Raw genomic sequence first — 42,883 nt, 5'->3', positions numbered from 1 at the left:
GGACGTGCCCATGTAGTGGAACAGCGGCTTGCCGTCGAGCGAGAAACGCGACGTGCCATCCGGCATCAGGCCCTTGCCCTGCGTGGCGCGAATGGCTTGACACAGGTTCGTCTTGCGCGACAGGCAGAACTTGCACTGGCGGCATTCCGGTGTGTAAAGCGGAATCACGTGGTCGCCGGCCTTCAACGATGTGACACCTGCGCCCACCTCCAGCACGACGCCCGCGCCTTCATGGCCGAGGATCGCCGGGAAGATGCCTTCCGGGTCGGCGCCCGAGAGCGTGTAGTAATCGGTATGGCAGATGCCGGTCGCCTTGATCTCGACGAGCACTTCGCCGGCGCGCGGGCCTTGCAGGTCGACTTCTTCGACGGTGAGCGGAGCACCGGCTTTCCAGGCGATGGCGGCTTTGGTTTTCATCAAACACGTCCTTACTCTTGATCTGAATGGGTTAACCACATAGTCAATCGGGCATTCGTCGCTCATGGCTTGGGGCGTAGCCAAACTGGGCCCGATACGCCTTGCTGAAATGGCATTGCGAATGGAATCCGCAGACCGACGTCACGCGCGCGATCGACGCGTTTGTCGTGCGCAGCAGATCGCGCGCACGCTTCAGACGCAGCGTCAGGTAGTAATGCGTTGGCGACACGTTCAGGTAGAACCTGAACATCCGCTGCAGATGGCGCTGAGATAGATTCACGAGCCGAGTCAACTCCTCAAGTGACAGCGGTTCTTCAATATTCGCCTCCATCAATCGCAGCACTTCGATCAACTCGGCGCGCAGGAAGCCCACACGCACGTCAACCGGTATCGGCTGTATATCCGTCGTGCCGCGGATGCGCTCGAGGATGAACTGTTCAGCAACCTGCGCGGCCATGCGCTGGCCGAAGCGCAGACCCACGAGATTGAGCATCATGTCGATGGGTGCCGTACCGCCCGTGCACGTGAGCCGGTCACGATCGACCGCGAACAGCTCATCGGCAAACTGTACGTGCGGAAACTCTTCCTGCAGCGCACTCCGGTTTTCCCAGTGAATGGAACAGCGGTAGCCGTCGAGCAACTGACTCGACATCAGCGCATACGCACCGGTGCAGATGCCGCCAAGAGGAATGCCTCTCTCTGCAATGGAAGCAAGCAAGCCGCGCAACGAAGGATCAACGACGTCGCGAATGCGTGTGCCGCCGCAAACAATCATCACATCCGGGAGGTTCGCTCGGTCGACAGCCTGAGTCGGATGGAAAGCGATGCCGTTGCTTGCAGACACCGCTGCACCATCGAGTGAATAGATGGACCACGTGTACTGCTCGGCACGGCCAACGTAGTTCGCCATGCGCAGGACTTCCACTGCGCTGGAGAACGCGATCATCGAGAAGTTTGGCAGCGTCAGAAAACCGAAATGCGCGAGTGAGGACATCGATCGGGAACCGCTGACAGCCGGTTCAACCAAAGCGGAGGCAACAGACGCCATAGCTCTGTCTCCTGACGAATGAACGCACTCAGAAGGGCTCCGCAGCGGCACGCCGCGGATATCGATGGGAAGCGCGAAGGTTTTGGCTACCGCTCTCGCGCACAGGCAGATAGCCCCTCAGGTTTGCACGGGCGCCGCTTTGGCGCTGAAGAGGTGTCGCAGTCCAGTGAAAAGCGGGGCTCTTTCCGTACCGGGTGCCCGGCCGAAGCTTTCCGTAATGCGGTCCAGCACGATGGCCAGGAGCACCACCGACAGGCCACTTTCGAAGCCGAGCCCAATATCAAGCCGCTGGATGCTGGCGAGCACTTCATTGCCGAGGCCGCCGGCGCCCACCATTGACGCAATGATGACCATCGAGAGCGCCATCATGATGGTCTGGTTCACGCCTTGCATGATCGACGGCAGGGCGTTCGGAATCTGCACCTTGTACAACAGTTGCCGTGGCGTACAGCCAAACGCCAGGCCGGCTTCAACAAGCTCCATGTTGACCTGTCGGATACCGAGGCTCGTCAGACGGACTGCCGGTGGCATGGCAAAGATCACGGTCGAAAGAATGCCCGGCACACGGCCCAGGCCGAACAGCATGGCGGCCGGAATGAGGTAGACGAATGCGGGCATCGTCTGCATCAGATCCAGAATCGGACGCACGACAGCTGAAACGACCCGGCTTCTCGCCGCCCAGATCCCAAGCGGCACGCCAAGCGCCAGGCTGATGATGGTGGACGACAGCGTCAGGCCCAGCGTGACGATGGTCTGGTCCCAGAACCCCGTAGCGGAAATGATGAAGAACGACGCCGCTGTAAAGAGCGCGAAGCGCCAGCCCACGCGCCAGAGGCCAATGCCAATGAAGACCGCCATCATCAACCCCATCGGCACGGCCTGAAGGCTACGTTCGATGAGCGCGGCGAGCCCCTCGATGGCACGGCCGACCGTATCGAACGCGGCCGCGTCGTGATCCAGAAGGTAGTGGACTGCCTGGTCGACCCAGTGGCCGATAGGAAGGGTGTCAGACATGGTGGCCTCGCGATCGCGTAATGGCTTTCAGGATGAGGGCACGGCTCACCGAGCCGCAGTAGCAACCGTCGTGATCGACAACGGGCAACGCATTCGGATTCTCGACAACGCGATCCACGACCTGCTCAAGCGGCGCGTCGTACCGGATGCTCTCGACGGGTTGCATGTGTGGCGCGGCGCTTCGCGTGACACAACCGCGGATCCGGCGTTGCGCATCCAGCACAAAGGCATAGTCGATGCTGCCGTCCAGCGTCGCGGCGATGCTTGCCGCATCAAGCTTTGAAACCGTGGGCACGGCGTCCATCTGCATCAGGTCGCCTGCGGTCAGGTATCGGCTCGTGTCGATACCGTCGAAGAACGTGCGGACATAGTCGTTGGCAGGGCTGGTGATGATCTCCTGCGGGGTCCCGACCTGCACCAGACGACCGCCTTCCATGATCGCGATCCGGCTGCCGATGCGCAGCGCTTCTTCCAGATCGTGCGAGACAAACATGATCGTTCGCTGGTGGTCTTTCTGCAGTTGCAGCAGCACGTTCTGCATTTCCTTGCGCTTGAGCGGATCCAGCGCCGAAAACGCCTCGTCCATGATCATCAAGGAAGGATTGACGGTGAGCGCGCGCGCCAGGCCGACACGTTGCTGCATGCCCCCGGACAGTTCGCGCGGCAGCTTTTGCGCGAAGGCCGCCAGGCCAACCTGCTCCAGGATCTCCATGGCGCGCCGCTCACGTTCCACCCGGCCAACGCCCGCCACTTCAAGGCCAAATGCGGCGTTCGACAGCACCGTGCGCTGCGGCATCAGCGCGAACGACTGGAACACCATGCTCATGTCTTTGCGCCGCAGCGCGATCAGCTCCGATCGGCTGACGGCCGCCACGTCGCGGCCGCCGATCAGCACCTTGCCGGCGGTGGGCTCCACGAGCCGGTTCACAAGGCGGATCAACGTCGACTTGCCGGAGCCCGACAGGCCCATCATCACGAAGATTTCACCCTCTTTCACGTCAAACGATACGTCGTGCACGCCGACGACCTGACCGGTGCGCCTGAACACTTCGTCTTTCGTTGACCCGGCAGCGAGCATGTCGAGGGCTTGGCGGGGATTGCTTCCAAACACCTTGCTCAGACCTTCGACTACGACCTTGGGACTATTCATCGAACCCTCTCCTGGTACTGCTGGACCTACACGTCACATGGCGTGCCCGCACTTCCCTGGCATCTGGAAAGCGCCAGCGCTGCATCCCTATTTCTGTTGGTTTCCCTTCCCGAAACGCCAGGGTAAATCTGACGAATTGCATCCCCGCTTTATCGGTGCGATTTCCCTACATAGTTGCTAGAAACGACCACCATCTGCCGACGATTTCCGACAAGTGCTTGTTCAAATACGACACTGAAAACCCGACAAACCGATAGATGACATCGGCTTGTCCAGGAGCGACATCGACTGCCAGCGGCCATGGTCGACGCGCGGCTCCACGACACAACCAAAGTACACCTTCCCCGCTCACGTGGCGAACCAATACCAGCCACTCGGCGGTTCGGTTCTATCTGTGCACCGGGCGCCCTGCTCTACTTTCAGCGTGGCGGGCGTTTGCACGCTGCAAACGCCCCAGTCAACCGAGAAAGAGGAATCGCATGAACGCGCCATCCCGTTCACCATCATTCATTCTGACGCTGTCATGCCCGAGCGGCCCCGGCCAGGTGGCCGCCGTCGTCGGATTGCTCGAGCGCCATCAGTGCTACATCGACGAACTGAACGTTTTCGACGACGAACTGAGCCAGCATTTCTTTGTGCGCTGCGTGTTTCATGCAACGGATGCACACATGCTGCACGTTGACGAACTGCGGCGAGAGTTTGAACCGATCGCGCAAACCTTCGGCATGCAATGGGCCATTCACGACGCGCAGGCGCGTCCGAAAGTCCTCATCATGGTGTCGAAACTGGAGCATTGCCTGGCCGATCTGCTGTTCCGCTGGCGCATGGGTGAACTGAAAATGGACATCGTCGGAATCGCGTCGAACCACCCCGACTTCGAGCCAATGGCACGCCAGCACGGTCTGCCATTCCGCCATTTTCCGATCACGGCCGAAACGAAGGCGCAGCAGGAGGCGCAATGGCTCGACCTGTTCGAATCGAGCGGCGCGGAACTCGTGATCCTCGCACGCTACATGCAGGTGCTTTCGCCAGAGACGAGCGCGAAACTGATCAATCGCGCGATCAACATCCACCACTCCTTCTTGCCCGGCTTCAAGGGTGCAAAGCCTTACCATCAGGCGCATGCGCGCGGAGTCAAGCTCATCGGCGCGACCGCGCACTTCGTTACCGACGATCTAGACGAAGGCCCGATCATCGAGCAGGTCGTCGAGCGGGTTGATCATTCCTACCGCCCCGAGCAATTGCTGGCGGTGGGCCGAGATGTCGAATGCCTCACCCTTGCACGCGCGGTCAAGGCGTTCATTGAGCGCCGCGTGTTCCTCAACGGTGATCGAACCGTCGTCTTCCAGTAGACCCAACGGAAACCGGCCACGATCGCAGGGCGATGGTGGCCGGTACTACTTCCATGCCGGTCGACAGACCGGGTTGGACAGTTACTGCGACTGCGCGCCTTCAAGCCATGCGTTCACACGATCCGCATGCGCGGCGATCCATGCATCGGCAGCCGCGTCCGGCTTCGTGCCATTTTGGATTGCCAGCATCACGCTATCGATCTCACCCGGCTTCCACTGAAATTTCTTCAGGAACGTGACCACCGGCTTCGCCTTGGTTTCCAACCCCGGATTGACAACGTTGTCGACGTGCTCCGCATCACCGAAGACCTTCTTCGGATCTTCAAGAAAACGCAGCTTCCATTTTGCGAACATCCAGTGCGGGGCCCACCCTGTGACGACAATCGGCTTATTTGCGTTCATTGAACGCGCCAGCTCAGCCGTCATTGCGCTGCCCGAACTCGGCATCAGAGAGTAGTTGAGCCCATAGGTCTTGATGGCATCGCCCGCCTTGCGCATCACGCCCGCACCAGCGTCAATACCGACGATGCGACCTTCGAATGCCGACTTCTGTGCGTTCAGGTCTTCGATGGTCTTTGCGCTCACGGATTCGGGAACGATCAGACCGATTCGCGCATCAGTGAAGTTCGGCCCGAGATCCACCACTTTGGTCTTGAACTGATCCCAGTAGGCACCTTGCGTCACGGGCAACCACGCGGACAGCGTAGCGTCCAGATCGCCCCGGGCGACGCCTTGCCACATGACACCCGCCGCCACCGGCACCAGTTGCACCGGATACCCCAGCTTCTTTTCAATGATCCGTGCGGCGACGTTCGTCGTTGCGACGCTGTCGTCCCACCCTTCGACATAGCCGATCTTCAGGCCGGGCTTGGTCGCTCCAAGCGCGAATGCACTCCACGTCAACATCACAGATGCCGCACTGGCAAAGACCAGCTTTTCGAGAAACTTCATGGTTATTCCTCCTTTGATTGGCACACAAGCGCCTCCGTTTATTCACTACCGACCCTGCGTCGCGACCCTGTTGTAATGCACGGCGCGACGTCGGTTCTTATTTGTCGATCACCAGATCCGACAGCGGTTTGCTGCAGCACAACAACACCATTCCCTGGTCGATCTCGCGCTGGCGGATCCCGCCGTTGTGCTTCATATCGACCTGGCCAGATACCAACCTGACCTTGCACGTTCCACACATGCCCTGGGTACACGATGCGGGCAACCGAACTCCGGCCTGGCGCGCCGCATCCAACACGTGCTGCGCCGCGCCACAGGCGATTTCCCGCCCCGTTTTCGCAAAGCTGACACTGAACTGCGGTGCGTCAGCGTCAGGGCTTTCCGCTGGAGCGGCATCCTGTACTGTCGCCTCTGGCGCCGCTTCGGCAGCCAATGATTCGAACGAGAAACTCTCTTCGTGGTAGTGCGTGCGGTCAAACCCGGCTTCGTCGAGCAGACCGCGAACCGCCTTCATGTACGGGGCAGGGCCGCAGGTAAAGATCTCGCGTTCCATGAAATCCGGCACGACAAGCTTCAGCAGCGGCAGTGACAAAAAACCCGTGATGCCGGGCCAGTTGGTGCGTGTACCAAGGCGCTCGACCACGAACGATGTACGAAAATTCGCGTGGTTCGATGCGATCAGATCCAGCTCGCGCCCAAAGATGATGTCGTCGGGCGTGCGCGCACTGTGCACGAATACGATGTCGCGATCTTCGGCAAGATCGTGATGCGCGCGGCTCATCGACATGAGCGGCGTCACGCCGGAGCCGGCAGAGAGAAACAGGTACTTGCGTGCTGGATGCCGCGCGCAGGTGAACTCTCCGGCAGGTCCCAGCACCCGGATTGCAGCGCCAGGCTGCAGATTGTCGTGCAGCCAGTTCGACACCTTGCCGCCCGGCACACGCTTGACGGTGATCGATATCGTATGCGGACGTGCAGGCGACGACGAGATCGTGTAGCAACGGTTGATCGTCTCGCCCTCGATGGCGAGTTCGAGGGTAATGAACTGACCTGGCTCGAACAGGAACATGCGACCCATCGGCGAACGGAAGAAGAAGCTCTTTACGTCGTGCGTCTCCTGCCTTACGTGGCAGCACACCAGCGTTTCTTCGGCATCGCTCGTCCAGCGTTCAGGAAGCGCGCTCCAGAACGCGAGCTGCGTCACCCGGCTGTCCATGACGTCCAATTGGCCCGCATCTCGCATCATGTCTTGCTCCCGTTTACAGGCTTAGTGCGATTCTGCGATCTGGTCGGCGAGTCGGGCGACGTACCAGGCCGCGAACTTCTCGACAAGACCTTCGGTGTACGGCGAATACGGACCCGGCTCGTACGCACTGCTTGCTGAACCTGCCTGGGAATATTCCACCAGCGCGCGATCCTGATCGTTCGTCGCGTTCCACACGGCGGTGAGGTTCTTCACGTCATAGTCAACGCCCTCGACCGCATCCTTGTGCACGAGCCATTTCGTGCGCACCAGGGTCTCTCCGGCGGACAGCGGAATCACCGAGAACGCCACGATATGGTCACTCATGAAGTGGTTCCAGGAGTTCGGCTGCGTCCAGAACGACAGCCCACCGAGATCCGCCTGCTTGAAACCGCCGAGCAGCTTCCTGGACGCAACCTTCGCATCCAGTGTTTGGGACTCACCGCTGCGATCAAGCGGCAGGCGTTGCGTACGGAAGCCGGTGGTATCGAGCAGGCGCTCGATCTCTTCCGATGGCAGCCCCATCTCCGCCCACTCCTTGCCTCGCTCGATGCAGGTCTGCACAAACGCATCCATGCCTTCGGCGTTGGCATCGGAGCGCTGATAGCCGAAGCCGTATTCATACAGCGAGATTGTCAGCTCAGGATGGTTCGCAACGCAGTGATAGCACTCGCGATTGTTCTCGAGCGTCAGCTTCCAGTTGCCTTTCTCAATGATGTCGACCTGCGCGGCGATCTTGGTGTTCGGCAAATCGTGCGGCAGCAGATACGGCTCCATGGCCTCGCGCATTGCAGAAAAATCGGGCGGGTTGTCTGCCAGGCAGATGAAGATCAGGCCCGCGAGGTTCTGCGTGTGCACCGATTTCAGACTGTGCTTGCAGCGGTCGAACTTCTCGCCCATGTGTTCCGCAAACATGAGCTGGCCTTCGAGGTTATACGTCCAGCTGTGATACGGGCATACGATATTGCCCACCGTGCCTTTCTCTCCGTTGCACAAGCGCGCGCCGCGGTGGCGGCACACGTTGTGAAACGCGCGAATCTGCATGTCGTCGTCGCGCACGATCAGGATTGAATCGCTGCCCAGCTCCACCGTGACGTAATCGCCCGGCTCTGGCATGTCCGGTTCAACCGCCACCTGGATCCAGTGCTGGCGGAAAATCGCCTCCATATCGAGCGCGAAGATCGCTTCACTATGGTAGAAGGGCGCCTCGAGGCTGTAGCCTGCTTTGCGTCGTTCGATCAATTCGCGAATATCTGCCGATACCTTCATCGTCTGCTCCGGATTCCTTGCGTCTCTTTAGTTCTTGCCGACAGGTTCAAATCAGTAGTCGATGAGCTGATGCTCGCGCAAATAAGCCAGGATGACTTGCGCTTTTTCGACAGAACTTCCGTCAATTACGACGTTGCCACCCCGGCTTTCGGTGGTGGTTGCCGAAAGCATCCGCGCGTGGCCGGAACGCTTCTCCGCCGCCGCGAGCTTGACCGGCTTGCGCTCGATCGGGCCGAGCGTCCACGCAGACGCCTCGGCATCTGCAACGGCCGTCACACTTGCCCAGCGCACATCGCCTGCCCGTAACCGCGCGTACGCGTAGCGGGGATGTGCATTGGCCAACGGGTGCACTGCAATGACGGCCGGCAACGAAGTATCGACGCGCCGGCGCAGCCCCTTGGGTAGGAACTGCCGCACAGCAGCACGGCCATCATTGACTGCAATGTCGACGGCCGCGCCAACAATCGGGTAGCCCAGCAATGCGGCAACGCGATACGGCAACACACCGGTGTCGTACGCACCTTCGGCTCGCACGCCGGTCAGGACCAGGTCGCAGCCCTGCAACCGCGCTGCGAGCATGGCCGCTGCATCGTCACCCTCATTGCAAGTCAGCACGTCGACTTCGCGTGCGCCGAGCGCGAGATATTCGGCAAGCGCCGGATTTGCCGGATCGCCCGCATGGATGACGTCAAGTTGTGCAACATGGCGATCGGCAAGCTGGCGGCCGATCTCAAGAGCAACCGCATCGTTGCGGCTGTAACGCAAGGCGCCGCTGACCGGATGACGGCCAACCGACACCAGCACCGCAATGCGCTTCAACTGTCGCGGGGCGCTCATGCTGCAACTCCTTCCGGTTCACGGTTACCCACCGCAGCCGGCGGCTGTCCGCGGGCCGCGTGGGCTGCGCGTGCGCTCTGAACCTGCTCGATCAGCGCCGCGATCGTTGCCTGAGCATCGCCCACCACGGTCAAGTCAGCACGCTTTGCAATTGGGGCGCTGCCGTCAAGATTCACGGCAATCACGTGGCGGCAATCCTTGATGCCTTGCAAGTGCTGCACGGCGCCGGAAATGCCAAACGCGATGTAGACGCTCGCGTCCACTGTCTTGCCTGTGGCGCCTACCTGTTTATCGCGCTTGAAATGTCCGTTGTCGACCGCGACCCGACTCGCTGCAACCGCGGCGCCCAGCACATCAGCCAATCGTTCGAACGATGGAATGTCGGATACGCCATTGCCGGCCGAGACGATGAAATCCGCTTCCTCGAGCGCCACCTGCGCAGCGTCGAGGTCTTCCAGGCCAAGATCGCGTGTTCGTTGCGCTGCAGGGGCCGCAACGTCTATGAAATCGCTGGGCAGCCGCTCGCCGGCGCCCACGAACGGCAGCTTCGCATCCACCGCGTTCTGTGCGAGCAGGATCACGTCGGGCAGCGAGCGCGTTGCGAACGCCCGCTTGGCGTGGGCATAGGCGCCAACATGCTGCGCGTTGATTTCGACGATGTGCGCGCCAATGCTTGCGCCGGCGGAAGCTGCATAGCGGCGGCCGAGGTCACCGTCGCCGATCGCGTTGTCAGGCAGAAATACGTTCTTCGGTGCAAATGCGGCAACGCACGCCTGCAGCGCCTGCAGTTCGCTTTCTGGAGCAAAAACCCGGCGGTCAAAGCCCGCAAGCTCGACGAGCTTGTCGACACCAAGCGCCGCCGCGTCATCCTTCAGCTCACCGAAGACCACCAGCACGACTTCAGTGTGTGTATCCGCCAGCAGCGCAGCAGCGGCAACGGCTTGGCATGCGTGCTCGTCCAGTGCGCCGCGCTCGCTGTGCGCCGCGACGAGCAGCACATGCTTTGGGTCGGTCAACGTGCGGCGCGGCTTGGCCGCAGTGCCACCGTGGCTGAGCGTGGGCCAGTGCGCCACGTTGGCATCCGAGCTGCCAATCTCCCCGAGTGTGATCCGCTTCACCCCGGCGGCCGTGATGATGAACGGCCGGCGCGGATCGATTCGTTTGATCGTGTTCATCGATTCACTCCAGCGAAGCAGCAACCAGTTCAGCCACGTCGAGCACGTCTGGGCGTGGGCCCACCACACCTTCGAGCATCGCAGTGCAGTTCGGGCAGGCAACCGCAACAACATCCGCGTTGACGGCACGCGCATCGGCAATGCGGATATCGGGAATGCGCTGCTTGCCGGGGATGTCCGTCAACGGAGCGCCGCCACCACCGCCGCAACAGCGGCCGCGCATGCCGTTTCGCTCCATCTCGACCACCTGGATGCCGATCGTCTTGAGAAGCTTGCGGGGGGCGTCTGTCTCGCCGTTGTAGCGCCCGAGGTAGCACGGGTCGTGATAGGTCGTGCGCTTCTCGCGCAGTGCGTCGACGGCCTTCGGCGCAATCTTTCCGCTGGCTGCAAGCTCCGCCAGGTACGTTGTGTGATGCTTGACGGTCACGCGCAACCCGAGTGCGCGGTATTCGTTGCGCAGGCTGTGCATGACGTGCGGGTCAGCGGTGACGATCTGCTTGTAAGACAGCGTCGACAATGTGCCGATCAGCGTCCTCGCCATCTTCTGAAACGTTGCTTCATCGCCCAGCCGGCGCGCGACGTCACCCGTGTCCGTTTCCACGTTGCCGAGGACAGCGTAGTCGACGCCCGCCTTGTTCAGCACCTTGACGACCGCGCGCAAGGTACGTTGGTAGCGCATCTCAAACGCACCCTCGCCCGCTACGAAAAGCACGTCGACCGGCTTGCCAGCCTGAGCAATGGGCGCATTCAGATCGACCGCCCAGTCGTAACGCGCCGCCGTGTCGTAACCACCCATGGTGCCGGTCTCGCGCAGGTTGGCCAGCACTTCAGCGCCCTTGCCCGGCACCGTGCCATGCACGAGGGTCTGGTTGCGCCGCATGTCGACAATCGCGTCTACATGTTCGATCAGCATCGGGCACTCCTGCACGCAGGCGCGGCAGGTTGTACACGACCACAGCGTCTGCGCTTCGATCAACCCAGACACGATGGAGCCGTTCGGCTCGCCACGATGCTGGCCGACCGCGAGACCTGGCGTGGGGCTGCCCGCATAGGCGGCATCGGTGCCGCCTGCCATTCCGACGACAAGATCCTGGATCAGCTTCTTCGGGTTCAATGGCTGGCCGGAGGCGAACGCGGGGCAAGCCGCTTCACACTTGCCGCATTGCACGCAGGCGTCAAAGCTCAGCAGCTGGTTCCAGCGGAACTCGACCGGTTTGGCAACGCCGTATTCCTGGTGCTCGATGTCGGGCAGCTTCAACGCGGTCGGCGGCGTCGCCGTTCCGCTGCCGGTGAACGCTTCGGGCGTACCGGCAAAACGCTCCTGACGCGGGTGGAAGGCCAGATGCAGCAGACCCGCCATCGCGTGCTTCATCGGCCCGCCCTTCGCAGCGCCAAACGTCATCGCGAACGCACCGACGCCGATCAGCACTGCGCACAGCACGGCAAACGCACCTGACATCATCTCCGTCGGCACGATCACGAACAGAACAAGGCCGAGCGCGAACGCGCCGAGCAGCCATGGCAGCGTATTCCACGGACCGCGTGACAGGCGCGCAGGCACAATCTTCGCTGCACGGCGTCGCCAGACGAACACCACACCAATCAGCATCGCCAGCGCTGCGACGAAGATCAGCTTGTCGAGCCAGGGCGAATAGATGGCAAAGCCGTAGTTGACGAACACCAGCGCGAGTGCGGCAATCGCGCCGCCCGCGGTCGCCACGTGCGTCTTGGCGATGTACGGATCACGCGCCACCACGTGGTGCAGGTCGACAAAGTAGCGTTTCGGAATCGTGAACAAGTTTGCAATGCCGAACTCATCGCCCGCAGCCGCGCGCCCCAGACGCCAGTACGAGGCACGCTTGGCCACCGCAAACACGAGCCCCGCCACCGACAGCCACAGCAGCGCGGTAATCAGAAAGGCCGGATTCATGGTCAGAAATCCTTCACGAGGCGCAGCGCGTCGTAGATCGCGCCGTGGATGTTGTGCATCGAAATGCAGTCACCAACGCGGAACAGCAGAAACCGGCCATTGCCCAGTTCCTCCGACAGCCACGGCTGCGGCTCGGCCGCAAACAGCTTATGCACGTCGATCTGCCCGCTGTTCACCGACTCCGGCTTCAGCTTCCAGTACAGCGCGTCGTTGGGCGTGCTGCCGTTCTCGATGACCACCTGGTCGACGGCTCGCTCCTCCAGTTCCTCGGTGTATTCGTTACGCAGCACCGCGATCTTCTTGCCGTCTTCCTCGTACACCCGGTCAAGCCAGTAGTTGGGCGTGTGGATGACCCCTTGCGCGTACAGGCGCCGGTAGAAGATCGGGAATGTCGTGCCGCCGCAATCGTCGGCAACCTTCACATCGGGCGTGACAATCTCGACCTTGGAGCCGCGGCTGGCGATGAAGTCGGCGACACCCGCGCCGGCGTGCGTGCTGACGCCGTCATAGACGAGTACGTTCTGCTTCGGCTCGACCTTGCCGGAGAGGATGTCCCACGAGCTGACCGCCAGCCCGCCGGCGACGCCCCAGTCCGGCACCTGATCAGAGAAGGCCCGGCCACCCGTGGCGAGCACGATGATGTCAGGCCGTTCGGCCATGATCGCCTTCGTGTCGACTTCCACTCCAAGCCGTCGGTCCACGCCCAGGCGCTTCGTCTCCATGTCGAACCACCGAACGATGCCCGACATCTGCTCGCGCTGCGGCGCCTTGGCAGCGAGCATGATCTGCCCACCCACCTCCTGATTTTTTTCGAACAGCACAACGTCGTGGCCACGCGATCGCGCAACGCGTGCCGCCTCGAGCCCAGCGGGCCCGGCTCCCACGACGACCACCTTGCGCTTCGGGCCGCGCGATTTCTCAATCACGTGCGGCATCGTCTGTTCGCGCGAGGTCGCAGCGTTCTGGATGCACAGAACATCAAGGCCGTTGTACTGGCGGTCAATGCAGTAATTCGCGCCCACGCACTGCTTGATCTCGTCCTCGCGGCCATCGCGAATCTTGATGACCATATGCGGATCAGCCATCTGCGCACGCGTCATGCCCACGAGGTCGATCATCCCGCTCGCAAGCAGGCGTTCGGCCTGGCCCGCATCGCGAATACTCTGTGCATGCATGATGGGCACCTTCACGACTGACTTGATGCCGGCCGCAAGATGTACAAACGGCTCCGGCGGCAATGCCATGGGGGGCATGCAGTTCGCGAGCGTGTTGTGGGTGTCCGCTCCCGAGCCGATCACGCCGAGATAGTCGATCAGGCCGGTTTCAGACATCGCTTGCGCGATCTCTTTCAGTTGCTCGTGGTCGAGACCGTCTTCATGGAATTCGTCGCCGCACATGCGCAGCCCGACACAGAAATCCTTGCCAACTGCCTCGCGTACTGCCTGCAATACCTCGACACCGAAGCGCAGGCGGTTCTCAAGACTGCCGCCCCATTCGTCGGTGCGGTGGTTGGTGCGCGGGCTCCAGAACTGGTCGATCAGATGCTGATGCGCTGCCGAGATTTCGATACCGTCCATGCCGGCCGCCTTGACTCGCTTCGCCGCTGCAGCGAAATCGGCAATGATGCGGCGAATCTCTTCCACCTCGATGATCTTGGCGTTGCCTCGGTGCACGGGCTCGCGCACGCCGGAAGGCGACATGAGGTGCGGCCAGTGTTCACCGTGGAATGCAGAACGGCGACCCATGTGCGTGGCCTGAATCATGATCTTCGCGCCGTGCCGGTGTATCGTTTCGGCCAGCCGCGCGAGCGGGTCGATGATCCTGTCGGTAGCCAGATTCACAGACTTCCACCAGCCCTGGGGGCTATCGATCGACACGGGGCTCGAACCGCCGCACACGGCCAGGCCCACACCGCCCTTGGCCTTTTCCTCGTAGTAGCGGATATAGCGCTCGCCCGGCAGACCGTCCGGCTCCGCATACACCTCTGCGTGCGCCGTGCTGACGATCCGATTGCGCAACGTCAACTGGTTGAGCTGCAGGGGTTTAAACAGGTGGGGATAACGCATCGCTGGCGACCTCTGGCGTTCGTGTGTGTCGTGTTGCGGGTGTTGTCTTGTGTCAGCGCATCAATGCGCAATCGGCGACACTTCGAAAATGCAGTTGTCATGGCCTTCCGCCGCACACTGCACCTCCCTTGACTGCGCACGCGGCGCGCCCTTTCCTTCCGGCGCGGTATCGTTGACCCAGTCCATCGCCCCCGCAAACCAGCCGGCGAACATGTAGCAGAGCTTGCCTTCGCGGCCCGGTTGCGCGAGTACGAACGATGAGTGACACAGTTCGATCTTGGCGCGTGCTGTCGCTGGGTCCGCTTCCAGAATCGAGAACAGACCCCAGCCGCGCTGGGACAAACGCTTCAGGTAATGCTCGAACACGGCCATCCCCGCAAGGCAGTGCAGCTTGGCTTCCTTGTCGCACCAGTGGTATGCGGACTTGTAGCCGGCCTTGTAGAGAATCTCCGCATACGCATCGCGCCCCAGCGCCTCTTCGACAGCCGTGTGGTTGTTCGTGAAGAAATGACGGGGCACATACAGCATCGGCAGTGCATCGGTAGTCCAGACGCCGGTGTTGGGATCGACGTTGATCGGCAGTTGAGGTGGCATTGCAATGACTCCGTGAGGAAGGCCGTCGGTGTGCCGCTTTGCTGCAGGTATTGCAGACACGACATCCCCTGCGCACCCCGAAGCTTGCGGGGCACGGCCGGTTTTCTTGTAAATGAGATCGCTGAATTCGATGGGGCCTATGCGCCCCAGACGTCCTTGAACACGCGCACCCAGTTCTCGCCCATGATCTTGCGGATGCGCGACGCCTTCCAGCCATGGCGCTCCATTGCCGCGGTCAGGTTCGGGAACTCGCCGATCGTACGGATGCCGTCCGGGTTGATCACCTTGCCGAAGTTGGTCAGCTGGCGGTAGCGGCCCTTGTCGTGCGTGAGCATGTCGAAGAATTCCTTGGCGAAATCCTGCGTGAAATCCGTGCCGATGCCCACGGCGTCTTCGCCGATGAGGTTCACGACGTAATCGATCGCCTCAATGTAGTCGTCGATCGTCGCTTCGATCCCGCGCTTGAGGAACGGCGCAAACATGGTCACGCCGACGAACCCACCAGCATCGGCAATCTCCTTGAGCTGTGCGTCGCTCTTGTTGCGCGGGTGCTCCTTCAGGCCCGACGGCAGGCAGTGCGAGTAGCACACCGGCTTCTTCGAGAACGCGATCGCTTCCGACGACGTGTTGCCGCCCACATGCGACAGATCGACCATGATGCCGACGCGGTTCATCTCGGTGATCACCTCGCGACCAAAATCCGACAACCCGCCATCGCGCTCGTAGCAGCCCGTGCCGACGAGGTTTTGCGTGTTGTAGCAAAGCTGCACGACACGCACGCCCATATCGGCAAACGCTTCGATGTAGCCAAGGTTGTCTTCGAACGCGTGCGCGTTCTGGAAGCCCAAGATGATGCCGGTCTTGCCTTCCTTCTTTGCGCGGAAGATGTCGTCCGTCGTACGCACGAGCGTCAGCAGCTCGCCGTTTTCGCGGATCTTCTGCTTCATCACGCCGATGTTGTCGACGGTCTTGGTGAAGTTTTCCCACACCGACACCGTGCAGTTTGCGGCCGTGATGCCGCCGCGGCGCATGTCTTCAAACACCGGCCTCTCAAACTTCGAGATGTTCAGACCGTCGATGATGATGCTGTCTTGATGCAGCGTGCTCATGTGTTCCTCCGGTTCGGTCAGTCAGCCAGGTCAGTAGATCGGAAAGCGATCGCACAGCGCGAAGATCTCGCGGCGCACACGCTGCTCGGTGGCTTGATCGCCGTCCGGATTGGCACGCAGCGCATCGAAGACCTCCAGGATCAAGCGGCCGATCTGCTCGAACTCGGTCACCCCGAAACCGCGCGTGGTGGCGGCGGGCGTACCGAGACGGATGCCCGATGTGATGGTCGGTTTCTCGGTATCGAAGGGAATGCCGTTCTTGTTGCAGGTGATACCGGCGCGCTCGAGCGCCTGCTCCACCTGCGTACCCTTGAGCCCCTTGGGCCGCAGGTCAACAAGCAGCAGATGGTTATCGGTGCCACCGGTGACCAGGTCAACGCCGCCGGCCTTGAGCACTTCACCCAGCGCCTTGGCGTTGGCCAGCACGCTATCGATGTAGGTTTTGAACTCGGGCTTGAGCGCCTCGCCAAACGCAACGGCCTTGCCGGCAATCACGTGCATCAACGGGCCGCCTTGCAGCCCCGGGAATACAGCGGAATTGATCTTCTTGGCGATCTCATCGTCGTTGGTGAGCACGAAGCCGCCGCGGGGCCCACGCAGTGTCTTGTGCGTGGTCGACGTGACGACGTGAGCATGGTCGACTGGATTATCGTGGCGGCCCGCCGCAATCACGCCGGCAATGTGCGCCATGTCGACCATCAGCTTTGCGCCAACGCTGTCGGCGATTGCGCGGAACCGGGCGAAATCGAGTTTGCGCGGATACGCTGAAAACCCAGCGATGATCAGGCTCGGCTTGTGCTCGTGCGCGAGCTTTTCGACCTGTTCGTAGTCGATCAGCATCGTGTCGCGACTGACGCCGTACTGCACTGCGTTGAACCATTTGCCTGACAAGGCAGGCTTGGCGCCGTGCGTCAGGTGCCCGCCTGCATCAAGCGACATGCCCAGCACTGTATCGCCCGGCTTGGTGAGCGCAAGCATGACGGAGCCGTTTGCCTGGGCGCCCGAATGCGGCTGCACATTGGCAAAGCCAGCGTTGAAGAGTTGCTTCACACGGTCAATCGCGAGCGATTCCACCTCGTCTGCATATTCGCAGCCGCCGTAATAGCGCTTGCCCGGATAGCCTTCCGCATATTTGTTGGTCAACACCGAGCCCTGTGCCTCGAGCACGGCGCGCGACACGATGTTCTCCGACGCAATCAACTCCACTTGCGATTGCTGGCGCTCAAGTTCTTTCAGAAGCGAGCTGCGGATGGGCGTGTCGCGCTCGGCAAGTGATTGCGAGAAGAATGACTGCGTGTTCGACATGGGGCGTCCGTGAATGGAGTGGGAGGCTGCCTGATCGCTTGCGAAGCGCGCTATACCCGCTCTTTCGCTTGATCGGCATTGCGTTGCTGACGGCTCTATTCTTGACGCCCGGATTCGTCGTCGATTGGCGAATTCAGACGCGTTCTTTTCCTTTTCCGCCATTCGCGTCCGTTTTGCACAAATCCGGAAACGGGGTGCTGCTCGGAGGCGCCTCGGTCCTGCGCATGCTGCTTTGCAATACGCGTGCGCACTGCAGCGGTGCAGCCCGCGTCATGCGAGTGCGCCGGATCACGCATTCGGAGCGGCGTGCCGTGGTCACCCGCCTCCCCACTCCGGATGAGTAGGGTTTCGCCGTATGGCCCGGTTGTTGCATTCCCACTATCAATAGCGAATAGAGCCTGAATCGATGATCGGGATAACCCGGCACGAACGGCCAACGGAAATGAAGGAACGCCCCCATGTCGTCCGACCGAACTGCGTCACTGCAGCATTTCGCGTTCATGCCGCTGCCCAACTTCACGATGATCGCGTTCACAAACGCCATCGAAGTGCTGCGCATGGCGAACTATCTCAGTGGCCAAGAGCTGTACCACTGGTCCATTGTCAGTCCGGAGGGGGGCCCCGTCATGGCCAGCAATGGATTGGTGATCGACACCCAGCCCATGACGTCCATCGATCGGCCGGATATCGTCTTCGTCTGCGGCGGTATCGATGTTCAACGCGCAACGACCACTGAGCACCTCTCCACACTGCGCCGCGCCGCACGTGAGGGCATCGTCCTGGGAAGCCTGTGTACCGGCACGTATGCGCTTGCACGGTCGGGGCTGCTTGCCGGCTATGCGTGCGCGATCCATTGGGAGAACATGTCGGCGCTCAAAGAGGAGTTTCCAGAGACGCGCTTCCTCAAAGAACTCTTTGTGATCGACCGGGACCGCGTCACATGCACCGGCGGCGTGGCGCCGCTCGACATGATGCTGAACCTGATTGCCAAACGCGTGGGTACAGCGCGTGTCACGCAGATTGCCGAGCAGTTCATTGTCGAGCACGTGCGGGATACGGGCGCGCAGCAGAAAATGCCGCTCGTGGCGCGGCTCGGCTCGGCCAATAAATCGCTGTTCGAAGTCATCTCGCTCATGGAGAACAACATCGAGGAGCCGCTCTCGCGCGAAGAGCTGGCGCGCCTGGCAAGCATGTCGCAACGCCAGCTGCAACGGCTGTTTCGCGACCATCTTGGGATGACCCCGACGCACTACTACCTCACACTGCGTCTGCGCCGCGCGCGTGAACTGCTGCTGCAGACGGACATGTCCATCATGCATATCACGATGGCGTGCGGCTTTCAGTCGGCCTGCCATTTCAGCAAGAGCTACCGCGACGCGTTTGGCGTTGCACCTACGCGCGAGCGGAGGGCTCAGGCGGCTCCACTGGCCCGACCCACCACGCCCATTGGAGCGTCTGCGTTTTCCTCGTCCCCGATGTACGCCGCTTAAGGCGGGGGGGGGGGGGGCGGCCAAGACCAGAGCACCCTCGCGCCAGGAAAAGAAAAAGGCGGCCCACAAGTGGCCGCCTTTTTTCTTTGCCCAGAACCGATCAGGCAGCCGCAAGCAGCCCATGGGGGTCAATGACAAATTTGCGCGGCGCACCGCCATCAAATTGCTTGTAGCCGTCGGGCGCCTGGTCCAGTGAGATAACCGACACGTTGACGATCTCAGCGATCGGCAAACGGTTGTGCAGAATCGCCTGCATCAGATTGCGGTTGTACTTGAGCACAGGCGTCTGGCCGGTATGGAAGGAGTGCGACTTCGCCCACCCAAGACCGAAGCGGATGCTCAGGCCCCCATGCTTGGCAGCCACATCCTTCGCACCCGGATCATCGGTGACGTACAGGCCTGGAATCCCGATCGCACCGGCGGGCCGCGTAATTTCCATCAATGAATTCAGCACCGCTGCCGGCGCTTCCTCCGTGTGGCCGGAGCCGTGACCGTGCGCTTCGAAGCCAACGCAATCGACTGCGCAGTCAACTTCGGGCGTACCGAGAATCTCTGCAATCTGCTCGCCAAGCGTCGCGTCCTTCGACAGGTCGACCACTTCAAAGCCCATTGCCTTCGCGTGGGCAAGGCGTGCCGGATTCATATCGCCGACGATGGTGCATGCCGCACCAAGCAGACGCGCCGACGCGGCAGCAGCCATACCGACGGGGCCCGCACCGGCGATATAGACCGTCGAGCCCGGCTTCACCCCCGCCGTGACGGCACCGTGGTAGCCAGTCGGCAAGATGTCCGACAGGCACGTGAGATCGCGGATCTTCGCCATGGCCTGGTCGCGATCAGGAAACTTCAGCAGGTTGAAATCCGCATATGGCACGAGCACGTACTCGGCTTGGCCGCCGACCCATCCGCCCATGTCGACGTAACCGTACGCTCCACCTGCACGTGCCGGATTGACGCTCAGGCAGACGCCGGTGTGTTGCTCCTTGCACATTGCGCAACGCCCGCATGCCACGTTGAACGGTACCGATACGAGATCGCCAATCTGCAATGTCTCGACGTCGCGGCCGATTTCGACCACCTCGCCGGTGATCTCATGACCGAGCACGAGCCCCACAGGTGCCGTTGTGCGGCCACGTACCATGTGCTGATCCGATCCACAGATATTCGTGCTCACGACCTTGAGGATCACCCCGTGACCAATCGCGCGACCACTCGGGTCGACCATCTTCGGATAGTCGATGTTCTGCACCTCGACCTTGCCCGGGCCAAGATATACGACACCTCGGTTGTTGCTCATCGCCTTGTCTCCATGTCCTGTTGATTCGTGGCTGCCTCGCCGACCCTCGCGACCAGCGCGGTAGCGTCTTCGAGAGTAGCGGCGCGGACCCGGGTATCGATGTGCAAAACACGACGCGTGCTTGGCTCACGCCGACATCGCAACGCAATGCCACAGCTGCCATGGCGGATTTGCGCAGGCTGGCGACGTTTTCCTGCCAGAGCGGTCATGGATAACCGCGTCTACTGAAGATCCGGGCCCTCCAACAACCTCCAACAGGGCTCGTTCTTTATGAGGACGCCATGCCAACCACTTTCCCCGTCTTTCCACAGGCGAACGCCGCAGCGCGGCTCGAACGCCTGCCGTTCTCCGGCTATCACAAGCGGATCTTCATCATCATCGCGATTGCATTCTTTTTTGATTCCGTCGATCTGGCCACGATGACCTTCGTGCTCGGCTCCATCAAAAAGGAGTTCGGGCTGTCCACCGCCACGGCGGGCCTGGTCGCCAGCTCAAGCTTCTTTGGGATGGTGATCGGCGCGGCGGTTGCCGGGCTGCTAGCAGATCGATTCGGGCGCCGGCCCGTGTTCCAGTGGAGCATGGTGTTGTGGGGCGTCGCGTCATATCTGTGCTCGACCGCACAGAGCGTTGAGGCGTTGATCGCCTGGCGCGTGCTGCTGGGCATCGGCATGGGCATGGAGTTTCCCGTGGCGCAGACGCTGCTCTCCGAGTTCGTGCCCGCAGCAAACCGCGGGCGCCTGATCGCGCTGATGGACGGCTTCTGGCCGCTGGGGTTCATCACCGCGGGCATCGTGTCGTACTTCGTGCTGCCGCAGTTCGGCTGGCGGGCCGTGTTTGCGCTGCTCGCGGTTCCGGCCTTCTTCGTGCTGATCGTGCGCCGCGCGGTGCCGGAGTCGCCGCGCTGGCTGGAACACGTGGGCCGCAACGCGCAAGCCGACACAGTCATGCGTGGCATCGAAGCCAAGGTGATGCGCTCGATGAACATCACCACGCTGCCCCCGATCGTTCAGCGTCCCGCGGCTCAGCCGGTGCGCCAGCACAGCGCATTGCGAGAAATCTGGAGCGCCGCATACCGCCGCCGCACGACAATGGTCTGGCTCTTGTGGTTCTTCGCGCTCCTGGGCTTCTACGGTTTGACGTCGTGGCTGGGTGCGTTGCTGCAGCAGGCGGGTTTTGCGGTCACGCAATCGGTGTACTACACGGTGCTGATCTCCCTGGGCGGTGTGCCCGGATTCCTATGTGCCGCCTGGTTGGTTGAACGCTGGGGACGCAAGCCGACCTGCATCGCGTCGCTGCTGGGTGGTGGTGCCATGGCCTATCTGTACGGCCAAAGCGCGCTGTACGGTAACAGCGTCACGCTGCTCGTCTGCACTGGCTTGGCCATGCAGTTCTTCCTGTTCGGCATGTGGGCAGTGCTGTACACCTACACGCCCGAACAATACGGAACGGGCGCGCGTGCAACGGGCTCCGGCTTCGCGTCGGCCATCGGCCGGATCGGCTCCTTGATCGGACCTTACGCGGTCGGGGTTGTGCTGCCCGTGTTCGGCCAAGCCGGGGTGTTTACGCTGGGCGCGCTGTCATTTGCAGCTGCAGCGCTGGCGGTGTGGGCACTCGGTATCGAGACCCGTGGCGTGGCGCTGGAAACCTTGGCATCAGAAGAAGCCGCCGCTGAAACTGCAACGTACTCCACCGCTGCAGACAACGTCTCATAAGTAAAAGCCCGGCCCTGCGTCATACGCAAGGGCCGGGCGACTTGCCTGCGGCGCGGTATCAGAACTTGTGGCGAAGCGCGATGCGAGCCTGGAATTGACTTGCCGTGGACGAGGCGTTTGCTGCTCCAGGCAGATCCGCCAGATCCAGTGCCGTCCCAGTCTTGCCGCCGGAAACACGCAGATAGGCGCCCTGGAAGTAGATGTCCGTGCGCTTGGAGAAGTTGTAGTCCGCCATCACCCCAAAGGCATGCACCTTCGGCTTGGCTTCGCCGGACGAGGCATGGAAATTCTCCAAGGTGAGCGTATACAGCGCCCCGGCATAGAACGCAGGCGTGAACTGGTACTTGAAGTTCGCCTCGATGTTCTGGAAGCGCAGCGAACTCAACGTCCCGCTCGCCGGCAGGATCGACCCGGAAATGTACTCGGTCGATTGCGGTTGGCTCAGATTCGAATTGGAATAGGCCAAGCCGGCCGTCGCTGCGCCGAACGTGTAGTTGATACCGGCACCGAAGATGCGCAGACGGTTGGCGAGGAAGTTCTGATCGCCGCCGTTGTTGATGGCACCGCCTGCCGTGGATGACGGGTTGTCAGCCTGCAGGTACGCGGCCGCCAGCAGCAACCCGCCGTTTGTATATTGCATCCCGGCGCTGTACTGGCGATTCTTCGCGAAGCTCGTATCGTCGCTAAAGCTGTAGGTGCCACCAAACTGGAACCCGGACAGGACCGGGCTCGTGTATTTCACGGTGTTGTTGACGCGGAACGAATAGATGAAGTTGTCGTTGTCATACGGGTGGCCGAACATGGTGCCACCCCAGTTCCCGGCGGCCGTGGTGGGCGACAGATAGTCGATCACCGAGTCATACTGCCGCCCAAGCGTGACGGTGCCGAACCGATTGTCGGAGAGCCCAACGTATGCCTGGCGCCCGAAGAGCAATCCGCCTTGCCCGGCTCTGCCGGTATCCACGTTGAACCCGCCTTCAAGCTGGAACAGTGCCTTGGCGCCACCACCGAGGTCTTCGGCACCCTTCAGCCCCCAGCGGCTGCCTTGCGCAAAACCGCTGGCCATTTCAACCAGGCTCTTTCCACCAACATTGTTGGTGTAGTTGATGCCTTCATCGATCACGCCGTAGAGCGTCACGCTGCTTTGTGCGAAGACCGGCGCGGAAAACATCAATGCAATACCGGAACCCAGCGCTGAGCCCAGTGCGATTTTTTTCATTGGATTTCCTCCTCGTATTGTGGAATCGCGCCGCAGCCATGCCCATCAGCAAAGACAGCAGCGGCTGTTTACGAGAGTAGTCTCCGGGGCTGGAACGCTTGATGCTAAACGCGACATGGGCTTGAACGCCGCCGCCATCTGCACCACGGCGGGGATCAGACGGGCCGTCCGCCGCGCCGCAGATAGTCGGCACGTGTCCATTCGAGCGCCACGCCAACGCGTTGCGTACCCGGCCGGATCTTCGGCTTATGCACTGCCAGGGTCAGCGTACCGAGCGCCGGCCACTCACGGAATGAGAGGTCGGCAAGCTCGGCCGCCAGCGTCTCCAGAAGCCGTGTGTGCGGCTTGCTCGAGAGGTACGCCGTTACGCGTGCGCAGTAGCTTTCGTAGTTGATCCAGTCGCTCTCTTCGCTCGGCTCGCAACCGTAGCCAAGACGCGCATCGATCACGATAGGCTGCGGGGCCGCGTGTTCGTGTGGATGAATTCCGATCCGGACAGGCACGGTCAATGCATCGACGAACACGCTCCAACCCCGGCCAGGCAGGAGCGGTACATCGACCGCGGCAAGCGATTCGCTAAAGGCGGTGTCGATGGGTTTCATGCCGTCAATGGCGCGGCCGCGTCGAGCATGATGCGCACGAAGTAGTCGGCAAAACTACGCCGGACGACGATCTCATACACATCATTGCCGGTCGGAACCAGCACGATCGACGCCTTGAAGTAATGCGACTGCGCACACTGCCCGGGCTTGAATACGCGCGGATGCAGGTCGAGCGGGCAACCGCGGGCCAGGACATCCCGCACGCAATGGCCGCTGATCTCGACCACGGTGTAGCCACTGCCGACATCCACGGCCGCAGCGTACGAACCCCGCACGGCCTCGGCCAGCTTTGCCTCCAGCACCCCCGCCTGTACCGGCCCGATCGAGCGCACAAGCCATTCGTCGGGGCCAAGCCATAGCACGTCGTACTCCGTGCTGCGCGCCACCGTATTGGGATCGGCCGGGGGCCGGCAACCCACCACCCCCTGGAACGCGGCAACGAACGCCGGATCGTTCAGGTCGCCGCGCACGTTGACCAGATCGAGAAAGGGCCGCTCGCGGAACGCAAACTTTTCGGGTGCACGGTTCTGCCGGGTCTTCAGCAGGTCGACCGCGCCAATAAACGGCGATTCAAGTCGTGCGCTCGCAATGTTGCTCATCTGCGCTTCAGTTCTGGATTCATTCCACATGTTGGCGCACCCCTTCCGTATCGTAGAAAACCGGGCTGGAAACCTTCGCGGTGACGCGCTTGCCATTGGCCAGCGGAATCACCACGCTTTCGCCCATCTTGTTCAGGCCACCCTTGACCACTGCCAGCGCAATCGAACGGTTCAGGATCGGGCTGTAGTAGCTCGAAGTCACGTGGCCGATCATCGGTGTCGGTTCCAGCGCGGACACCTGCGTGCCGTTGGCGATAATCTGCGCCCCTTCGGGCAGCACAAACTGAGCGTCGTCGGTCAGCAGGCCGACAAACTGCTTGCGACCCTCCTTGGCGGTATCGGCGCGCGCAAGCGACCGCTTGCCGAGGCAGTCCTTCGTCTTGGCGACCATACCGCCCATGCCCAAGTCGTAAGGGGTGATGGATCCATCCGTGTCCTGGCCGACGATGATGTAGCCCTTCTCGGCACGCAGCACGTGCATGGTTTCGGTGCCGTATGGCGTGATGTCGAACTCGGCACCCGCCGCCATCAGCGCTTCCCACACAGCGCGGCCTGCATTGGCCGGCACATTCACTTCGTAGGCCAGTTCGCCCGAGAAGCTGATCCGCATCACGCGCGCCCGGGCGCCCGCCACGGTGCCGTTCCGGTAGCTCATGAACGGGAATGCCTCGTTGCCGAAGTCGATGTCCTGGCAGACCTTTTGCACCACCTTGCGGCTGTTCGGGCCAACCACCGCGAACGTCGCCCAGTGATCGGTGACGGACGCGAGCCGCACCCTCATGTCGGGCCATTCCGTTTGGAGCCAGCGCTCAAGCCAGGTCAGTACGCGAGCCGCGCCACCGGTGGTGGTGGTCATCATGAAATGCTGATCGGCCAGGCGCACGGTCACACCGTCGTCGAACACCATGCCGTTCTCGTCGAGCATCAACCCATAGCGGCACTTCCCCACTTCGAGCTTGCCCCACGGGTTGGTGTACATCCAGTTGAGAAGCTTCACAGCATCCGGCCCCTGGATGTCGATCTTCCCGAGGGTGGAGGCATCCAGAATGCCAACGCTGTTGCGCACCGCGAGGCATTCCCGCTTGACAGCCGCGTGCAGGTCTTCGCCCTTCTTCGGGAAGTACCAGGGGCGCTTCCAGTTGCCTACATCTTCAAACAGCGCACCGTGCTCGGCGTGCCATTCGTGAATGCAGGTCTTGCGGACGGGGTCGAGAAAATTGCCCAATTCCCGCCCTGCGAACGTGCCGAACGACACCGGTGTGTAGTTGGGCCGGAACGTGGTCGTGCCGGTTTCCGGGATCGTCTTACCAAGCGCCTGCGCGAGAATGGCCATCCCGTTGATATTGCCGAGCTTGCCCTGATCGGTGCCGAAGCCCATGGCCGTATAGCGTTTGACGTGCTCGACCGATTCGAAGCCCTCGCGCGCGGCAAGCAGGATGTCGGTCACCGCAACGTCGTTCTGGAAATCGACGAACTGCTTCGGCCCACGTGTTGCAGAGTTGGTATCCCCGATGAGCCACAGTGGTTGGAGCGGGGTCTCCTTCACGTCGGTCACCTTGGGTGCAACAGGGCGCTGCGCAGCCGCGAACCCGGCAATCTTTGCCGCCTCGGCGCCTGCGTCCACGGCAAGCTTCAGGGCCTCTGCAAGCGCGAACTTTCCAGCCGCAGCGCCCACGCTCACTTCGGCTTGCATGGGCTTGCCGGGTACGAAACACGCCTTCCCATCGTCCCACTGCGCCTTTCCGCCCGATTGGGCGAAGAGATGCAATACAGGACTGAATCCACCCGACGTCGCGACAATATCGCAGGGCAGCGTTTTGATCTTCTCGCCGACTTTGCCGCCGTTGTAAGCCGCCACGTCGGCCGCCGACACGCGCATCTGCGCCGGGGCTGCCATGACAACGCCACCGCTCGTGTTTGAGTACGAGACAACATCGACCGACGATACGCGCCACTTGCCGGAGGCCGTGGTGACGACAGCGCCGTTCATCACAACCACGCCTTGCCGTTTCGCTGCGGCCGGCAGTGCACCCTCCGAAGACGCTCGCGAATCCACCACCGTGACCTTCGCACCGCACGCCTTCAGATCCAGCGCGGTTTGATATGCGCGATCGTTGTTTGTGAACACAACGGCTTCCCGACCGGGCAACACACCATAGCGATGGATGTATGAGGAAACAGCCCCGGCGATCATCACGCCCGGAAGATCGTTGTTACCGAACACGAGCGGGCGCTCGTGCGCGCCGGTCGCCAGGATGACGCGCTTGGCGCGAACCTTCCACAGCAGCTCGCGCGTGCCCTTGCGCATCGAAATCGGCAGGTGGTCGGTGAGGCGCTGCGTCACCGTCAGGAGGTTGTGATCCTGATACCCGAACGCCGTGCTGCGTTTCAGGATGGTCACATCGGGCAGTTTGCGCAGTTCGGCCTCGATCTTCTCCACCCATTGCAGCGCGGGCTTGCCGTCGATCTCTGCGCGACACGAGAGCAGGCTCCCGCCCAGCTCGCGCTGATCGTCCACGAGCATCACACGCGCGCCTGCCGTGGCCGCTGCATATGCAGCAGCCAGACCGCTTGGGCCACCGCCCACCACCAGCACATCGCAATGCGCATAGCACTTGTCATAGCGATCGGCATCGCGCATATCAGGCGCCTTACCCAGACCTGCCGCCCCGCGAATCTTCTCTTCGTATTTCGGCCACATTTTGCGCGGCCACATGAACGTCTTGTAGTAGAACCCGGCCGGCAGAAAGCGCGAGAACTTCTGATTGATCGCATAGCGGTCGTTTTCCAGCGAGGGCTCCGCGTTGACGCTGCTGGCAACGAGACCCTGATACAGCTCGACCTCCGTCGCACGCGCGTTCGGCACGCTGTAGGGGCCGGCCTCAAGCTGCACCACTGCGTTCGGCTCTTCCACGCCTGCGGTCATGATCCCGCGTGGGCGGTGGTACTTGAAGCTGCGCGCCACAAAATGCACGCCATTCGCCAGCAGCGCCGACGCGAGCGTGTCGCCCTGGAACCCCTGATAGGTACGGCCGTTGAACGTGAATGTCAGCGGAATCGCACGGTTGATACGGCCCCCCGTACCGAGACGGTCTTTCTGGCTCATTTGCTCGCCCCTTCTTGCTTTGCGTTGACATCGGGTTGACTGCCAGCCTGGCCAGGCTGGGCGCCAACAAATTTTTCGTAGCCCTTGATGTCGTATGAGACGGTATCGCGAGCGACCTTGAACCAGCGGCGGCAGCCCTGGGTGTGCAGCCATTGTTCACGCGCAACGCCACGCGGGTTCTCACGCATGAACAGGTAGTCGCCCCATTCGCGATCGGTCAAATTTTCGGGTTCGAGTGGACGTGCGATGTCAGCCTCGCCCCCGCACGAGAACTCGGATTCGGCGCGCGGCCCGCACCACGGACATTCGATCAGCAACATGGTTTTTCCTCGTGGTGATGGCAATCAATGGGCGACGGCGGCGGCGCCGTGCTCGTCGATCAGGTGGCCCGTGTAGAAGCGATCGAGCGCAAATGGAGCGTTCAATGGGTGCGGCTCATCGCGCGCGATGGTGTGTGCGAATACCCAGCCTGAACCCGGTGTCGCCTTGAAGCCGCCCGTGCCCCACCCGCAGTTGAAGTACAGGCCCTTCACATCGGTCTTGCCGATGATTGGGCAGGCGTCAGGGGACACATCGACAATGCCGCCCCACTGGCGGTTCATGCGCACGCGCGAGAACACCGGGAACATCTCGACAATGGCCTGCAACGTACTCTCGATGACATGGAAGCTGCCACGCTGCCCAAAGCCGGTGTATTGGTCGATACCGGCGCCGATCACGAGATCGCCCTTGTCGGACTGGCTGATGTAGGCATGCACGGCATTCGACATCACGACCGTATTGACCACCGGCTTGATCGGCTCCGACACCAGCGCCTGCAGCGGATGGCTCTCCAGCGGCAGGCGGATGCCGGCCATGTCGGCCAGCGTGGTCGTGTTGCCAGCAGCAACCACGGCCACTTTTTTGGCCTTGATAAAGCCCTTTACGGTCTCCACGCCAACCACCGCACCGCCTTCACGCCGAATGCCCGTCACCTGGCAGTTCTGGATGATGTCAATGCCGGCCCGATCTGCGCCACGCGCAAAACCCCACGCTACCGCGTCATGCCGCGCGACACCGCCACGGCGCTGGAACGAGGCACCCAGCACCGGGTAGCGCGCGTTCAGATTGATCGTCGGCTCGATTTCCTTGATCTGGGCGGGCGTCAGAAACTCAGCGTCAACGCCGTTGAGCCGGTTTGCATTGACGCGACGCTCGGTATCACGCACGTCCTGCAGCGTGTGGGCGAGGTTCATCACGCCTCGCTGGCTGAACATCACGTTGTAGTTCAGGTCTTGCGACAGCCCTTCCCACAGCTTCATCGCCTTTTCATAGAGCGCGGCCGATTCGTCCCACAGGTAGTTCGAGCGCACGATGGTCGTGTTGCGGGCTGTGTTGCCGCCACCGATCCAGCCTTTTTCCAGCACCGCGACATTGGTAATACCGTGCTCCTTGGCCAGGTAGTAGGCAGTGGCAAGACCATGTCCGCCGCCGCCGACGATCACAACGTCGTACTCGCGCTTCGGTTCCGGGCTCTTCCACTGCCGCTCCCAGTTCTCGTGATACGAGAGGCCATTTCGGAACAGGCTGAATATCGAGTAGCGGCTCATTTTGAATAGACCTCTTCGTTAGCATTCGATAACGTTCACAGCCAAACCGCCGCGCGACGTTTCTTTGTATTTCGTTTTCATATCGGCACCGGTCTCGCGCATCGTCTTGATGACGGAGTCGAGTGACACGTAATGCTGGCCGTCGCCCTTGAGCGCCAGGCGAGAGGCGTTGAGGGCCTTGATCGCGCCCATCGCATTGCGCTCGATGCATGGAATCTGCACCAGCCCTCCGACCGGGTCACAGGTCATACCGAGGTTGTGTTCCATGCCGATTTCAGCGGCGTTCTCAACCTGATCGGGTGTACCGCCCATCACCGCAGCAAGCGCGGCCGCCGCCATCGAGCAGGCCACGCCCACCTCGCCCTGGCAGCCGACTTCTGCGCCGGAGATCGACGCGGTCTCTTTGTAGATGATTCCGATCGCCGCAGCGGTCAGCAGGAATTCGACGATGCCGTTGTCGTTCGAGCCCGGCACGAACTTCACGTAGTAGTGGAGGACGGCGGGAATGACGCCGGCGGCGCCATTGGTCGGCGCGGTGACGACACGCCCGCCCGCTGCGTTCTCCTCGTTGACGGCCATCGCGTACAGGTTGACCCAGTCGAGCATCGAGAGCGGGTCGCGCAGCGACTCTTCCGATCGCGAGCGCAGACGTGTATTCAGCTCAGCCGCACGGCGCTTCACGCGCATCGGGCCAGGAAGCTCTCCCTTGGCCCCACAACCGCGCTCCACGCACGCCGCCATCGTTCGCCAGATGGTCAGCAGGCCGGCACGAATCTCGTCAGGAGAGCGCACCGTGCATTCATTGCGGAACATCAGTTCAGCGATTGACAGACCGTGCAGGCGGCACTGCCGCATCAGGTCGTCGCCAGTGCGGAATGGATACGGCATCTCGGCCGTCGCACGCACACCGTTCAGGCGATCGCCATCGCGGTTCACGACAAAGCCGCCGCCGACCGAGTAATACTCCTTCTCGACCAGCAGCTGGCCGTTGTCGTCGAACGCCTGAAAGCGCATGCCGTTCGGGTGCACGATGCTGGTGCCGCTCATCAACTTTCGATAGAAGCCGATGTGCTCTTTCTCGTCGAAACGGATGGCATGCCTACCAAGCAGCGACAGCGACTTGGCCGCCCGGATTGCGGCAAGGCGCGACTCGATCAGGTCAGGGTCAATCAGATCCGGCAGGTTCCCCTCCAACCCCAGCAGCACGGCCTTGTCGGTGCCGTGACCCTTGCCGGTCGCGCCGAGTGACCCGTACAGTTCCACCCGCACGTGCTTGACGAACGCCAGCAGGTTGGTGTCTTCAATATGCGAGGCGAAGCGGCACGCGGCAATCATGGGCCCGACCGTATGCGAGCTGGACGGCCCGATGCCGATCTTGAATAAATCGAAGACGCTGACGTTCATCTGGTCGCCTTTGCGGATAGTCGCGTTGAATGACGTTGGACGTCAGTACAGCAAAGGTCGAAGTGGATCGATAGAACAAAAACGGCATTGGCATGGGATGCTGCCGCCAACTGCATCCGGCATGTCGGCTGCGGGCGCTTTGACGATGATTTGTGGCGGAAATCGACAAGTCCGCGTGCGGCAAATGAGCGACGCTGAGCCCATTGAAGCTTCACAACGCTGCTTCCTCCTGCGGTTGTGGTGTGCGCTGCACCAACGACCGCCGTGCCGGGAGTCGCCAACTTGACTTGCGGTGATGAACTCTGACGTGCAGGCTTCGCCCCTCTCCGAACCGGCACCCAAACGCATCCGGTTTGGCATCGTGCTGCTGCCGAACTTCACGCTGACCGCGTTCTCGGGGTTCGTTGACATGCTGCGCCTGTCCGCAGATGACGGCGACTACAGCAAACCAGTGCGTTGCGCGTGGAGTGTGATCGGGGAAACGCTTTCCCCCGTGCGCGCAAGTTGCGGGATCCAGGTCACGCCGTGGGAAACCTTCGACGAGGCCGAGCCTTTCGACTACATCGTCGTCGTGGGAGGGCTGCTGCATTCAGGACCGCAGGCCAGTCAAAAAACGCTGGAGTTCATCCAGCATGCAGCCGGCTCCGGTGCAACACTCGTCGGTATTTGCACCGGCGTGTTTTCGCTGATGCGCGCGGGCGTGCTCGACGGACATCGCACGTGCGTAAGCTGGTTCCATTACTGGGATTTCATTGACCGGTTTCCATCGGCCGACCCGAATCTTCTGATTGCGGACCGGCTATTCGTGATCGACAGACGGCGGATCACGTGTTCCGGTGGACGGGCGTCGATCGACGTCGCCGCGGCAATCCTGCTGCGCCACTTCGATCACGCGACCGTGCAAAAGGCCCTGCGGATACTGCTTGTGGGCGAAATGCAAAAGGGCAATGCGCCACAGCCGCAACCGACAGGTCTCGAACCCGCAACACATCCAAAGGTCAAGCGCGCCATCCTTCTGATGGAACAGCACATTGGCCGCGCATTGCCATTGGAGGAACTCGCCCGCAAGCTTGACCTGTCAGCCAGGCAGCTTGAACGACTGTTCAAAGCCGAAACAGGCAAGAGCCCGCAGACATTTGCGAAGCAGATCAGGCTACGCACAGCCGCCTGGCTACTGACAAGTTCAGACCGCGGGGTTGCAGACATCGCGTTCAGTTGCGGCTTCGCTGACGCCTCGCATCTGGGCCGCGAGTTCCGTAAGCAGTTCGGTATGCCGCCGGCAGCCTACCGAGACAAGGGCACAAATCCAGACGACCCCGCACGCCATGATGGCGACGTCGCTACAACGCCGGAGTCGGAGGGCGATTTGATCTCGCTGGCGCAACATGTCATGCCCGGCCCGTCTCCCGCTGTCAGTGCGCTATTGCTCCCCACCCATCGAGTTCCGGAGATGCGCTAGCCCTTGGGCGTATTTCCGCCGCGGCCAGACAAAAACTCTGTACCAAGGAACGCCCGTTAGCGCGGCCGCCTGGCGGCACGACGGCCCGTGGACGCCTCGAACCAGAGCGCGGGGTGACTGGCTGCTCCGTCACGCACGGGCCCTCGGACGCTACCTGTTGCCGCTGGATTTATCGCTGGACTGAGCAGGTGTGGCGGGCTTCGGCTGGGCCTTGTGCTGCCCAAACAGCTTGCTGGACAGGGTGCCGGACTTTTTGGGAGCAGAAGCAATACCCGCCTTCGCATCCATTTGCTGTTTCAGTCGCTCCAGATGCGCGCGGGTGTCGTCGGGTCGCGAACGCGGCGGTGACATGGCCAGCATGTCGGCAAGCGACGGAGATCGCTGCTCGCGCGGCGGGACGGTAAGCGGTTCGCGGTCAGCCTCTTCGTGCGCCGGCTCGATTTCGGATCGCGCACCTTGCACGCTCTGATACGGCGGCGTGCCCGATGACCCCTGGCGCTGCATCGGGCGAGGCGATGGAGGCACGCCGGTTGGGACATGAGTCGCCGCCGGAGGCTCTGGTGTGCTCTGATCTTCCTTCAACTGCGCTTCATACTCCTTGAGCAGCTTGGCGTCGATCGTATCGAACACGATCTGCCGCTCGACCTTGAGCCCGGTGTTCTGCGTCAAGCGCAGCCCCGCGTTGACGTTGAATCCGTCAGCCTCACTGTATTTTTCATAAGCGCGCAAGCCAATCGGCATCCAGGAGTTGGGGGCGTTGATCGTCTTGGTGTATGACGCGGCGAGCTGCTCGTGCAGCTTTGTCTCGCTTTGCGGCGTCACCAGCGAAAGCTGCTGCAGATGGTTGAGCGTTTTCGCAGCGTCCGCGGTGAGTGCCCGGCGCACAAAGAAGGCGTTGTATGGGGTGTCCAGCAGACGCGCGGTATCGAGATTGTCATTGACGGCCTTGAGCCCCTTTGCTTGGCCGCCATCCGGATCGTTCCGGTGCGGATAGGCAAAGAACTTGACCCACTCCTGCTTGGTGGCTTCGACATAACGGGCGTAGTCGTGGAAGCTGTCGAATTCGAAATCGGCTACAGACTTTGTCGGCAGCACATTGTCCCGATCGATCGCCAGGCGCAGCTTCACGTTCGTGCCGCGCTCCTTGACCACCGCGCCGCCACCGAACAGGTCGGCCGAGGTGTTGCCGATCGTGCCCGTCACTGCTGACGTAGTGAGCCCAAGATTGATCTTGTGCCGGCTCAGTTTTTGCTCGCGCAGGTTAGCAATCCGGTATGTGCCGGTGGCGTCGAGCTGCTTGAATGTCGACAGCCATTGCTTCTCGAACGAGTAGCCGAGGCTGGAGCCGAGCGCACCTGTCTCCTGCCTGCTCGCGCGGTGTTGGCTGGGGTTCAGCAGCTTGCTGACGGATATGCCGATTCCCACTGACATCTCGCTGCGATGCGCGCGCGTCTTCTGGTTGATCCAGCTGATCGAAAGATCGTGCTCGGCGTAGAACTCGCTGGCAAAGGCGTGGAAAAGCGCATCGGCATCTGGCATGCCTTCGGGAGATCGGCGCCGGGCATCCGCGGCCGAGAACATGAAGTCGGTGACGCGCGAGAACAGCGCGCGGACTTCCGCATCTTTAGCCGCCGTCCGGCGCGGGATGCGGACCATGATACCGGTGGCGTCCGTGCGCTCGTGCTCGTACGGATTCACATCAACGTTGGCGCCAGTGCGGCAGCATTTGAACAGCTTGGCGCCAAAGAGACAGCCCGCGCCGATGCGCCCACGGTGCCGCTTTTCCGTGCCGATAAACAGCTCGGCAGCGTGCACAGGGTACGACATGGAGACCGCCGCTTCACGCCCCTTCTCATAGCGCAGATCGACACGGGCATTGCCGGCAACCGGAACGCCAAGCAGCCGCTTCTTCGCTTTGACGAGCGCCTTGGTAATGCCCTTGGTACTGAAGCCGCCGGTGGTGCCGCGACTGAACCGGACCGTGTTGCCACCGGGAATCGTCTTCAGGTAGTCCACCAGCATGGCGCGCACGCTGTGCTGCGATCGGTCAGCCGGGGCCAGCGGCGGCGCCGTGGCAATTTTCCGGGCGGCTTCCATTGCCTTCTGAAACGGTTCGGCCCGCTCGACATTGAGGAAGTTCGCAAGCGCATGCAGGTCTTCAAAGCCAAGGCGGACATTGCCAAGATGCTGCCTGACGCTTGCAATCGCCTGTTCCAGGGCCTCCGGCGAACCCGACGTCACCTTGTGTGCGGCGTCTTCAGTGAACCTGCGAATACGCTGCTCGACATCTTCCGGCAATGCTGCGGGCGAGAGTTCGCGGCCCAGCACGAGTTGATGCCCCTGGCGGCCGGCCTTGTGCTCGGGCAACCAGTCTTCAAGCGCGACGCGCAGGGCGATCCACTGGCAATGGGTGTCGCTCAACGCATTTGGGCGATGGGAAGTCCCTTCCCCGGCTTCAGTCTCTGCCGGCGGGGTGCTACCGCAAAGGTGCTCCATTTCAACAGCGACGGCCTGCACCACCTCGTCGACCGCCGGTTTCGCGAGCTCAGCCAACAACGCTTTCTGCTCGTTCGCCAAGACCGCGCGATCGCCCTGCGCCATGCCATTGCGCGCGGCGGAGAGCGGCGATTTGTGGTTGCTTGGCAATGTCGCGCGCCGGTCGTTGTCCATGCGGTCGACCCATGCAAGCGACTTGAACAAGCGAGCCTTGAACTGGCTCAATTCGGAACCCGGTGCATCGTCGGTGAAGCCGTTGCGCCACGCGACCAGATCACTCTTTTCAGCGGCGCTCAAGGTTGCCGGACCGACACCGTGGATGAGCTTTGCGCTTGCATCGCTCACGCGCTGGGCGAAGTTCGTCGCGCTCGACACGGCCTCGTGCGGAGCGAGCCGCGCTGCAATCAGCGCCTCCGGCGTGGGCTTGGCCTTCAGCGCGGTGGCAATCGCAGCGCCGGCTTGCAGATGGACGCGCAGGTTGCCTTGATCCGTGGCGCCAAGATTGCGGTTGCCCGTGGCGGCGAGCATGGCCTCGAAATTGCCGGTGGTCGCGGCATGCTGTAAAGCGCCCCACGCAACGGCCCGCCCCGATTCGGCATGCTTGAGCTGCTGGTCGTGTGCGTGCAGATGAGCCGGCGTCGAGACAGCCGCAATCATCGCCTCCTGCGCGTCGCGTATTTTCTCGACGGTGTGGGCGGAGACTTCAACCGCACCCTTTTGCCCGTGCGCAGGCGGTTGCGAGCCGATTTCATCGGCCACCGCTTCGAGCGTGGCCAGGCATGCGGCAGCCGCCTCGGCGTTGTGCGCATCGAACTGCGCGTGGCTCTCGCGCACCCCCGGCCAATCGGCGAGGGCCTGCGGCGCATGTCGTGCCGCCCCCCGCATGCTGATGGGGAAATCTCGCACCGTCTGGATGAAGGCCTGCAGCGCCTTGACATCGATTGCGTGGGATGGTGCCGACGACGACTCACCCCCCGAACCCGCGCCCGTGGTGCACCGGTTTGCCATCAAGGCCTCGCGCGTCTGCTCCAGCGCGCCCCGCAGGGCAAGGATATGAGAGTCGCGCGATGTCTCGGAATGCGTTTTCGCGTTACCGATTTCGGCACCCAGGTCCGCATGCTTCAGATAAGAAAAGACGTCGCCGTTGAGCGTTGTGGCGTTGCCCGGATCGAGACGCTCCTTGGCCGACACGAGCGCCAGCGATACCGCCATGGCGACGGCGGGCGAATGTGCCGTGGCCATCTCCCGGACTCCCGCAACGAATGCCTCAGGTTCGCTGCTGACTTTCGCAGCCAGCGCTTGCCCTTGCGTCGACTCCCAGTAGGCGATGACATCATCGACGTGCTGCAGCGCCTGCGCCGGTTGCGGCTGACCACCGTAGAGACTGGCGCTGGCATTGGTGATCGCAGAAATCTGGGTGCGCAACCCCGTCATTGCCTGATTGAGCGCCTGCTCCGTTCTGCGTGCCGAGCCAGAAGGACTACCGGGTTGCGGCGCGTCACCGCGCGCGGCGGCCATCCGCGCCGCAGATTGCTTGACGTGCGCGAAATCACGCAACGTGGTCGGTCTGCCGGCCCGCGAGTGCGCGCTAAACGGCGTGTTCCAATCGAGTCGACTCGCGCCGTCCTTTGTTACGCAGCTGAATGTGCTTTTGACTTGCGCACGCAATGCCTTGCCCACCCGCTTCACTACACCGACGTTGGTCTGCGGTGTGCCCGGCAGTGCAGGTGGCGCCGGGGGTGCCTTCTTCAAGCCGGCAAGTTCGCCACGCTGGCGAGACGCCTGTCTGTCAGGCGTGGATGGCGTATTCGTCTCGCCGGCCACCGCCTGTGACGACGAAGGTGTAGAGACAGAGGCACCGGACGAGATGCGGGGCAGTTTGAGTGGCATGGGTCAGCAGAGTGCATTGAACCAGGTTGGAACGCGTTCAAGTCTGCTTGCCCCACAATGTGGCCGGCGTGCACCATCCGAATGCGTGGCATCCAAAGCGAAGCTTGTCGAGCCACCAAGGTTGAGCGAGCAACCCGGCGGCAGGCCGAAGCGGGAGATGCGCTTGGTTATGCCAACGTGGCCCTGCGACTCACTCAGTTCCGTAGCGGTGGAAGATTGATGCCTGCATCGCGCAAGCGCTGCCACACCTTTTCTTTGTAGACAAAGAGCGGTGAACTGCGCGACGGAGCCTTGTTGGAGAGCGAGAGACTCAGCGGGTTGCGTGCGTCGCCGTTTTCGTAGTCGAAGCGCGCACCCAACTCGATCAGGCACCAGACCACATCCCAGTCCATACCCAGAGCAGCCTTCGTAATGATGGGATCATTGGAGCGGTCGCGCGCATCGAGATCTGCACCAAACGATTTCATCACCTGCAGGCCCTCAATGTCGTGCGAGTTTACAAACCGCATCAGCACTGGGTCCCCATTGGGGCGACGGGTGTCGGGACGACCACCAGCTTGAAACACGGCCATCATGATCTGTCGCCCGTGAGGCTTGGCGCGGAAGTTTTCAACGGCCAGGCCGACTGGCGACGCGCCGTCTTTCGCGGTTGCATTGGGATCAGCGCCAGCGTGCAGCAGTGTCAGCACTGATTCCATCTTTTGACGATCGACTGCAATCATCAATGGCGAGACACCCTGTTTGTTGACGGCGTTGATCGACGCTCCATCGGCAAGGGCACGCGCAATCGCCGAGGGGTCGTTCACGTGGATGGCTTCCTCAAGAGCAGCGTCCGGACTGGAAATGAAGTATACGGGGCGTGTAGAGGGCGTGGCGGCGTAGCTGGGGAAAGCGGCCAAACAAGCGATGAAGGCTGCGCCACCCAGCGTTGCGGCAACAATGGCGCGAAGCAGCAGCGTATGCGTCATGGACGACTCTCCAGAGTCACCGGCCACAATGTGCGTCTCAGTTTCGGCCGGCGGGATGTACCCCATGGGCTCAAGCATTCGGATGTCGTTGATCTAGCGCGCCTATTGCAGGGTGGTCTGGCTCCTGCGGCGACCATTAATGTATCGCTTTTATTTAGTCTCCATTTGAATGCTTCGATCTGAAATCACGCTGCACCACTGACAGCATCGTCAGGATGCATCGGGCATGTATGCACAGCTCGCGACCAGCCGCTGTCATCTGGATTGGCTGCACGTCACGATTCACCAACGGAACGCTCGCCCACTTCTCCAACGACTGAATTTGCCTGGACAAGGCCGGTTGTGAAAGACAGCGCTTGCGTGCGGCGTGGGAAAAGCTTCGTGTTCCCTCAAGTGCAATAAGTGCCTCCAGCCATTTCATTTGCATCGTCGAAACAAACTGCGCCAGTGATGATCAGGGAATGAGATCTCAAGCAGAAACGGAAACGCACTCCGACGGCGTCTCACTGGCCAAAGCCAGTTTCTCGGGCTGGGCCAGGCCCACACAATGTCGCGCCAGCACGGCGGTGGGATCCACCAGCACGACGGATTTGCCGTTGGCCAGTGCAAACGCTGTCGTTTCTTCGTAGATGAGCGGCAGTTCGGTGCAGCCCAGGATGATCACCTTGGCGCCGGCCAGTGCGAGGTGCTCGATCGCCTCGCGCAATGACTCGCGACATGCGCCATCGACATAGCCGGCCTTCACACCATGCTCACCGTAGATGGCAGACATAACGCGTTCCTGGAACGGTTCTGAGGGCGCCATCAGCGTGATACCGGCTGCCTGGGCAGCCTCGTGATAGACGCCGCTTGCGATCGTGCCGGAGGTCGCCAGCAATCCCACCGGCCGCACGGTGCCGTACTGCGAACGGATAAAAGCGATCGTTTCTGTCAGCATGTTCACGATCGGGATCGCCAAGTAAGGCTGAATGTCCTGGACGAACGCGTGTGCCGTATTGCATGGGATAGCAATTGCGCTCGCGCCCTCAGATTCGAGCCGCTTGCACGTCGCGTAGAGACTGACTGTCGGGTCAGCCTCCTGATGCAGCAAGTGTGCGGTGCGGTCTGGAATCTGAGGGTTCTGCTCCACGACCATCTTGATGTGGTCTTGGTCTCGGCTCGCTGGCGTGCTGCGTACAACTTTGTCCATGAAATCAACCGTGGCTGCCGGACCGACACCGCCGACGATACCCAGCTTGAATACACGGCGTGGCCCCGATGCAGTGAATGACACAGCGTGCTCGGCATAGATGGCGTTGCCGTCCAGCACGGGGTAGCCGCGGCGCTGCAGCACCTGGCAAACCAACGACAGCTCAGTCACCCCCGGAAGGATCCACTCCACGCCCTGCCGCTGCAGGCTTTCGCACGCATGCGCCAGGTGCTCGACGGCGTGACCTTCCAGCTTGCCTGCCTTGACACCGTCCTCGCCGTAGATGGCGTTCATGACGAAGGCTTGGTCGAGGCCGCCGGGATAGACGATGTCGTAGCGATCTGCAAAGTACCGCTCGAACAAGCCGGATCGCCGCACAAAATCCGACGCGACCACACCCAGCACGGCCCCTTTTGTGGCGATGCGGTCCACGTGCCGCCGCAACGCCGCCATCATGTCGACAATGGGCACAGTCAGCTCGCTCTGCAGTTCCTCGCGGAAGGTGTGGCTGGCGAAGCATGGCAGCAGGATGGAGTTCACTTCTCGCTGCGCAAGCGACTGGCACATCTGGAACACATACAGCTTGCGTGCCGTCATGCTGCACGTCACATTCAGCGGTGCACGTACATCCCGAAATGGATGCTGCTCGAATAGGAAGTGGAAGGCATCCTGCTCCGCCAGCACGGGCTCGCTACGTACCAGTTTGAAGAACAGATCGGCTCCGGCCAGCGACCCGAGTCCACCAATCACGCCAAATGTGTGCCGTTTCATGGTTGTCCCCCAACCGTCACACCGAAGGCGTGGCCGAGGTTGCGTGGCTGGGCTCCAACTCGCTCGGCTGCTCCGCCTGTTCGTACTTCGCCACCACGGCGGTGGCCAGGCTGTTGCCGATCACGTTGGTGGCCGTGCGGCCCATGTCGAAGAACTGGTCGATGCCGATAATCAGCAGCAGACCCGCTTCCGGCAGGTGGAACATCGGCAGCGTGGCCGCCACCACCACCAACGAGGCACGCGCCACGCCGGCCATGCCCTTGCTCGTGAGCATCAGCACCAACAGCAGCGTCAGTTGCTGGGTGAAACTCATCTGAATATTGTAGGCCTGCGCGATGAACAAAACCGCAAACGCCTGGTACATCATCGAGCCATCCAGGTTGAACGAATACCCCAGCGGCAGCACGAAGCTGGAGATGCGCTTGGGCACGCCAAAACGGTCCAGCGCCTCGATCGTCTTCGGGTAGGCGGATTCGCTGCTCGCCGTAGCAAACGCCAGCATCGTCGGCTCGCGAATCAGCCCCAGCAAGCGGCCCAGCGAACGACCCAGCAGCACGTAGCCGACAAAGAACAGGATTGCCCACAGCAGCGCCAGGCCCAGGTAGAACTCGCCGATCAGCTTGCCGTAGGTCCACAGCACGCCCACGCCTTCCACGGTGATGGCGGCGGCCATGGCGGCAAATACGCCCAGCGGCGCAAAGCGCATCACATAGTCGGTAATGCGGAACATCAGCTTGGTCAGCTCCTCCAGGCCACGGCCGATCACGCTGTCCATCGGGTTCTTCATGGTCGACAGCGCGGCGCCGAAGAACAGCGAGAACACCAGGATCTGCAGGATCTCGTTGGTGGCCATGGCCTCCACGATGCTGCGCGGGAACACGTGCGTGATGAAGGCCTTGAGCGTGAAGTCGCCGGTCTTCAAGGCTGCCGTGGCGGTAGCTTCCGGCAGCGGCAGGTTCATGTACACGCCCGGCTGGAAGAAGTTGACCAGCAGCATGCCCAGCGCCAACGACGTGGCCGACGCACACACGAACCACAGCATTGCGCGCAGACCCACGCGGCCGACCGACCTGCCACCGCTCATGCTTGCCAGGCCTGTCACCAGCGTCGAGAACACCAGCGGCGCGATGATCATTTTGATCATGCGCAGGAAGATGTCCGTGATGATGCTGAAGTACGAAGCGATGTCCTTGGCCGCCGCGGCGTCCTTGGCGTATTCGTGGCAGCCCCACCCGACGGCAATGCCTAGCAGCATTCCGAGACTGATATGGGTGGTCAAGCGTTTGGTGTTCATGTTTCCCCCTTTTTGTGCACGGCCGGCCGCTCCGGCTCAATGCGCTGTCTCTGTGGCTTTCTTCTCGTAAGTCGCCATCCCGATGCTGCCCATGTTAGGCAAACAGGCCCCACTGGTTATGAGGATGTGGACTGGGCCTATGCGCATTCGGAATACTTTTCGCGCTGATGCGATCCATCATCTAGGGCATGCAGGAAGCGATATCGGATCGTTACTCGGCCGGCCACGCCCCTAATGAGCAAGGCTCGGAAAAATGTAGCTGAGCTAGGCAATCCGGAGCGGGACAGAAAACAGATGACGTCCGTCTAAGGGCGCTCCGAGCACAACTTTCGGCACTCAAAACACACCATGCCGAAGTTGCGCTGTCGCATTCGTCGGAGTCTTGCTGGCGACATGGCAAAGGCAACCGACTCTTTTGGGGGAGGAAACTAGCTATGCCACTGTTGTTCTCACGGGCGCGACCAATCGCAGCGCCAATTGTCGTCTTGCTGTCTATCTTTGCGCCGGGCCTCGCTCTGGCCTCTTCCACGCCGGTCCTCGACCGCATCCGCGATACGGGCACCATCCGCCTCGCATACCGCGAGAGCTCCGTGCCGTTCTCGTTCTACGACACCGACAAGAAGCCCGTTGGCTATGCCATGGACCTCTGTCTGCGCGTGGTCGACAAACTGCGCACCGACCTCAAGCGGCCGGACCTGAAGGTGCAGTACGTGATGGTGACGCCCTCCTCTCGCATCCCGACCATTGCCGAGGGCAAGGCCGACCTCGAATGCGGCTCGACCACCAACACGCGTGAACGACGCGAGAAAGTGGCATTCACCATCCCGCATTACATCGCGGGCAGCCGGATGATCGTGAAAACATCGTCGGGCATCCTGAAGTGGGACGATCTGCGCGGCAAGACTGCGGTGTCCACCAAAGGCACCACTAACATCACCGAACTGCGCAAGGTGAACGATGCACGCGTGCTGGGCATGAAGATTCTCGAAGCAAAAGACCATGCCGAAGCCTTTGCCATGGTTGAGAACGGCAAGGCCGATGCTTTTGCAATGGACGACGTACTGCTTTACGGGTTTCGCGCCAACGCCAGGAACCCGGGCGACTACGCCGTCGTCGGAGACATGCTGACGGTCGAGCCCTACGCAATCATGCTCAGCAAAGACGACGCTGAGTTCAAGCACCTGGTTGATCGCGCGATGACCAACATCATCCTCGACTACGACGCCGAGAAGCTCTACAGAAAGTGGTTCCTGCAACCGATTCCGCCCAACGGGGTGAGGCTGGACATCCCGATGAACTTCCTATTGCGCGACTCGTTCAAGTATCCGAGCGACAAGACCGCCGATTGAGTACTGAATCGAATATTTCCCATGGCCCCCCTTTGGTGCCACCGATGCATTCTTTGCATAGCGCTAAAGCCGGGGGGGCCTTGGATCGATTAGCGTGTAACCAGCCGGGCCTCTCTGCCGGCGGCACCTCACCGATACTTCAAGAGGCTGTTCATGTTTGCTTCCATTCGAACGAAGATTCAACTGGCGTGTGTGACCATCGTGGTCTGCGCGCTGGTTCTGGCGGGCGGTCTCAATTATCTGGTCGCACAGGCTCACAATGAGCAGGCCATCCAATCGAATCTGCAATCTGTCGCAAACGGACACGCAACGGGTATCGACGACTGGATTGCCAGCAAACTGCAACTGATCGTCGCGCTTCAGGATGCGGCGCTGTCAGACGATCCGGTTCCCATGTTCCAGACCGTAGCCAAGGCGGGTGGACTGATCAAGGTGTATGTCGGCTACCCCGACAAGTCGTACAAATTCTCGAACCCCGAAGGCATTCCGCCGACGTATGACCCGACTGCACGCCCCTGGTACAAGCAGGCCGTGGAGGCCGGCAAGCCCGTGGTGACGCCGCCGTACGTGAGCGCGAGCACCGGCCAGCTCGTCGTGACCTTCGCCGTGCCCATCCTGGAAGGCGGCAGTCTCAAAGGCGTGATCGGCGGCGACGTGGCGATGGACAGCGTGATCGCCAACGTGAAGGCCATTCATCCGACACCGGCCAGCTTCGGCTTCCTCGTCAACGCGGCTGGCAAGATCGTCGCGCACCCGAATGACAAGCTCACGCTCAAGCCGGCGACCGATCTGTCGGCAGGCCTGAACGAAGCCACGCTGGCATCGCTGGCGCAGGCGGAGAAGCCGGTGGAAGTGTCGGTGGATGGCGCATCCAAACTGCTCTACCGCCAAGGCGTAAAGGGCACCGACTGGGGCCTGGTGGTGGCGCTGGACAAGTCCGACGCCACGGCCGGCATGCGTTCGCTGGTGATGACGTCGATTGGCGCGCT

Annotated in this window: 32 protein-coding genes and 1 pseudogene; 6 read left to right on the top strand and 27 right to left on the bottom strand. The window is 61.7% G+C overall.

Annotation, left to right across the window (positions count from 1 at the left end; translation table 11 throughout):
- From BM136_RS24535 to BM136_RS24520, 4 genes and pseudogenes are all read right to left on the bottom strand, one after another.
- On the bottom strand, positions 1-417 hold a 417-nt coding region (locus BM136_RS24535), incomplete at its 3' end, for an alcohol dehydrogenase catalytic domain-containing protein (RefSeq protein WP_175537217.1).
- A 43-nt stretch (positions 418-460) separates the two neighbouring features.
- Positions 461-1,465 carry a GlxA family transcriptional regulator gene (locus BM136_RS24530; protein WP_092976981.1) on the bottom strand — a complete coding sequence of 335 codons (1,005 nt, stop codon included), beginning with the start codon at positions 1,463-1,465 and terminating at the stop codon, positions 461-463.
- 117 nt (positions 1,466-1,582) lie between these two features.
- Positions 1,583-2,479 carry a choline ABC transporter permease subunit gene (gene choW, locus BM136_RS24525; RefSeq protein ID WP_092976978.1) on the bottom strand — a complete coding sequence of 299 codons (897 nt, stop codon included), beginning with the start codon at positions 2,477-2,479 and terminating at the stop codon, positions 1,583-1,585.
- A pseudogene (locus tag BM136_RS24520) lies at positions 2,472-3,641 on the bottom strand (glycine betaine/L-proline ABC transporter ATP-binding protein); the annotation flags it as partial. The pseudogene BM136_RS24520 and the gene choW, both read right to left, overlap by 8 nt.
- 467 nt (positions 3,642-4,108) lie before the next feature.
- On the opposite strand from BM136_RS24520, the gene purU reads away from it, so the two are divergent.
- The gene (gene purU / locus BM136_RS24515) at positions 4,109-4,981 is read left to right on the top strand and encodes a formyltetrahydrofolate deformylase (protein WP_092976972.1); all 873 of its coding nucleotides are present in this window, start codon (positions 4,109-4,111) and stop codon (positions 4,979-4,981) included.
- 81 nt (positions 4,982-5,062) lie between these two features.
- Here purU and BM136_RS24510 read toward each other — a convergent pair whose 3' ends face one another.
- The 10 genes from BM136_RS24510 to BM136_RS24465 form a co-directional block, all read right to left on the bottom strand.
- Positions 5,063-5,932 (bottom strand): glycine betaine ABC transporter substrate-binding protein, encoded by an 870-nt coding sequence (locus tag BM136_RS24510; protein ID WP_092976969.1) that lies wholly within the window; start codon positions 5,930-5,932, stop codon positions 5,063-5,065.
- Positions 5,933-6,029: 97 nt separating this feature from the next.
- Positions 6,030-7,178, bottom strand: coding sequence for an FAD-binding oxidoreductase (locus tag BM136_RS24505; protein WP_092976966.1), 1,149 nt, complete (start codon positions 7,176-7,178; stop codon positions 6,030-6,032).
- Positions 7,179-7,199: 21 nt separating this feature from the next.
- Positions 7,200-8,444, bottom strand: coding sequence for an aromatic ring-hydroxylating oxygenase subunit alpha (locus BM136_RS24500; RefSeq protein WP_092976963.1), 1,245 nt, complete (start codon positions 8,442-8,444; stop codon positions 7,200-7,202).
- A 51-nt stretch (positions 8,445-8,495) separates the two neighbouring features.
- Positions 8,496-9,281 (bottom strand): electron transfer flavoprotein subunit beta/FixA family protein, encoded by a 786-nt coding sequence (locus BM136_RS24495; RefSeq protein ID WP_092976960.1) that lies wholly within the window; start codon positions 9,279-9,281, stop codon positions 8,496-8,498.
- On the bottom strand, positions 9,278-10,456 hold the full coding sequence (locus BM136_RS24490) for an electron transfer flavoprotein subunit alpha/FixB family protein (protein ID WP_092976957.1): 1,179 nt from the start codon (positions 10,454-10,456) through the stop codon (positions 9,278-9,280). The genes BM136_RS24495 and BM136_RS24490 overlap by 4 nt, the downstream gene beginning before the upstream one ends.
- A 4-nt stretch (positions 10,457-10,460) precedes the next feature.
- Positions 10,461-12,386, bottom strand: coding sequence for a (Fe-S)-binding protein (locus tag BM136_RS24485; RefSeq protein ID WP_092976954.1), 1,926 nt, complete (start codon positions 12,384-12,386; stop codon positions 10,461-10,463).
- A 2-nt stretch (positions 12,387-12,388) separates the two neighbouring features.
- Positions 12,389-14,452 carry an NADH:flavin oxidoreductase gene (locus BM136_RS24480; RefSeq protein WP_092976951.1) on the bottom strand — a complete coding sequence of 688 codons (2,064 nt, stop codon included), beginning with the start codon at positions 14,450-14,452 and terminating at the stop codon, positions 12,389-12,391.
- 60 nt (positions 14,453-14,512) lie between these two features.
- Positions 14,513-15,046 carry a DUF5943 domain-containing protein gene (locus BM136_RS24475; protein ID WP_092976948.1) on the bottom strand — a complete coding sequence of 178 codons (534 nt, stop codon included), beginning with the start codon at positions 15,044-15,046 and terminating at the stop codon, positions 14,513-14,515.
- A gap of 137 nt (positions 15,047-15,183) precedes the next feature.
- Positions 15,184-16,155: a dipeptidase gene (locus tag BM136_RS24470; protein ID WP_092976945.1), complete on the bottom strand. Its 972-nt coding sequence runs from the start codon at positions 16,153-16,155 to the stop codon at positions 15,184-15,186.
- Between the two features lie 30 nt (positions 16,156-16,185).
- Positions 16,186-17,460: a serine hydroxymethyltransferase gene (locus BM136_RS24465; RefSeq protein WP_092976942.1), complete on the bottom strand. Its 1,275-nt coding sequence runs from the start codon at positions 17,458-17,460 to the stop codon at positions 16,186-16,188.
- Between the two features lie 458 nt (positions 17,461-17,918).
- On the opposite strand from BM136_RS24465, the gene BM136_RS24460 reads away from it, so the two are divergent.
- The gene (locus tag BM136_RS24460; RefSeq protein WP_092976939.1) at positions 17,919-18,950 is read left to right on the top strand and encodes a GlxA family transcriptional regulator; all 1,032 of its coding nucleotides are present in this window, start codon (positions 17,919-17,921) and stop codon (positions 18,948-18,950) included.
- Positions 18,951-19,050: 100 nt separating this feature from the next.
- Here BM136_RS24460 and fdhA read toward each other — a convergent pair whose 3' ends face one another.
- Positions 19,051-20,247: a formaldehyde dehydrogenase, glutathione-independent gene (gene fdhA / locus BM136_RS24455; protein WP_092976936.1), complete on the bottom strand. Its 1,197-nt coding sequence runs from the start codon at positions 20,245-20,247 to the stop codon at positions 19,051-19,053.
- 281 nt (positions 20,248-20,528) lie between these two features.
- Between fdhA and BM136_RS24450 the strand changes: the two genes are divergently transcribed.
- A complete protein-coding gene (locus BM136_RS24450) occupies positions 20,529-21,959 on the top strand; it encodes an MFS transporter (protein ID WP_092976933.1) in 1,431 nt (476 codons plus the stop codon).
- Positions 21,960-22,017: 58 nt separating this feature from the next.
- Here BM136_RS24450 and BM136_RS24445 read toward each other — a convergent pair whose 3' ends face one another.
- The 7 genes from BM136_RS24445 to BM136_RS24415 all read right to left on the bottom strand — a co-directional run bounded on the left by BM136_RS24445 (position 22,018) and on the right by BM136_RS24415 (position 30,478).
- A complete protein-coding gene (locus BM136_RS24445; RefSeq protein ID WP_092976930.1) occupies positions 22,018-23,178 on the bottom strand; it encodes a porin in 1,161 nt (386 codons plus the stop codon).
- A gap of 155 nt (positions 23,179-23,333) precedes the next feature.
- Positions 23,334-23,780: a dihydroneopterin aldolase gene (locus tag BM136_RS24440; RefSeq protein WP_092976927.1), complete on the bottom strand. Its 447-nt coding sequence runs from the start codon at positions 23,778-23,780 to the stop codon at positions 23,334-23,336.
- The gene (locus BM136_RS24435; protein WP_092976924.1) at positions 23,777-24,409 is read right to left on the bottom strand and encodes a sarcosine oxidase subunit gamma; all 633 of its coding nucleotides are present in this window, start codon (positions 24,407-24,409) and stop codon (positions 23,777-23,779) included. The genes BM136_RS24440 and BM136_RS24435 overlap by 4 nt, the downstream gene beginning before the upstream one ends.
- The gene (locus BM136_RS24430) at positions 24,399-27,485 is read right to left on the bottom strand and encodes a 2Fe-2S iron-sulfur cluster-binding protein (RefSeq protein WP_092976921.1); all 3,087 of its coding nucleotides are present in this window, start codon (positions 27,483-27,485) and stop codon (positions 24,399-24,401) included. Before BM136_RS24430 ends, BM136_RS24435 begins: the two co-directional genes overlap by 11 nt.
- Positions 27,482-27,805 (bottom strand): sarcosine oxidase subunit delta, encoded by a 324-nt coding sequence (locus tag BM136_RS24425; protein WP_092976919.1) that lies wholly within the window; start codon positions 27,803-27,805, stop codon positions 27,482-27,484. Before BM136_RS24425 ends, BM136_RS24430 begins: the two co-directional genes overlap by 4 nt.
- Before the next feature lie 24 nt (positions 27,806-27,829).
- The gene (locus BM136_RS24420) at positions 27,830-29,074 is read right to left on the bottom strand and encodes a sarcosine oxidase subunit beta family protein (RefSeq protein ID WP_092976916.1); all 1,245 of its coding nucleotides are present in this window, start codon (positions 29,072-29,074) and stop codon (positions 27,830-27,832) included.
- Between the two features lie 18 nt (positions 29,075-29,092).
- The gene (locus tag BM136_RS24415; RefSeq protein WP_092976914.1) at positions 29,093-30,478 is read right to left on the bottom strand and encodes an L-serine ammonia-lyase; all 1,386 of its coding nucleotides are present in this window, start codon (positions 30,476-30,478) and stop codon (positions 29,093-29,095) included.
- 295 nt (positions 30,479-30,773) lie between these two features.
- On the opposite strand from BM136_RS24415, the gene BM136_RS24410 reads away from it, so the two are divergent.
- Complete coding sequence (locus tag BM136_RS24410) at positions 30,774-31,937, top strand: GlxA family transcriptional regulator (protein WP_092976911.1); 1,164 nt, start codon at positions 30,774-30,776, stop codon at positions 31,935-31,937.
- 150 nt (positions 31,938-32,087) lie between these two features.
- On the opposite strand, the gene BM136_RS24405 is transcribed toward BM136_RS24410, so the two are convergent.
- From BM136_RS24405 to BM136_RS24385, 5 genes are all read right to left on the bottom strand, one after another.
- Positions 32,088-35,951 (bottom strand): hypothetical protein, encoded by a 3,864-nt coding sequence (locus BM136_RS24405; protein ID WP_139219414.1) that lies wholly within the window; start codon positions 35,949-35,951, stop codon positions 32,088-32,090.
- A 566-nt stretch (positions 35,952-36,517) separates the two neighbouring features.
- Positions 36,518-37,291 carry an ankyrin repeat domain-containing protein gene (locus BM136_RS24400; protein WP_175537216.1) on the bottom strand — a complete coding sequence of 258 codons (774 nt, stop codon included), beginning with the start codon at positions 37,289-37,291 and terminating at the stop codon, positions 36,518-36,520.
- Between the two features lie 154 nt (positions 37,292-37,445).
- On the bottom strand, positions 37,446-37,712 hold the full coding sequence (locus BM136_RS25785; protein WP_175537215.1) for a LysR family transcriptional regulator: 267 nt from the start codon (positions 37,710-37,712) through the stop codon (positions 37,446-37,448).
- Positions 37,713-37,760: 48 nt separating this feature from the next.
- Positions 37,761-39,251 carry a cysteate racemase gene (locus BM136_RS24390; protein ID WP_092976899.1) on the bottom strand — a complete coding sequence of 497 codons (1,491 nt, stop codon included), beginning with the start codon at positions 39,249-39,251 and terminating at the stop codon, positions 37,761-37,763.
- A gap of 16 nt (positions 39,252-39,267) precedes the next feature.
- Entirely contained in the window at positions 39,268-40,545 is a 1,278-nt protein-coding gene (locus BM136_RS24385; protein ID WP_092976896.1) for a dicarboxylate/amino acid:cation symporter, read from the bottom strand.
- 434 nt (positions 40,546-40,979) lie between these two features.
- Here BM136_RS24385 and BM136_RS24380 point away from each other — a divergent pair, with 434 nt between their 5' ends.
- Both BM136_RS24380 and BM136_RS24375 read left to right on the top strand, forming a co-directional pair.
- On the top strand, positions 40,980-41,894 hold the full coding sequence (locus BM136_RS24380; RefSeq protein WP_092976893.1) for an amino acid ABC transporter substrate-binding protein: 915 nt from the start codon (positions 40,980-40,982) through the stop codon (positions 41,892-41,894).
- A 153-nt stretch (positions 41,895-42,047) separates the two neighbouring features.
- Positions 42,048-42,883: cache domain-containing protein (locus tag BM136_RS24375; protein ID WP_175537214.1), on the top strand; the 836-nt coding region annotated here is incomplete at its 3' end.

The sequence above is a fragment of the Ralstonia sp. NFACC01 genome (assembly GCF_900115545.1).
GTDB classification, from domain to species: Bacteria; Pseudomonadota; Gammaproteobacteria; order Burkholderiales; family Burkholderiaceae; genus Ralstonia; species Ralstonia mojiangensis.
The sequence above is the reverse complement of the archived record's forward strand: the minus strand, read 5'-3'. Positions and strand labels throughout refer to the sequence as shown.

Excerpts from the sequence above, each read along its gene's own strand:
- BM136_RS24415 (WP_092976914.1), bottom strand. The coding sequence starts at position 30,478 with ATGAACGTCAGCGTCTTCGATTTATTCAAGATCGGCATCGGGCCGTCC.
- BM136_RS25785 (WP_175537215.1), bottom strand. The coding sequence starts at position 37,712 with ATGAAATGGCTGGAGGCACTTATTGCACTTGAGGGAACACGAAGCTTT.
- purU (WP_092976972.1), top strand. The coding sequence starts at position 4,109 with ATGAACGCGCCATCCCGTTCACCATCATTCATTCTGACGCTGTCATGC.
- BM136_RS24465 (WP_092976942.1), bottom strand. The coding sequence starts at position 17,460 with ATGTCGAACACGCAGTCATTCTTCTCGCAATCACTTGCCGAGCGCGAC.
- BM136_RS24410 (WP_092976911.1), top strand. The coding sequence starts at position 30,774 with ATGAACTCTGACGTGCAGGCTTCGCCCCTCTCCGAACCGGCACCCAAA.
- BM136_RS24390 (WP_092976899.1), bottom strand. The coding sequence starts at position 39,251 with ATGAAACGGCACACATTTGGCGTGATTGGTGGACTCGGGTCGCTGGCC.
- BM136_RS24480 (WP_092976951.1), bottom strand. The coding sequence starts at position 14,452 with ATGCGTTATCCCCACCTGTTTAAACCCCTGCAGCTCAACCAGTTGACG.
- choW (WP_092976978.1), bottom strand. The coding sequence starts at position 2,479 with ATGTCTGACACCCTTCCTATCGGCCACTGGGTCGACCAGGCAGTCCAC.
- BM136_RS24385 (WP_092976896.1), bottom strand. The coding sequence starts at position 40,545 with ATGAACACCAAACGCTTGACCACCCATATCAGTCTCGGAATGCTGCTA.
- BM136_RS24425 (WP_092976919.1), bottom strand. The coding sequence starts at position 27,805 with ATGTTGCTGATCGAATGTCCGTGGTGCGGGCCGCGCGCCGAATCCGAG.
- BM136_RS24505 (WP_092976966.1), bottom strand. The coding sequence starts at position 7,178 with ATGATGCGAGATGCGGGCCAATTGGACGTCATGGACAGCCGGGTGACG.
- BM136_RS24500 (WP_092976963.1), bottom strand. The coding sequence starts at position 8,444 with ATGAAGGTATCGGCAGATATTCGCGAATTGATCGAACGACGCAAAGCA.
- BM136_RS24380 (WP_092976893.1), top strand. The coding sequence starts at position 40,980 with ATGCCACTGTTGTTCTCACGGGCGCGACCAATCGCAGCGCCAATTGTC.
- BM136_RS24475 (WP_092976948.1), bottom strand. The coding sequence starts at position 15,046 with ATGCCACCTCAACTGCCGATCAACGTCGATCCCAACACCGGCGTCTGG.
- BM136_RS24405 (WP_139219414.1), bottom strand. The coding sequence starts at position 35,951 with ATGGCCGCCGCGCGCGGTGACGCGCCGCAACCCGGTAGTCCTTCTGGC.
- BM136_RS24435 (WP_092976924.1), bottom strand. The coding sequence starts at position 24,409 with ATGTGGAATGAATCCAGAACTGAAGCGCAGATGAGCAACATTGCGAGC.
- BM136_RS24490 (WP_092976957.1), bottom strand. The coding sequence starts at position 10,456 with ATGAACACGATCAAACGAATCGATCCGCGCCGGCCGTTCATCATCACG.
- BM136_RS24510 (WP_092976969.1), bottom strand. The coding sequence starts at position 5,932 with ATGAAGTTTCTCGAAAAGCTGGTCTTTGCCAGTGCGGCATCTGTGATG.
- BM136_RS24440 (WP_092976927.1), bottom strand. The coding sequence starts at position 23,780 with ATGAAACCCATCGACACCGCCTTTAGCGAATCGCTTGCCGCGGTCGAT.
- BM136_RS24445 (WP_092976930.1), bottom strand. The coding sequence starts at position 23,178 with ATGAAAAAAATCGCACTGGGCTCAGCGCTGGGTTCCGGTATTGCATTG.
- BM136_RS24495 (WP_092976960.1), bottom strand. The coding sequence starts at position 9,281 with ATGAGCGCCCCGCGACAGTTGAAGCGCATTGCGGTGCTGGTGTCGGTT.
- BM136_RS24400 (WP_175537216.1), bottom strand. The coding sequence starts at position 37,291 with ATGACGCATACGCTGCTGCTTCGCGCCATTGTTGCCGCAACGCTGGGT.
- BM136_RS24485 (WP_092976954.1), bottom strand. The coding sequence starts at position 12,386 with ATGAATCCGGCCTTTCTGATTACCGCGCTGCTGTGGCTGTCGGTGGCG.
- BM136_RS24470 (WP_092976945.1), bottom strand. The coding sequence starts at position 16,155 with ATGAGCACGCTGCATCAAGACAGCATCATCATCGACGGTCTGAACATC.
- BM136_RS24450 (WP_092976933.1), top strand. The coding sequence starts at position 20,529 with ATGCCAACCACTTTCCCCGTCTTTCCACAGGCGAACGCCGCAGCGCGG.
- BM136_RS24460 (WP_092976939.1), top strand. The coding sequence starts at position 17,919 with ATGTCGTCCGACCGAACTGCGTCACTGCAGCATTTCGCGTTCATGCCG.
- fdhA (WP_092976936.1), bottom strand. The coding sequence starts at position 20,247 with ATGAGCAACAACCGAGGTGTCGTATATCTTGGCCCGGGCAAGGTCGAG.
- BM136_RS24430 (WP_092976921.1), bottom strand. The coding sequence starts at position 27,485 with ATGAGCCAGAAAGACCGTCTCGGTACGGGGGGCCGTATCAACCGTGCG.
- BM136_RS24420 (WP_092976916.1), bottom strand. The coding sequence starts at position 29,074 with ATGAGCCGCTACTCGATATTCAGCCTGTTCCGAAATGGCCTCTCGTAT.
- BM136_RS24530 (WP_092976981.1), bottom strand. The coding sequence starts at position 1,465 with ATGGCGTCTGTTGCCTCCGCTTTGGTTGAACCGGCTGTCAGCGGTTCC.